The 52,699-nt window shown below is 69.1% G+C and carries 48 protein-coding genes and 6 pseudogenes; 32 read left to right on the forward strand and 22 right to left on the reverse strand.

The window, feature by feature from the left end:
- The 4 genes and pseudogenes from ACZ4V6_RS33995 to ACZ4V6_RS34010 form a co-directional block, all read left to right on the forward strand.
- Positions 1 to 1,425: helicase associated domain-containing protein (locus ACZ4V6_RS33995; protein ID WP_467834782.1), on the forward strand; the 1,425-nt coding region annotated here is incomplete at its 5' end.
- Positions 1,426 to 1,523: 98 nt separating this feature from the next.
- Positions 1,524 to 1,733: a hypothetical protein gene (locus tag ACZ4V6_RS34000; protein WP_467834784.1), complete on the forward strand. Its 210-nt coding sequence runs from the start codon at positions 1,524 to 1,526 to the stop codon at positions 1,731 to 1,733.
- A gap of 642 nt (positions 1,734 to 2,375) precedes the next feature.
- Positions 2,376 to 2,854, forward strand: a pseudogene (locus ACZ4V6_RS34005) (IS5 family transposase); the annotation flags it as partial.
- Positions 2,855 to 2,971: 117 nt separating this feature from the next.
- A complete protein-coding gene (locus tag ACZ4V6_RS34010) occupies positions 2,972 to 3,244 on the forward strand; it encodes a hypothetical protein (RefSeq protein WP_467834786.1) in 273 nt (90 codons plus the stop codon).
- A 42-nt stretch (positions 3,245 to 3,286) separates the two neighbouring features.
- Here ACZ4V6_RS34010 and ACZ4V6_RS34015 read toward each other — a convergent pair whose 3' ends face one another.
- The 3 genes and pseudogenes from ACZ4V6_RS34015 to ACZ4V6_RS34025 form a co-directional block, all read right to left on the reverse strand.
- Positions 3,287 to 3,700 (reverse strand): hypothetical protein, encoded by a 414-nt coding sequence (locus tag ACZ4V6_RS34015; RefSeq protein ID WP_467834788.1) that lies wholly within the window; start codon positions 3,698 to 3,700, stop codon positions 3,287 to 3,289.
- A gap of 18 nt (positions 3,701 to 3,718) precedes the next feature.
- On the reverse strand, positions 3,719 to 3,937 hold the full coding sequence (locus tag ACZ4V6_RS34020; protein WP_467834789.1) for a hypothetical protein: 219 nt from the start codon (positions 3,935 to 3,937) through the stop codon (positions 3,719 to 3,721).
- Between the two features lie 142 nt (positions 3,938 to 4,079).
- Positions 4,080 to 4,218: pseudogene (locus tag ACZ4V6_RS34025) on the reverse strand (IS1380 family transposase); the annotation flags it as partial.
- Positions 4,219 to 4,568: 350 nt separating this feature from the next.
- Between ACZ4V6_RS34025 and ACZ4V6_RS34030 the strand changes: the two are divergent.
- On the forward strand, positions 4,569 to 5,588 hold the full coding sequence (locus ACZ4V6_RS34030; protein ID WP_467834791.1) for a hypothetical protein: 1,020 nt from the start codon (positions 4,569 to 4,571) through the stop codon (positions 5,586 to 5,588).
- A 72-nt stretch (positions 5,589 to 5,660) separates the two neighbouring features.
- On the opposite strand, the pseudogene ACZ4V6_RS34035 reads toward ACZ4V6_RS34030, so the two are convergent.
- A pseudogene (locus ACZ4V6_RS34035) lies at positions 5,661 to 6,517 on the reverse strand (IS5 family transposase).
- Positions 6,518 to 6,752: 235 nt separating this feature from the next.
- The gene (locus tag ACZ4V6_RS34040) at positions 6,753 to 7,613 is read right to left on the reverse strand and encodes an enoyl-CoA hydratase/isomerase family protein (protein WP_467834853.1); all 861 of its coding nucleotides are present in this window, start codon (positions 7,611 to 7,613) and stop codon (positions 6,753 to 6,755) included.
- A gap of 149 nt (positions 7,614 to 7,762) precedes the next feature.
- On the opposite strand from ACZ4V6_RS34040, the gene ACZ4V6_RS34045 reads away from it, so the two are divergent.
- The 6 genes from ACZ4V6_RS34045 (at position 7,763) to ACZ4V6_RS34070 (ending at position 14,995) form a co-directional block, all read left to right on the forward strand.
- On the forward strand, positions 7,763 to 8,380 hold the full coding sequence (locus ACZ4V6_RS34045; RefSeq protein WP_467834793.1) for a TetR/AcrR family transcriptional regulator: 618 nt from the start codon (positions 7,763 to 7,765) through the stop codon (positions 8,378 to 8,380).
- 430 nt (positions 8,381 to 8,810) lie between these two features.
- The gene (locus ACZ4V6_RS34050) at positions 8,811 to 10,028 is read left to right on the forward strand and encodes a sensor histidine kinase (protein ID WP_467834795.1); all 1,218 of its coding nucleotides are present in this window, start codon (positions 8,811 to 8,813) and stop codon (positions 10,026 to 10,028) included.
- On the forward strand, positions 10,025 to 10,702 hold the full coding sequence (locus tag ACZ4V6_RS34055; RefSeq protein ID WP_467834797.1) for a response regulator: 678 nt from the start codon (positions 10,025 to 10,027) through the stop codon (positions 10,700 to 10,702). Before ACZ4V6_RS34050 ends, ACZ4V6_RS34055 begins: the two co-directional genes overlap by 4 nt.
- Positions 10,703 to 10,834: 132 nt before the next feature.
- A complete protein-coding gene (locus ACZ4V6_RS34060) occupies positions 10,835 to 11,656 on the forward strand; it encodes an ABC transporter ATP-binding protein (protein ID WP_467834798.1) in 822 nt (273 codons plus the stop codon).
- The gene (locus ACZ4V6_RS34065) at positions 11,653 to 14,169 is read left to right on the forward strand and encodes an FtsX-like permease family protein (protein ID WP_467834800.1); all 2,517 of its coding nucleotides are present in this window, start codon (positions 11,653 to 11,655) and stop codon (positions 14,167 to 14,169) included. Before ACZ4V6_RS34060 ends, ACZ4V6_RS34065 begins: the two co-directional genes overlap by 4 nt.
- 31 nt (positions 14,170 to 14,200) lie before the next feature.
- Positions 14,201 to 14,995 carry an oxidoreductase gene (locus ACZ4V6_RS34070; protein WP_467834855.1) on the forward strand — a complete coding sequence of 265 codons (795 nt, stop codon included), beginning with the start codon at positions 14,201 to 14,203 and terminating at the stop codon, positions 14,993 to 14,995.
- A 12-nt stretch (positions 14,996 to 15,007) separates the two neighbouring features.
- Here the strand turns inward: ACZ4V6_RS34070 and ACZ4V6_RS34075 are convergent.
- Positions 15,008 to 15,247, reverse strand: a pseudogene (locus ACZ4V6_RS34075) (hypothetical protein); the annotation flags it as partial.
- Positions 15,248 to 15,875: 628 nt separating this feature from the next.
- On the opposite strand from ACZ4V6_RS34075, the gene ACZ4V6_RS34080 reads away from it, so the two are divergent.
- The 5 genes from ACZ4V6_RS34080 (at position 15,876) to ACZ4V6_RS34100 (ending at position 24,295) form a co-directional block, all read left to right on the forward strand.
- Positions 15,876 to 17,273 carry an MFS transporter gene (locus ACZ4V6_RS34080; RefSeq protein ID WP_467834802.1) on the forward strand — a complete coding sequence of 466 codons (1,398 nt, stop codon included), beginning with the start codon at positions 15,876 to 15,878 and terminating at the stop codon, positions 17,271 to 17,273.
- On the forward strand, positions 17,270 to 18,484 hold the full coding sequence (locus tag ACZ4V6_RS34085) for an FAD-dependent monooxygenase (RefSeq protein ID WP_467834803.1): 1,215 nt from the start codon (positions 17,270 to 17,272) through the stop codon (positions 18,482 to 18,484). The genes ACZ4V6_RS34080 and ACZ4V6_RS34085 overlap by 4 nt, the downstream gene beginning before the upstream one ends.
- 75 nt (positions 18,485 to 18,559) lie before the next feature.
- Positions 18,560 to 21,340, forward strand: a complete 2,781-nt coding sequence (locus tag ACZ4V6_RS34090) for a helix-turn-helix transcriptional regulator (protein ID WP_467834805.1) — start codon at positions 18,560 to 18,562, stop codon at positions 21,338 to 21,340.
- A gap of 514 nt (positions 21,341 to 21,854) precedes the next feature.
- Complete coding sequence (locus ACZ4V6_RS34095; protein WP_467834807.1) at positions 21,855 to 22,769, forward strand: MBL fold metallo-hydrolase; 915 nt, start codon at positions 21,855 to 21,857, stop codon at positions 22,767 to 22,769.
- A 35-nt stretch (positions 22,770 to 22,804) separates the two neighbouring features.
- A complete protein-coding gene (locus ACZ4V6_RS34100) occupies positions 22,805 to 24,295 on the forward strand; it encodes a carboxylesterase/lipase family protein (RefSeq protein ID WP_467834808.1) in 1,491 nt (496 codons plus the stop codon).
- 182 nt (positions 24,296 to 24,477) lie between these two features.
- On the opposite strand, the gene ACZ4V6_RS34105 is transcribed toward ACZ4V6_RS34100, so the two are convergent.
- Both ACZ4V6_RS34105 and uppS read right to left on the reverse strand, forming a co-directional pair.
- Positions 24,478 to 25,944: an oxygenase MpaB family protein gene (locus ACZ4V6_RS34105; RefSeq protein ID WP_467834810.1), complete on the reverse strand. Its 1,467-nt coding sequence runs from the start codon at positions 25,942 to 25,944 to the stop codon at positions 24,478 to 24,480.
- Complete coding sequence (uppS, locus tag ACZ4V6_RS34110; protein ID WP_467834812.1) at positions 25,941 to 26,615, reverse strand: polyprenyl diphosphate synthase; 675 nt, start codon at positions 26,613 to 26,615, stop codon at positions 25,941 to 25,943. The genes ACZ4V6_RS34105 and uppS overlap by 4 nt, the downstream gene beginning before the upstream one ends.
- On the opposite strand from uppS, the pseudogene ACZ4V6_RS34115 reads away from it, so the two are divergent.
- The 3 genes and pseudogenes from ACZ4V6_RS34115 to ACZ4V6_RS34125 all read left to right on the forward strand — a co-directional run bounded on the left by ACZ4V6_RS34115 (position 26,571) and on the right by ACZ4V6_RS34125 (position 30,087).
- Positions 26,571 to 27,373, forward strand: a pseudogene (locus tag ACZ4V6_RS34115) (IS5 family transposase). The gene uppS and the pseudogene ACZ4V6_RS34115 sit on opposite strands and share 45 nt — an antisense overlap.
- Before the next feature lie 71 nt (positions 27,374 to 27,444).
- Positions 27,445 to 28,680 (forward strand): IS701 family transposase, encoded by a 1,236-nt coding sequence (locus ACZ4V6_RS34120; RefSeq protein ID WP_467834813.1) that lies wholly within the window; start codon positions 27,445 to 27,447, stop codon positions 28,678 to 28,680.
- A 186-nt stretch (positions 28,681 to 28,866) separates the two neighbouring features.
- Positions 28,867 to 30,087 carry an IS701 family transposase gene (locus tag ACZ4V6_RS34125; RefSeq protein ID WP_467834815.1) on the forward strand — a complete coding sequence of 407 codons (1,221 nt, stop codon included), beginning with the start codon at positions 28,867 to 28,869 and terminating at the stop codon, positions 30,085 to 30,087.
- Positions 30,088 to 30,235: 148 nt separating this feature from the next.
- Here the strand turns inward: ACZ4V6_RS34125 and ACZ4V6_RS34130 are convergent, their stop codons facing one another.
- The 3 genes from ACZ4V6_RS34130 to ACZ4V6_RS34140 all read right to left on the reverse strand — a co-directional run bounded on the left by ACZ4V6_RS34130 (position 30,236) and on the right by ACZ4V6_RS34140 (position 32,818).
- The gene (locus tag ACZ4V6_RS34130; RefSeq protein WP_467834817.1) at positions 30,236 to 30,529 is read right to left on the reverse strand and encodes a hypothetical protein; all 294 of its coding nucleotides are present in this window, start codon (positions 30,527 to 30,529) and stop codon (positions 30,236 to 30,238) included.
- 209 nt (positions 30,530 to 30,738) lie between these two features.
- A complete protein-coding gene (locus tag ACZ4V6_RS34135) occupies positions 30,739 to 32,178 on the reverse strand; it encodes an MFS transporter (protein WP_467834818.1) in 1,440 nt (479 codons plus the stop codon).
- A gap of 208 nt (positions 32,179 to 32,386) precedes the next feature.
- The gene (locus ACZ4V6_RS34140) at positions 32,387 to 32,818 is read right to left on the reverse strand and encodes a transposase (protein WP_467834820.1); all 432 of its coding nucleotides are present in this window, start codon (positions 32,816 to 32,818) and stop codon (positions 32,387 to 32,389) included.
- Between the two features lie 145 nt (positions 32,819 to 32,963).
- Here ACZ4V6_RS34140 and ACZ4V6_RS34145 point away from each other — a divergent pair, with 145 nt between their 5' ends.
- A complete protein-coding gene (locus ACZ4V6_RS34145) occupies positions 32,964 to 33,227 on the forward strand; it encodes a hypothetical protein (RefSeq protein WP_467834821.1) in 264 nt (87 codons plus the stop codon).
- Positions 33,224 to 33,589: a hypothetical protein gene (locus ACZ4V6_RS34150; RefSeq protein ID WP_467834822.1), complete on the forward strand. Its 366-nt coding sequence runs from the start codon at positions 33,224 to 33,226 to the stop codon at positions 33,587 to 33,589. The genes ACZ4V6_RS34145 and ACZ4V6_RS34150 overlap by 4 nt, the downstream gene beginning before the upstream one ends.
- Positions 33,590 to 34,223: 634 nt before the next feature.
- Here ACZ4V6_RS34150 and ACZ4V6_RS34155 read toward each other — a convergent pair.
- Positions 34,224 to 34,793 carry a hypothetical protein gene (locus ACZ4V6_RS34155; RefSeq protein WP_467834823.1) on the reverse strand — a complete coding sequence of 190 codons (570 nt, stop codon included), beginning with the start codon at positions 34,791 to 34,793 and terminating at the stop codon, positions 34,224 to 34,226.
- Between the two features lie 510 nt (positions 34,794 to 35,303).
- On the opposite strand from ACZ4V6_RS34155, the gene ACZ4V6_RS34160 reads away from it, so the two are divergent.
- Positions 35,304 to 36,038 (forward strand): SCO4225 family membrane protein, encoded by a 735-nt coding sequence (locus tag ACZ4V6_RS34160; RefSeq protein WP_467834825.1) that lies wholly within the window; start codon positions 35,304 to 35,306, stop codon positions 36,036 to 36,038.
- 253 nt (positions 36,039 to 36,291) lie between these two features.
- Here ACZ4V6_RS34160 and ACZ4V6_RS34165 read toward each other — a convergent pair whose 3' ends face one another.
- The 4 genes from ACZ4V6_RS34165 to ACZ4V6_RS34180 all read right to left on the reverse strand — a co-directional run bounded on the left by ACZ4V6_RS34165 (position 36,292) and on the right by ACZ4V6_RS34180 (position 40,154).
- Complete coding sequence (locus tag ACZ4V6_RS34165; RefSeq protein WP_467834827.1) at positions 36,292 to 37,128, reverse strand: threonine ammonia-lyase; 837 nt, start codon at positions 37,126 to 37,128, stop codon at positions 36,292 to 36,294.
- Positions 37,125 to 37,895: a transposase gene (locus ACZ4V6_RS34170; RefSeq protein WP_467834828.1), complete on the reverse strand. Its 771-nt coding sequence runs from the start codon at positions 37,893 to 37,895 to the stop codon at positions 37,125 to 37,127. Before ACZ4V6_RS34170 ends, ACZ4V6_RS34165 begins: the two co-directional genes overlap by 4 nt.
- Before the next feature lie 39 nt (positions 37,896 to 37,934).
- Positions 37,935 to 38,726 carry a hypothetical protein gene (locus ACZ4V6_RS34175; RefSeq protein ID WP_467834829.1) on the reverse strand — a complete coding sequence of 264 codons (792 nt, stop codon included), beginning with the start codon at positions 38,724 to 38,726 and terminating at the stop codon, positions 37,935 to 37,937.
- Between the two features lie 408 nt (positions 38,727 to 39,134).
- Positions 39,135 to 40,154 (reverse strand): RHS repeat-associated core domain-containing protein, encoded by a 1,020-nt coding sequence (locus ACZ4V6_RS34180; protein WP_467834831.1) that lies wholly within the window; start codon positions 40,152 to 40,154, stop codon positions 39,135 to 39,137.
- A gap of 235 nt (positions 40,155 to 40,389) precedes the next feature.
- Here ACZ4V6_RS34180 and ACZ4V6_RS34185 point away from each other — a divergent pair, with 235 nt between their 5' ends.
- The 4 genes from ACZ4V6_RS34185 to ACZ4V6_RS34200 all read left to right on the forward strand — a co-directional run bounded on the left by ACZ4V6_RS34185 (position 40,390) and on the right by ACZ4V6_RS34200 (position 42,734).
- On the forward strand, positions 40,390 to 40,800 hold the full coding sequence (locus ACZ4V6_RS34185) for a VOC family protein (protein ID WP_467834832.1): 411 nt from the start codon (positions 40,390 to 40,392) through the stop codon (positions 40,798 to 40,800).
- A 192-nt stretch (positions 40,801 to 40,992) separates the two neighbouring features.
- The gene (locus ACZ4V6_RS34190; RefSeq protein ID WP_467834834.1) at positions 40,993 to 41,514 is read left to right on the forward strand and encodes a helix-turn-helix transcriptional regulator; all 522 of its coding nucleotides are present in this window, start codon (positions 40,993 to 40,995) and stop codon (positions 41,512 to 41,514) included.
- Positions 41,514 to 42,188: a glyoxalase gene (locus ACZ4V6_RS34195; RefSeq protein WP_467834835.1), complete on the forward strand. Its 675-nt coding sequence runs from the start codon at positions 41,514 to 41,516 to the stop codon at positions 42,186 to 42,188. Before ACZ4V6_RS34190 ends, ACZ4V6_RS34195 begins: the two co-directional genes overlap by 1 nt.
- A gap of 180 nt (positions 42,189 to 42,368) precedes the next feature.
- The gene (locus tag ACZ4V6_RS34200) at positions 42,369 to 42,734 is read left to right on the forward strand and encodes an integrase core domain-containing protein (protein WP_467834836.1); all 366 of its coding nucleotides are present in this window, start codon (positions 42,369 to 42,371) and stop codon (positions 42,732 to 42,734) included.
- Positions 42,735 to 42,936: 202 nt separating this feature from the next.
- Here ACZ4V6_RS34200 and ACZ4V6_RS34205 read toward each other — a convergent pair whose 3' ends face one another.
- Positions 42,937 to 43,710 (reverse strand): hypothetical protein, encoded by a 774-nt coding sequence (locus ACZ4V6_RS34205; RefSeq protein WP_467834838.1) that lies wholly within the window; start codon positions 43,708 to 43,710, stop codon positions 42,937 to 42,939.
- Positions 43,710 to 45,137, reverse strand: coding sequence for an SGNH/GDSL hydrolase family protein (locus tag ACZ4V6_RS34210; protein WP_467834840.1), 1,428 nt, complete (start codon positions 45,135 to 45,137; stop codon positions 43,710 to 43,712). Before ACZ4V6_RS34210 ends, ACZ4V6_RS34205 begins: the two co-directional genes overlap by 1 nt.
- Before the next feature lie 119 nt (positions 45,138 to 45,256).
- Between ACZ4V6_RS34210 and ACZ4V6_RS34215 the strand changes: the two genes are divergently transcribed.
- The 3 genes from ACZ4V6_RS34215 to ACZ4V6_RS34225 all read left to right on the forward strand — a co-directional run bounded on the left by ACZ4V6_RS34215 (position 45,257) and on the right by ACZ4V6_RS34225 (position 47,763).
- Positions 45,257 to 45,679, forward strand: coding sequence for a hypothetical protein (locus ACZ4V6_RS34215; protein ID WP_467834841.1), 423 nt, complete (start codon positions 45,257 to 45,259; stop codon positions 45,677 to 45,679).
- A gap of 296 nt (positions 45,680 to 45,975) precedes the next feature.
- Positions 45,976 to 47,226 (forward strand): IS701 family transposase, encoded by a 1,251-nt coding sequence (locus ACZ4V6_RS34220; RefSeq protein ID WP_467834842.1) that lies wholly within the window; start codon positions 45,976 to 45,978, stop codon positions 47,224 to 47,226.
- 156 nt (positions 47,227 to 47,382) lie between these two features.
- Positions 47,383 to 47,763, forward strand: coding sequence for a hypothetical protein (locus ACZ4V6_RS34225; protein WP_467834843.1), 381 nt, complete (start codon positions 47,383 to 47,385; stop codon positions 47,761 to 47,763).
- Between the two features lie 67 nt (positions 47,764 to 47,830).
- Here ACZ4V6_RS34225 and ACZ4V6_RS34230 read toward each other — a convergent pair whose 3' ends face one another.
- Complete coding sequence (locus ACZ4V6_RS34230; protein ID WP_467834844.1) at positions 47,831 to 48,286, reverse strand: helicase associated domain-containing protein; 456 nt, start codon at positions 48,284 to 48,286, stop codon at positions 47,831 to 47,833.
- 320 nt (positions 48,287 to 48,606) lie between these two features.
- Positions 48,607 to 49,610, reverse strand: a pseudogene (locus tag ACZ4V6_RS34235) (IS5 family transposase).
- A 174-nt stretch (positions 49,611 to 49,784) separates the two neighbouring features.
- Here ACZ4V6_RS34235 and ACZ4V6_RS34240 point away from each other — a divergent pair.
- Positions 49,785 to 50,120, forward strand: a complete 336-nt coding sequence (locus ACZ4V6_RS34240) for a hypothetical protein (protein ID WP_467834845.1) — start codon at positions 49,785 to 49,787, stop codon at positions 50,118 to 50,120.
- Here ACZ4V6_RS34240 and ACZ4V6_RS34245 read toward each other — a convergent pair.
- A protein-coding gene (locus ACZ4V6_RS34245; RefSeq protein ID WP_467834847.1) for an IS5 family transposase occupies positions 50,096 to 51,009 on the reverse strand; the annotation gives its coding sequence in 2 pieces (ribosomal slippage) (positions 50,096 to 50,661 and positions 50,661 to 51,009; 915 coding nt in all). The genes ACZ4V6_RS34240 and ACZ4V6_RS34245 overlap by 25 nt on opposite strands.
- Here ACZ4V6_RS34245 and ACZ4V6_RS34250 point away from each other — a divergent pair.
- Both ACZ4V6_RS34250 and ACZ4V6_RS34255 read left to right on the forward strand, forming a co-directional pair.
- A complete protein-coding gene (locus tag ACZ4V6_RS34250) occupies positions 50,914 to 51,315 on the forward strand; it encodes a helicase associated domain-containing protein (protein WP_467834848.1) in 402 nt (133 codons plus the stop codon). The genes ACZ4V6_RS34245 and ACZ4V6_RS34250 overlap by 96 nt on opposite strands.
- Before the next feature lie 121 nt (positions 51,316 to 51,436).
- Positions 51,437 to 51,655: a hypothetical protein gene (locus ACZ4V6_RS34255; RefSeq protein WP_467834850.1), complete on the forward strand. Its 219-nt coding sequence runs from the start codon at positions 51,437 to 51,439 to the stop codon at positions 51,653 to 51,655.
- 7 nt (positions 51,656 to 51,662) lie between these two features.
- On the opposite strand, the gene ACZ4V6_RS34260 is transcribed toward ACZ4V6_RS34255, so the two are convergent.
- On the reverse strand, positions 51,663 to 52,424 hold the full coding sequence (locus tag ACZ4V6_RS34260; RefSeq protein ID WP_467834852.1) for a transposase family protein: 762 nt from the start codon (positions 52,422 to 52,424) through the stop codon (positions 51,663 to 51,665).
- Positions 52,425 to 52,699: the final 275 nt, after the last annotated feature.

A 52,699-nucleotide genomic window follows, 5' to 3' on the forward strand; every position in this document is an offset into this window, starting at 1 on the left:
GGGGAAGGCGTGGACATCACCGGCGAACGGGGAGTCGACTCGATCTGCTTCGCCGACACCCGCGGCTCCCAGGTCGAGATCGTCCAGAACATCGGCCGGGCCCTCCGGCTCAACAAGGACGGGTCCACCAAGGTCGCCAGGATCATCGTGCCGGTGTTCCTGGAGCCCGGCGAGGACCCGCAGGACATGGTCGCCAGCGCCTCGTTCCGTCCCCTGGTAGCGGTCCTCCAGGGCCTGCGCTCGCATGACGAACGTCTGGTCGAACAGCTGGCCTCCCGCGCCCTCACGAGCGGCAAGCGCAAGGTCCACGTCCGGCGTGACGAAGAGGGGCGGATCGTCGGGGCCGGCGGCGAGGGCCAGGAGGACGACGACGCGCAGTCCGCCGCCGAAGCGGCCCTGTTGCACTTCTCAAGCCCGCGCGACGCCGCGACCATCGCGGCGTTCCTGCGCACACGGGTGTACCGGCCGGAGTCCCTGGTCTGGCTAGAGGGCTACCAGGCCCTGCTCCGGTGGCGAGCCGAGAACGAGATCACCGGCCTGCACGCCGTCCCCTACGACACGGAGACCGAGGTCGGCGTCACGAAGGCCTTTCCGCTAGGGCGATGGGTCCACCAGCAGCGCAAGGCGCTGCGGGCCGAGGAGCTGGAGGACCGGCGCAAAACCCTGCTCGACGCCCCGGAGACCGGGATGGTGTGGGAGCCGGGCGAAGAAGCGTGGGAGAACAAGCTCGCCGCGCTGCGGTCCTACCGGCGGGCCACCGGGCACCTCGCCCCGCGGCAGGATGCGGTGTGGGACGCCCCCGCCGGCGGCGGTCCCGTACCCATCGGGCAGCACCTGGCCAACCTCCGCAGGAAGGGCGGCCTCGGCAAGAACCCCGAACGCGCAGCGCGGCGGGCGCAGCAGCTGACCGCGATCGACCCCGACTGGAACTGCCCCTGGCCATTGGACTGGCAACGCCACTACCGCCACCTCGCCCACCTCGCCGCCGACGAACCCGGCGAGCTCCTGCCCGACATCGCACCCGGCGTGACGTTCGACGGCGACGACCTCGGACGCTGGCTGAAACGACAACGCCGCGACTGGAGACTCCTGTCCACCGAGCAGCAGGAACGGCTAGCCGCGCTGGGCGTACAGCCCGCTCGGACGCTGACTCCTGCCCCGACGACCAGGGGCGCGGCGAAAGGTCCGCCCAAGGCGCAGCGGGCGTTCCAGCATGGCTTGGCCGCCCTGGCGCAGTGGGTGGAGCGGGAGGGCGCCCAGCGGCCCGTCCCGCGCGGCGCGGTCGTGGAGCTCGTGGTCGATGGCGAGGCCGAGCCGGTACCAGTGCGCCTGGGCGTATGGGTATCGAACACCCGCGCCAGACGCGACAAGCTCACCGCCGAGCAACTCGCCGTGCTGCGGGAGCTGGGAGTGGAGTGGGCGTAACGGTTCGAAGAGACCTGCTTGGACCGCCCTGCCGACGGCCTGGCGGCACTCGTTGTGCTGTGCAGTTGCCTGCTCTTGAGAAGATCGTTAGGCAGTGCATGAACACCACAAAGCGCGTAGCTGCCACTGTCTCTGTCGGGGCCTTCGCTCTCCTCGGAGCCCTCGCCACCCCCGCCAGCGCCGTCCCCGACCCGGTTGCGGCCATCACCTGCCTGACCCAGGCGGCCGGTGACGTCACGGCCCTCGTCGATCCCACTGCCCCCGGCCTGCCCGCCGAGGTGCCCGCTACGAGCTGTCTCGACCTCTGACACTACTGCCGACAACCGTCCGAACTCCGTGCTGGTCCTGCGCCGGCCCCGAATAGGCAGTGCCGTTCCAGCGCGGGGGTCGGAGCTGTGGGCGAGGCCGTCAACGGACGGCACACCTCCTGAGAGCAGACCTGCCGGGGCGGCTCGGTCAAGCACCTGCCGTCCTGCCAGCGGCAGGGCCTGGGTGAAGCGCCGCAGTGGTGGCCTGTGTGGAGGGGGTGGTGCGGCGGGAGGGGCGTGTTGCAGGGTCGGCGGAGTGCTGGGGGCGGTTGCGTGTGGGGGCGGGGGGTGCGGACCTGGTCGAAGGTGCGGCCGAGGGTGACGGGCAGGGCGCATTCGGTCTGGGTGTCGGCGTAGCGCCGCTTGAGGCCTTCCAGGTCGTGGGCGGTGGCGGGGTCCTGACCGAATGGGAGGCCGGTGTTCAGGCGGGTGCGTAGTTCGGTGCAGGTGCGGCGTCGCGTGTCGATGGTCGAGGCCAGTGTGGTGAGGTCCTGGCGCAGCAGGTCCAGGGGTCAGGTGATTGCGCATCGCGTGGCGCCGGTGGCCGTCTCGCGAGAGGTCGGTGAGCTGCCGGATCAGGTCGGTCAGGGCTTGGTGGGTGGCGTCGAGGTGGCGCCGGTGCAGGTGGGCGATGTGGGCTTCGTCGGCTGCGGGCGGCCCAAAACCGGGCCGAGTCCGGTCGACCGCGCCCGGCCGGGCTCGAAGCACCACCTGATCGCCGACGCGCGCGGCCTCCCTTTGGCTGTCTCGCTCACTGGCGGCAACCGCAACGACGTCACCCAGCTCATGCCGCTGCTCAAGGCGGTCCCCGCGGTCCGCGGCCTCTGCGGGCGCCCCCGGTTTTGGCCGTGGCGGCTGTATGCGGATCGCGGCTACGACCACGACCGCTAACCGCCGTAAGGTCCGCACCCTGGGTATCACCCCGCTCAATCGCCCGCCGCGGGCAGATGCACGGCTCGGGCCTGGGCATCCACCGATGGGTGGTCGAGCGCGGACTGTCGTGGCTGCACGGTTTCCGGCATCTGAAGATGCGTTGGGAGCGCCGGGACGACATCCACGACGCTTTCCTGCAGTTGGCGGTCTGCCTCATCCTGCACCGGCGCGTCCAAGCACTCTGTTAGGACCTCTAAAGGGCTGAGGGCAGATCAGTCGAGCTATGGAATGCTTGAAAACGGGCAAACCTACTCTCATCGATCGTCCAGCAAGATCGTCGTCCGCCTTTCGGAAGGTGGTCATCGATGACCCTGGCTCTCATCGTCGTCCTGGCTCTCGGTGGCCTGGGCGTCTACGTCGCCTACCAGAACCCCAAGCTGGGCACGGCGCTTCTCGTCGGCTTGGGAGTTGTCACCACGCTCTACCTGGTCTTGGAGAAGGATCCTTCCGTCTTCGAGACGGACAGACCCGTCCCTTCGGCGCCGGCGAGTACAGACTCCTTCGGACAGACGCCGTCGGTTCCGGCAACATCCCCGCCTTCCGCGACGCCTGACTCCTCGGGGCCGCCAGCTGTCTGACGGTGGCTTAGCCGGACGGCGAGAGCCGCGCGGAAGATCTGCTCACTGGCCCCCCTCCTGGCTGAGGCGAATTCCAGGGGGCCTTTTCACACTCCGGAACTCTGGTTTGACCGTGGAGGGGCGTCCCCATCCGGCGGCCCGCTCGATCGCGTCGAGCAGGGCGGGCTCCCACCCGGCGGCCGTCAGGTCGGCGGTGTCGGCCAGGCCCGCCTCGACGAGCGCGGACAGCTGCATGGCGTGCTCGATCCCCTCGGCCCACGCCGCCCGCAGGGCCTTGCGACAGGACAGCCGCGCTTCGAGTTCCTCGGTGGTGTCCGGCTCGCCGGAACGGCGCGCCGCGGCGAGGGCCCGGCCGCACGCGGCGACGTCGTCCAGGAGCACGACCGCCTGTTCGGCATCGGGCTGCCGGGGCGCCGGGGAGGCTTTCGGGCTGACGCCGCGGCGGAGTTGTTCCATGCGGGTGGGCAGGGGAACTCACGAGGGTTCGCCGGCCATCTGGGCGTTGGTCTGCTCGACGGCCCGGGTCCAGGCACGGTAGAGACCGCGCGACTCCAGGGGAGTCCCGGGCGGGACGAGGTGCTCGCCGCGGTGGTTGGGGTGCAGGGAGACCCCCAGTGCCGTGGTGGAGTCCTGCACACGCTCCATGAGCGCGTGCCGCTCGGTGAGCCAGCGGCGCAGGGTGGTCCGGGACAACCCGGACAGGCTGGCCAGCTCGACGTAGGCCTCCGCCTTGCTCTAGCCCTGGGGCCTGCGTACGGTCCGGACCTCTTCGAGCGAGGGCGCCAGGTCGTCGAGCCGCCATGCCCATGCCTCGCCGGAGCGGGCCCCGCTGATGGCGGGCTTCGGCCCGCGCGGCACGGATGGCCTGACAGGGCCTTCTCCCCGTAGCCGGCGAGGGTGTCGATGAGGCGGGAGACCGTTGGGTCGGAGGCGAGCGGCCCGAATACGGCCGGCTCGGCCCGCAGCATGCCGACGACGCCGTCTGACGCCGCAACTGCACCTCATGCCGGACCACACGCACCCCCCCGGCGGTCGCAAAGAGCGCCGGCGGTGTCTCATCCACGTGCCGAGCAAGAGACGACCAGTCCCTGCTCCGGCTGACATCACGATGAGAAGCCTCGCGTGCAGTGCAGTGAGAGTCAGCAGGAGCGGCCCCAGTGGCTGCCCAGGCGAACAGGTCGTATCGGTTGGGGTGATAGATCCTCGTGGTCAGGGGACTACGTGACCAGGCCGTTTCCGGGCTCACACATGATCGTTGAGCAAGCGGAAAGCGGACGGCCGGACCGTCACATCTGCCCTGACCTTGAACGGAAGAGTTGTTCCCTTGAGCCTCTCAAAACTGCCCTGCGCTACTCCCGCCTCGGCCGACACTCAACCAGACTCGAACCCGAAATCGCATCGGCTGGCCCGGGCCGCAGCAACCTTGACCGTACTGGCCGCAAGCGCCATCGGCACGGCCACGCTTGCTCCCGCCGCCCACGCCGATGACAACGTGTTCACCGCCACCCAGCCCGGAAAGCACACGATCACGGTGCCCAAGGGTGTCACCGAGGCAACCGTCAAGGTGTGGGGCGCCGGAGGCCACGGCGGTAACGGCGGTTACGGCGGAGCCGGTGGTGACGGCACCACGAACGGCGGCGGGGGCGGCGGAGCCGGGGGCGGTGGCGGAGCTGCCGGAACCGCCGGGACCTTCGTCGAATGCCGATTGACCGGCCTGCAGGAGGGACAGACGTACGAGGTGGTGGTCGGGTCGGCCGAAGCGTCGACGTTGGAGGGCCGGACCAGCCTGCTGCGTCCTGCGAACATGGACACCCAGCCGCAGTACATGAGCCTGGCCGTTGCTTCCGGTGGCGCCGACGGGGGCAACGGCGGCAACGGCGGCAACGGCGGCCCCGGCGGCAACGCCCCCAACTTCTATGCAGGCGGCGGCGATGGCGGCAGGGCCGGGGCCGGCGGCCAGACCGGTACCGAGACGGGCCCTGCGGGCTGCGGTTACGCCGGCAGCAAGGTCGCATCCGTACAACGGAATCTGAACCGGAGTGAGCCCGGCCAGCCCGGAGCCGCCGGGGCTCCCGGGCAGCCGGGAACGTACACGTATGCCGGCGCCGCGGGCACCGGTGGCAACGGCGGTGCGGGGCGGGCCACGAAGGAGGGCCCCGGCAAGGGCGGTGACGGCGGCAAGGGCGCCACCGGGGGCGACGGAGGCAGGAAGGCCGTGACGGAGACAGATGGCCACAGCCCCAAGCCCAATGCACAGACCGGCACGGCAGGCGGCAACGGCCAGGTCACCATCACCTGGCACGCCAACCCCGACCCCGAGCCCGAGCCCGCGCCCGAGGACTAGGAATCCTGAGAAGCCATCGTCCGCATTCCGGCTAAGAGGTCGTTTTCGCCCGATGTTTCATCCCGGAATCGGCTATTTGGTCTGTGCTGTCGGGTCGCGCCAGGAGATGGTGTTTTCGCCGGTGAGGCGGCGGGCCATGAGGTCGGTCATGGCAATGTGGATCACGGCTTCGGAGCGGGTGGGCAGGGTTTCGTAGTCGCGGGCCAGGCGGCGGTGCAGCATGAGCCAGCCGTAGGCGCGCTCGACCGCCCACCGCTTCGGGACCGGAGTGAAACCCCTGGTCCCAGACTTTTTCGAGCGGTGATCTCCATGTCGATGCCGAGGGTGGCGGCATGTTCGACGAGGTGCTGGCGGTAGCCGCCGTCGACCCAGACCTTGCGGATGCCGGGATGGTCGGCGGCGACCTGGTCCAGGAGCCGGGCGCCGGCGGCGGAGTCCTGCACGCTTGCCGCGGTGACCAGCACGGCAAGTAAAAGTCCGAGGGTGTCGGTGACGATGTTCCGCTTCCTGCCCACGATCTTCTTCCCGGCGTCGATGCCCTGGCCGGCGGCGGGCACGCTGGTGGAGGTCTTGACGCTCTGGGCGTCGATCACGCAGGCCGACGGCTCGGCGTCCCGTCCTTCCTTCTCCCGTAGGAGCTGCCGGAGCAGGCCGTTGAGCTGGGCGAACACACCCTCGTCCGCCCACTTGGCGAAGTAGCCGTAGACGGTGTTCCAGTGCGGGAAGTCGTGCGGGAGGTAGCGCCACTGAACCCCGGTGCGGTCCACGTACAAGATCGCGTCCATGATGTCGCGCAGGTCGTGTTCCGGCGGCCGGCCGAAGTCCAGGGCCCTGCCGCGGCGCTCGAAGCGCCAGGCCGAGAGCACTGGCTCGATCAACTCCCAGCGGGCATCAGACAGATCACTCGGATACGGGCGTCGCGTCGGCATGCTTCCGGCGTACTGCCGCGGACCGAGTGCGCCCAGGCGCACAGCGACACCAACGGAAGCACGCGTCCGCGAAGGCCGGGCGTCCTGGGATGAGACAGGCACAAGTCACTTCCCGCCTCACCTGTCACCCCACCTGACCAGCAAGACTCACTCCGCATCTCCAGCAGCACGAGCACCACAACCCGAGGGCCTGAAAACCGCTGGATACATGGGTAATCCAGGTTAAAACGACCTCTCAGATGCTGTTGGCGATGCGCTCGTGGTCCCGTTCACCCTGACGGGTCTGGATACCGGCGGCGACGAGCTTGTGGGCAAGTTCGGTGACGTCGTCGCCGAACGCCGCGTACAGCCCCTCGTTCTCCACGGCATACGCCCTGTGAGGAATCGGAGGAGCGATCGCGTCGACCGCGGCCTTGGTGATGGAGACGACCTCCGGTAGCAAGCCGGCGATGCGTCGGGCCAGGGTGCCGACGAAAGCATCTAGTTCCCCGGCGGGCAGCGCACGGTTGATCAGGCCGTAGCGTTCCGCGAGTTCCGCGTCCACGAGTTCGGCGCCGAGGATCAGCTCCAGCGCGCGGGCCCGGCCCGCCAGGCGCGTCATGTTCACCGTGCCGCCGCCCCCGGGGAGGATCCCCATCAAGGACTCCGGCTGCCCCTGTCCTGACTTGCCGATCGCCGCAAAGCGCATGTCCAGGTACATGAAGAACTCGTTGCCCGCGCCACGCGCGAAACCCGCGAGCTTGCCGATGGTGACCTGCGGCAGCGAGCGGACCTCCTCGCTCAGCGCCTGGAGGATGTTCAGCCCCTCGGGAATGGTCGCCTCCGGTGCGGCCGCGATCGCGGCGCGGGTGGCTGCGGGCAGTGCGTCCGGATCGGTGAGGTACGCCATGTCACCGTGCGCGATGAAGAACTCCGGGTCGGCGCTCTCGAAGACGATGACGCGGACGTCGGCGTCGTCGCGCGCCCGCGCGACGAACGCCCGCAGGGACGGCAGTAGGACCGCGTCCATCAGATTGAGCGGCGGGTGGTCGATTCTCACCGTCGCGACCCCGTCCGAGACATCGATCGTCAGGGCGGAGAGGTCGTCGTAGCTCATGGGGTGGCTCCACTTCGCATGAAGACCGGCGCGTGACCGGCGCCGACTGGAAAGCATCGCGAATCTCAGCATCGCGACTGACACTGAGTATCAGGTTAGATATCGAGGCGCATAAAGGCAAACGTGTATGGCGAAGTACACTTGGCTCCATGAGTGCAACACCCGTCGGTACCCGTGAGATCGGCCGCCACGCGGTACGGGCAGAGCTGGCCCGCGTGGCGTTCAACCGGTTCTGCCTTACTGGCTTCAACCAGGTCACCTTCGCCGACCTGGCCGAGGCTGCCGGAGTGTCGCGGAGCACCTTCCTGCGCTACTTCGGAACAAAGGAGGACGTGGTCCTGTTCGTCTTCGACCCCGTCGGTGACGTCATCACGGACGCGCTCGACGCCGACCGAGCCAACGAGGACGACTGGAGCAGGCTGCGCAACGCCCTGGAATCAGCCGTTACCTTCCTCGTACGCGATGTCCAGCACCTCGTGACGATTCTCGGTCTCGTCGACCAGACCCCGGCCCTGTGCGCACGGCTCCGCGAAAAGCAGACCGCATGGCGACCCGAGATCGTCGCCCGGCTGCGGGAGACGGCCTCCCCGGCCGACGGATCACCGGTCATCGCCAACGTGCGCGCCGCAGCAGCGCTCGAATGCCTGTGGATCGTCCTCGGGCAGTGGAGCGCGAACGGCGGCCAGGAAGACCTCGGCGACCTGCTGGACGCCGCGTTCGCCGCCTTCTCCGCCCCGGCACCCGCGCAGACGGACGCTCCGCTGTAAGGGGTCGAGGCGGCGGCTTCTCGCGGTGCCGAGGCGAACCGGGGCACAAAAAGGACGGGTTCACGTCGACCAGATGTGCATGTGTCTCCGTGAGAATCAACGCCATGAGATGGCGGCACACACCGTGCCGTTGTCACCCGCCCCCTACCGGGGTAGCACCGCCGGCTTGGCTCCTGGGTGTGATGCCCCGCCTGTCGCCGCCCTTCTACCTTCCCCTCGTCATCACGGACGGACGACCCGCTCGGCAAGGAGTTGCCGGATCCTGCCACGTCTGTGCGTCCGACGTGGCGGCCTTCTTCGCCGCCTGACCGCCGCCCAGCGGCAGCGACGCGGCCACGCGACTGGTGACAGTTGACTACGGTTGCGTGGGATCCGCCTGATGGCTACGCGTCCTCCGAATCCCTCTCGTCGCATGTAGGAAGGTGGTCCCTTGACTTCAGTGAAGGAACGTCCCCGTGCGCTGCTCGCGGGAGCGTCGCGTCGGTGGGTGCGGCTGTTGCCGGGGGGTGTGGCGTTCGTGCTGTGTGTCGCCCTGCTGCCCACGACCATCGTGGTCCTCACCGCTGATTACGGCCTGAACGGTGCCGTAGCGAGTGCACTGGCTGTTGCGCAGGCGGCGCCGCTGTTACTGGCCGTCGTACGACCGTTGCGTGCCTGGTTTATGATCTTCGCGGCGGATGTGGCGGGGGCGGTGGTTCTGCTCGGTGTGGACTTCGAGGAGCGGCTCCTGTGGCCGTTCCCGCCCATGGAGATCGTGGGGTACGTCGGTCTGTGCCTGGCTCTGGGCCTGCGTGAGTCGCGCCGGACGCTGCTGCTGGTGTGGCTGGCGACGGCGGGCGCGAACGTCGGGCTGGGGTTCGCGGCGCCGCACGGCATGGACGCGAAGAGTCTTCTGCTCACTATTCTTGGTGGCGTCACTCTTCTGCTGGGCGGTGTGCTCCGTGAGCGTCACGAGGTGCAGCGCAGGCTAGCCGAGCAGGAGACGATCAGTGAGGCGGAGCGTGAGCGTCGGACGCTGCTGGAGGAACGCGCTCGCATCGCCCGTGAGCTGCATGATGTGGTGGCGCACCACATGTCCGTGATCACGGTGCAGGCGGACACTGCGGCGTATCGTCTGGAGCGGCTGCCGCCGGATGCGCAGGAGGAGCTTACGTCGATCGCGGCTACCGCGCGTGAGTCGTTGAGTGAGATGCGACGGCTTCTCGGTGTGCTGCGGAATGAGGAAGCACACGGCGAGCTCGCACCCCAGCCGGACCTGACTCGGATCGGACAGCTGGTGGAGGCGACGGCAAGATCGGGCACGCCGGTGACGTTCACCGACTGCGACGCCGAGGTGCCCGAGGCGGTGGGGTTGTCCGCATACCGCATCGTCCAGGAGGCACTGGCGAACGTCGTACGGCACGCACCTGGTGCCCCTACCCGGGTATCGGTGTCGCAGGCCGGGGACCAGCTCACCGTGCTCGTCGTCAACGGTCCGCCGCCCGAAGCGCCTGCCGGACCGCTGGAGGAGGGCGGGACCGGGCATGGTCTGGTCGGGATGCGTGAGCGGGTTCGCATCATCGGCGGCACCCTCGACGTGGGGCCGCTGCCGGACGGCGGTTTCCGGGTCGCCGCACAACTGCCTGCTAGGAGAGGAAACTTCACGTGAGGACACGCGTCATCATCGTCGATGACCAGGCCATGGTGCGGGCTGGTTTCGCCGCGCTGCTGGCCGCGCAGAGCGACATCGACGTGGTGGGCGAAGCCCCCGACGGCGTGCAAGGTGTCGAGCTGAGCCGCCGCACCCGTCCGGACGTCGTGCTGATGGACGTCCGCATGCCCGAGATGGACGGCCTCGAAGCCGCCCGTCGCCTCCTCGCGTCCTCGCCGGGCATGACCACCCACCGGCCACGCGTGCTGATGCTCACCACCTTCGACGTCGACGACTACGTCTACGAGGCGTTGCGGGCGGGCGCGAGTGGCTTCCTGCTGAAGGACGCCCCGCCGGCCGACCTGATCGCCGCGGTCCGTGTCGTAGCCTCGGGCGACGCGCTGCTCGCCCCGTCCGTCACACGCCGGCTCATCGCCGACTTCGCCCGCCAGCGCCCTACCGCCCGGGGCAAGCCGGCGCTGCGGCTGAAGGCGCTGACGGATCGCGAGACCGAGGTCCTCACTCTCGTCGCCCGCGGCCAGTCCAACACCGAGATCGCGCAGACACTGGTCCTGGCGGAACAGACGGTGAAGACGCACGTCAGCCGTGTCCTCACCAAACTCGACCTGCGCGACCGCGCCCAGGCGGTCGTCTTCGCCTACGAATCCGGCCTGGTCACCCCGGGTGAGTAGGCCGGTGCCCCCGCCCTTCCACCCCCTACCGGGGTAGCACCTCCACGTTGGCTCCCGGGTATGACGCCCGACGCGCAGCCGTCCCCGCACTCTCTGTTCCATCGGAACGAGAAGACCGCGAAAGGGCGGAACATGAGGCTACGCAGTGCCAAGCGGCAGAAGGCGGACGACCGACCGGAGACGCCGGCCACCACCACACCCGGTCTCGCCGTAGAACTGCGCGGTGTCCAGCGGCAGTACGGCCGTGGCGCGGGGGCAGTGCAAGCCCTCGCGGGTGTCGACCTGGCGCTCGCCCGGCGGACGTTCACTGCGGTCATGGGCCCGTCCGGGTCCGGCAAATCCACTTTCCTGCAGTGCGCCGCCGGACTCGACAGGCCCACGTCGGGGTCGGTGGCCCTGGGCGGTACGGAAATCACCGGCATGAGCGAGGACGAGCTCACCGAGCTGCGCCGCAGCCGCCTCGGCTTCGTCTTCCAGGCGTTCAACCTGCTGCCCTCGCTGACCGTGGAACAGAACGTCCTACTGCCCGTGCGACTGGCCGGACAGCGCCAGGACCGCCGCCGGGCGGCTGAGGTCCTTGCGCAGGTCGGGCTTGCCGACAAGGCCCGGCGCCGGCCCGGGGAGCTGTCCGGCGGCCAGCAGCAGCGCGTGGCCGTCGCCCGCGCCCTGGTCACCAGCCCGGACGTGATCTTCGCGGACGAGCCGACCGGCGCCCTCGACACCGGTACCGCCGCCGAGGTCCTCGGCCTGCTGCGGAACGCGGTGGATACCCTCGGCGCCACCGTCGTCATGGTCACCCACGATCCGGTCGCGGCAGCCTGGGCGGACCGTGTGCTGTTCCTCGCCGACGGCGCCTTCGCCGACCACCTCGACGGGAGTTCGGCGGAACAGATCGCGCTACGCATGGCCGTGCTCACCTCCCGCACGGGCACGATGGCAGGTGCCGCGGCATGAGGCGCCCCAACGGACTCGCCCGTGAGGCCGTCCGCTTCAAGCCCGCGTCCTTCGCGGGGACCTTCCTCGCACTCTTGATGTCCGCACTGATCGTCGCGGCCTGCGGAATTCTGTTGGAGACCAGCCTGCGCGCGTCAGTGCCGGCGGAGCGGTATGTGAAGGCGCCGGTCGTCGCGGCGGCAGACCAGTACGAGTATGTCGTCACCGGCAGCGGCGAGGACCGGGAGCGGGAGGCCGTCCCGCTGCCTGACGTCGCCCGGCTCGACGCGGGGCTGGCGGCCAAGGCGGCGAAGGCACCGGGTGCGGCCACCGCGGTTCCGGACTTCACCTTCCCGGTGCGCGTGGCGCGCGAAGGCGAACCGCCCCTCCCCAGTGGTCTGCTCACCGCGCACGGATGGGGGTCCCACATCTTCACCGGTACCGCGCTGACCGCGGGTGCCGCGCCCCGCGGAGGGGAGGTTGTGCTCGACGCCAGTACGGCCCGCGCCGCGAAGGTCGCGGTCGGCGGCACCGTCGTACTGCAGACCGCCGCAGGTGAGCAGGCCTTTCGTGTCGCCGGCGTCGCCCAGGCCGGAACCGCGGACACCGCCCGCGGCGCCGGTCCCCTGGCCTGGTTCGCCGACTCCCAGGCGCCCGTGCTGGCCGGGCACCCTGGCAAGGCCGACGCCATCGCCGTGCTGGCGCAGGAGGGCGCCGACACCGAAGCGCTCGCCGACTCGGTGAAGAAGGCACTCGCCGGTTCCGGCGCCCAGGTGCACGTCGGCGACGACCGTGGCGCCGTCGAGGGCCCCGGCCTGGGATACGCCAAGGACACACTCTTCGCAATCGGCGGTTCCTTCGGCGGCATCGCCACCATCGTCGCGGTCTTCACCGCGGCCGGGACCGTGGCCCTGTCCGTGTCCCAGAGAGCCCGCGAGTTCGCGCTGCTGCGTGCCGTCGGCGCGACCCCGCGGCAGGTTCGACGGGCGGTCGCCTCCGAGGCGCTGCTCATCGCGCCGCTCGCCGGACTGCTCGGCTGCCTGCCCGGTATCGGGCTCGCGCACTGGTGGTTCGGGCAGCTGCAGGACCACGGTGCCATCCCGCGGGCCATGGACCTGCGCGTATCCGCGCTGCCCCTCCTCGCCGCCGTCGGCATCGGACTGCTCACCGCGCTCGGCGCCGGATGGGTGGCCGGTCGCCGGCCCGCCAGGATCAAGCCGCGACAGGCTCTCGCCGAGGCTTCGGTGGAGCGGCTGCGGCCCGGCCCGATCCGTACGGCTCTGGGTGTCGGCGCCCTCGTCGGTGGTGGGGTCCTCACCGGCGTCTCCGCCAGCTCTTCGGGGGACGACGCGGCCGGGGCCGCGCTCGGCGTCGTCATGCTCTTCATGCTCGCCGTCGCGCTGCTCGGCCCGCTGGTGGCGCGGCTGTGCGCGGGGATCTTCGGCCTCCCGCTTCGCGGCGCGGGCCCGGCCGCCCAGCTCGCGGCCGCCAACTCCCGTACCAACGCCCGCCGTCTCGCTTCCGCGATCACCCCGATCGTGCTCGCCATGGCCTTCGCCTCGACCCTCGTCTTCATGCACACGAGCGAAAACCGGGCCGCCGACAAGCAGTTGCGTGCGGGTATCACCGCGGACCACGTGGTCACGGACCCGGCCGGGCTCCCCGTGGACGCGGTGGCGCGTGCCGCCCGAACACCGGGCGTCGAGGCGGCCGTCGGCCTGCTGAACACCCAGGTGCTGGTGCCGATCGGTTCCGGCGAGTTCAAGTCGCTCCAGGGCGCGGTGACCCAGGGCGTCAGCGGCTCGAGTGCCGAACTTGAAGCGGTCCAGGACCTGGACGTACGCGAAGGCAGCCTCAGCGGGCTCGGCGAGGACCGCATCGCCATCGACAAGACCCTGGCGAACTCGGCGGACATCGGCGTCGGCGACCGGCTGCCGCTCTACCTCCCGGACGGCACCGAGGCCCGCCCCGAGGTCGTCGCGGTCTACGGCCGCGGCCTCGGCCTCGGCACGGTCACCATGGACCGGGCGTCCCTCGCCGGCCACGTCACCTCGGGCCTCGACAGCACGCTGCTGATACGCGGCGGATCGGAGAGGTCGCTCAGCGCCCTGGGCAAGGTGACCGATGCCTCCAGCTACGCGACCGAGAAGAACCTGGACGCGCAGCTGGGCGCCTGGATGAACAACACCATGGCCGCGATCCTCGGCGGCTTCGCCGCCATCGCCGCCGCCAACACCCTGGTGATGACGGTCCTGGACCGCCGCCGCGAACTGGGCGCCCTGCGCCTGGTCGGCTCCACCCGGCGCCAGGTCCTGATGATGCTCGGCTGGGAGAGCCTGCTGGTCTCCGTGGCGGGCCTGGTCATCGGGTCCGCGATCGCCGCGGCCACACTGATCCCCATGATGCGCGGCATGACCGGCGAGGCCCCCTATGCGCCCCCGCTGCTGTACGGCTCCTTCGCGGCCGCCGGCATGGGTCTGGCCCTGCTCGCGGTGACCCTGCCGGCGTGGGCGGCGCTGCGGCGCAGGTGGTAGCGCCCGCAGAGCGGCGGAAGCCGCCGCCCTCATCCGCCGCCCGTGGGGCCGACCGCCCATATCGGTGACGCGCTGCACCAACGGTGCTGTGGCCGTGCTGCGCGAGGCGGACAGCCTCGGGATCACCCACATCGACACCAGCGACGCCTACGGACCACGCTTCACGAACGAGCTGATCGGTGAAGCGCTGCATCCTTACCCGGAGCCGCTGTTCATCGCCACCAAGGTGGGTGCGACCCGCGACGCGCAGGGCGGCTGGCCCACGGCCCGGCGCCCCGAAGACCTGCGCAAGCAGGTCCACGAGAACCTCGGTTCCCTGGGCGTCGATACCCTCGACCTGGTCAACCTGCGCATGGGCGACACTCAGGGCCCTCAGCCCGGCTCGATGGCCGAAGCATTCGAGACGCTCGCGGACCTCCAGCAAGAGGGACTGATCCGTCACCTCGGCGTCAGCAACGTCACCGGGAAGCAGGTCGCTGAGGCGCGCAGCATCGCCCCGATCGTGTGCGTGCAGAACATGTACAACCTCGCCCACCGCCACGACGACGACCTCGTAGATCACCTCACCGCCGATGGCATCGCCTACGTGCCGTTCTTTCCCTTGGGAGGCTTCACACCGCTACAGTCCGAGGCCCTCTCGCAAGTCGCGAACCGGATGGAGGCCTCGCCTGTGTCGGTCGCGCTGGCATGGCTGATGCAGCGCTCGTCGAACATCCTGCTCATCCCCGGCACTTCCTCCACCGCTCACCTACGCGAGAACATCGCAGGCGCCGGCCTCTCCCTCTCAGCCGAGGATGTGGCCGAACTGGACGGCATAGGCCACTGAACGACACGCAGGTCACCGGCCCGGACCGGACTGTCGGGCGGGCCGGAGGAAGATGCCCGCGATGTGAAGTCCGGCCGCGAAGTAGACGGTGGCGGTCTTCTCGCAGGGGGTGGCAATGCCGCGCCACTGCTTCCAGCGATTGATGCACCGCTCGACAGTGTTGCGTTGCTCGTAGGCCTCGCGGTCGAAGGCGGGCGGTGTGCCACCGGCCGGTCCGCGCCGCCGCCTGTTCACCCCCGGCTGGCGCGTGGGATGCCTGCCCGGGCCGCGCGAGGTGGTGGACGCCTCGGCTCACGTGCGGTGGACCGTCAGTGGCTTGAACAACACCGTGGCCCCGCCCCGCCGGACCCGGGTACGCGTCGCCGACTGGAACCACCACAACACGCGGACCCGTACCCCGTCGTGGCCGTCGACCACGAGAGCAGATCCCGCCTCTCCTCCACCCCCTACCGCAGTAGCACATCCCGGTCGGCTCCTGGGTATGACGCCTGGCCCCCAGCCGTCCCCGCACTCTGTACCTCGTCGCCCCGGACCACCGGTGACACCTCCAACCCGTACCCCCGTTCAACCGATCAAGTAAGTCGAGAATCCAGACTTGGCACCGCCGAGGTTGCCCGCGACGGCGCCGCCCCAGGAAGAACGCGGACCCGCCGAATCAGCCGACTCGACCGTACGAGCGGGTGATCTCAGCGCCGGGGACATCGCCGGCGGTGACCGCATGACCCTCGTGCTCGTGCACGGCGACGGGAGCGACGGGTGTGCGGGGGCGACGGCCCGCCACCTGGTTTCCCCGACGGAGCCGACGACGGCCAGGCCGGGCGGAAGCGCCACGCATGCGGCCGGCCCCCTTGCTCGCTCGGTCCCAAGAGAAAGGACGCGCATGATCACAACCCTCGCCCCTCCGGTCCGTATGGGGAAGGCCGCTGTCGTAGCCCTCGGCATGCTGGCGGTCTCCACCGGCGCCCTGGAATCGGTCGTGGCGCCGACACTCCCGCTCCTGCAACGCGAGCTGGACATGAGTCCGTCCGAAGGGGCGCTCCTCAACATCGTGCTCGCCATCACCGGCACGCTCATCACACCGCTCGCGGGCAAGCTCGGCGACCGCTACGGCGGGAAGCGGGTCCTGATCCGGCTGATGGCGGTGGTGTCGGTCGGCGGCCTGGTGTCCGCCCTGGCGCCCAACCTGCCCGTGCTCGTCGCCGGCCAGATTCTTCAGGGGGCGATGGTGGGCGCGCTGCCCCTGTCGTTCATCGTGGTGCGCAAACACCTCCCCTCAGGAGCGTCGAAGGCCGCCATCGGGCTGGTCAGCGGAATGTTCGTAGGCGGCTCCATGGTGGGCCTGCTGTCGGCCGGGCCAGTGGCCGAAGCGTTCTCCCGGCACTGGATGTTCGCGGTGCCGACCTTCGCGGTCATCGGGTTCACCGTGCTGGTGAACAGGCTGATGCCCTCCGATCCGCCGGGCCGGCAGGACGACGCCGGGATCGACTGGTCCGGCCTGCTTCTCCTGAGCGGGATCCTGGTCACCCTCCTGTTCGTGTTCGCGCTGGCGCCGGAGGCAGGCTCGCAGCCACTCGTGTTCGTCGCCCTCATCGCGGTGCTGGCCGCTCTCGTGGCCGGATGGACGGCCGTTGAACGTCGCTCGGCCGCGCCGATGGTCGATCTGCGCATGCTGGCAAGGCCAGTGATCTGGAAGTCAGGTGTGGTGACGTTCGTGATATGCCTCGGCACCGCCATGGGGGTGTATCTCGTTCCGCAGCTGCTCGCCGTGTCCGGCGACGGATACGGTTTCGAACTCGGCGCCACCGAGATCGGTTTCGTCCTCCTGCCCGGCGCCGTCGCGGCGACGCTGGCCGGACCGCTCGGCGGAATCGGGGAACGGCGCTTCGGCTCGCGTGCCGTGGTCGCCACCGCGGCCGTCCTGATGGCCACCGCCCTGCTTGCGCTGTCGGCCGCGCACTCCGAGGTCTGGCACATCGCCGCCGGCAAGGCACTGATCGCGCTCGCCAGCGGCCTGTGCGTCACAGCCATGGTGACGAGCATCGCCTCTTCCGCCGATGAAGGCGACACCGGCATCGCCACCAGTCTGGTCCTGGTGACGCGCGTGCTGGGCTCCGCCGTGGGCGGGATGCTCGGCGGCGCGCTCCTCACCGCAGGCACCCCCTCGGAGTCCGAGGTCCCGGCCGAATCGGCCTTCACCACCGGCTTCCTCGTCGCCGGCGTCGTCGCGCTGCTGTCCCTACTTGTCGTCCGAACCATGAGCAAAGGAGTCAAGGAATGACGTTCACCGGCCACCTGACGGGTACTCGTACTACCACCCTCAGGCCCACGGTCCTCATATCCGGGGCCAGTATCGCCGGCCCAGTCCTCGCGTTCTGGCTGAACCGCTACGGATACGCGGTCACGGTGGTGGAGAAGGCAAGCGCGCCGCGCCGCGGTGGCTACCCCATCGATGTGCGCGGCACCGCGCTGGAAGTCGTCCGGAGAATGGGGATCCTGCCCCAGCTGCGTGAGGCGCACATCGACCTGCGTCGACTCACCTTCTTCGAAGGGGACGGCAGCGAGGTCGCATCGCTCCACCCGCACAGCGTCACCGGCGGTGTAACCGGACGGGATCTGGAAGTGCGGCGCGGGGACCTCACCGACGCTCTGTACACCGCGGTCCGTGACGACGTGGAGTTCGTCTTCGACGATTCCATCGACACCCTGAGCCAGTCCGGCCACGGAGTGGACGTCACCTTCCGCGGGGGCGGCAGGCGTACCTTCGACCTGGTCTTCGGCGCGGACGGCATGCACTCGCGTACCCGGGAGATGCTGTTCGGCCCCGAAGACCGGTTCCATCACTACCTCGGCTACTGCTTCGCCGTGTTCACCATGCGCAACACCCTCGGACTCTCGCACGAGGCCGTGATGTGGAACTCTCCGGGCAGGGCCGCAGCCCTCTACGCCGTGGACGACGACGAAGTGCATGCCTTCCTCAACTTCGCCCAGCCTCACCCGCCGTTCGAGGCGTTCCCGGATCTGCGAGCCCAGCGTGACCTGATCACCGCGGTCTTCGCCGACGCCGGATGGGAGGTCCCGGGCATGCTGGCCGCCCTGCATCACGCGGACGACGTGTTCTTCGACGCGGTCAGCCAGATCCGCATGCCCCGGTGGTCCAACGGCAGGGTCGCGCTGGTGGGCGACGCCGCGTGGGCGCCGTCCTTTCTCACCGGACAGGGGACCAGCCTCGCCCTCGTCGGCGCGTACATGCTCGCCGGTTCCCTGGCCAACTGGGGCAACGCCGCGAGCTTCGCCGCCTACGAGGACTCCACCCGTGACTTCGTGACCATGAATCAGGCCCTTGTCGGCAACGGTGGCGCCACCCTCTTTCCGACCACGCCGCAAGCCTTGGCCGAACGCAACGACAGGCTGCGCACACTCCGTGCCATCCCTTCCGGGGAGGGACGACCGGCCCATTCGGCCCTCGTCCTGCCCAGTTTCACACCATGACGTGACCATGAGTACCGCTCGGTACACAGGGGACACGGCCTCGGTGTCGGAGCGATCTTCAATCCTGGCGCATCCATGGAAAATGGTGGAATGCCTCAAGGGAACCACGGCTCGGCACGCGATCTCGACCTGACGATGGTGGGCCGAGAATCCGAGACCGCAGAAATCGTGCGGCGCGTCGCCGCTGACCGGTGTCACAGCGAGGTGTTGATCCTCACGGGCGAACCCGGGGCCGGCAAGAGCGTGCTGCTCGACTTCGCGGCCGACCGCGCGCAGCGCGAGGGCAGCCGGGTACTGCGAGCGGTCGGCAGCGAGTCCGAGGCACACCTTGGGTTCGCAGGCCTTCATCAGATGCTCCGCTCGGTACTCGGCGAACTGGACAGCCTGCCACCGCGGCAACACTCCGCGCTCCGGGCGGCCCTGGGTCTGGGCGAATGCGCCGAGGCCCCTGACGGCATGCTCGTCGGTCTCGCGGTTCTCACCTTGCTGTCGGAGCTGGCGGAACCGGCGCCGCTGCTCGTGGTGGTCGATGATGCCCAGTGGATCGACCGCGCGTCGTTGGACGTCCTCTCCTTCGTGGCCCGGCGCATGGACAGCGAACCCGTCACGCTGCTGGTGGGTGTGCGCGCCGCGGCCGCGCTGCCCGGGCTCGACAAGGGATTCGAGCGTCTCGACATCGGTCCTCTGAGCGGTGAGGCAGCCAACCGGTTGCTCGACCGACAGCCGACGCCACCGGTTGGTCGGACCCGAGTGCGAATTCTGCAGGAGGCGGCCGGAAATCCGCTGGCCCTGGTGGAACTCGCCCGTGCCACCGCGTCCCGGCGGCCCGAGGGCGGCAGCGTGGAGGGCCCGCTGCCCGTCACCGACCGGTTGGAGCGGATCTTCGCGCAGCACGCACAGTGCCTGCCGGAAGCAACTCGCCGCCCCCTCCTGCTGCTCGCAGCCGGTGATGCGGCGGACACGCCCGCTGCCCATCGGGGGCTCCCCCAGGCCGACGACAAGACGTGGGCGCCCGCGGAGCAGGCCGGCCTCGTACGCCAAGACGGCTCCCGGATCTCCTTTCGTCACCCGCTCATCCGCTCGGCCGTCTACCATGCGGCGTCCTTCGAGGAACGCAGGCAAGCGCATCTGGCTCTCGCCGAGCTGCTGAGCGGGGAGCCCGACCGCCGTGCCTGGCACCTCGCCGCCGCGACCACACGTCCCGACGCAGACGTGTCGGCCGCCCTGCGGCAGACGGCCGACCGGGCCCGGCGCCGGGGCGGCTACGCGGCCGCTGCCGCCGCTTTGGAGCGCGCCGCGGAGCTGAGCCCGAGCCCCGCGGGCCAGGCTCGGCTGCTGACCGAGGCCGCCGTCACGGCCGTCTTCACCGGTCAGCTCGGCTGGGTGGAACGCCTCGCCGCCGAGGTCCGGGGGCGCAGTGACGATCCGGCGTTGATCAGCAGGGCGTCGTTGGCCACCGGGTCACTCATGACCCTGCGTCGGCACCATGCGGCGGCCTTCGCCCTGCTGTCGCGCATCGCCGAGGAGGCCGCGGCCACCCGGTCGCCCCGCCTGCTGGAGGCGCTCGCCGCGGCGGCGGTGGTCCGCTACTACTCGGGCGAGGAGTCCCAGCGACAACAGATCGAAAGCCTGTTCACCACTGTGCCGGACTCCACCGCCAGGGGTGTCCTGCGCGCCTGGGTGCCGGCCGTCTCCGACCCTCACGGTGCGGGAGCCGCCCTCGTCCCGGCGCTGCCGGGACTGATTGCTGAGACCAAGGACGACGCCGACAGTCTCACCGCGCTCGCCATCGTGGCGTGGATCTTGGACCAGACCGCCCTGGCTGCCAAGACCTTCGACGAGGCGTTCGACCGGTGGCAGGCCCGCGGCTCGCTGCCGGACGGTCTGGGATGTGCCGTCGGCTGGGCCTATCTGGAGCAGGGGCGGTGGGCTGAGGCCCGTTCGGTGGCCGCCGAGATCTTGGCGGTGGCGTCAGTGGGAGGGCTGGACCATGCCGAGGCGTGTGCGCATGTGCTCGACGCCACGGTGCTCGCGCTGCTCGGTGAGCCGGCCGAAGCGCGACGGGTTGCCGAGCGGGCGCTGGTCCTCGTCGACCCGCTGGAGAGCCGCTCCGTCGCGGTCTTCGCACGCCGGGCCCTGGGCCTGGCGGCAGTGGCCGAGGGCGACTACGACACCGCGTACGCGCAGTTCCGCTCCGCCTTCACCGACGACGGCGGCCCGGTTCACTACCACGTCTCCTACACGGTCCTGGCCGATCTCGCCTCGGCGGCCGTCCGCCGAGGCCGACGGGAGGACGCCGCCGAACTGCTGGAGCGATCGGCGCGGCGCCTGGGCACAGGCATGTCTGCACGGATCGCCGCACTACTCGACCGGGGCCGCGCTCTGCTCGCCGAGCCGGAGCACGCAGAACGGTGCTTCCAGGCCGCACTGGCGGACGACACGGGCGAGCAATGGCCGTTCGAACGGGCGCAGACTCGGCTGGAGTACGGCGAATGGCTCAGGAGACAGCGGCGCGTCGCCGACGCCCGCCCGCTGCTGATCACGGCACTCGACACCTTCCAACGACTCGGCGCGCGGCCCTGGATCGAGCGGGCGAAGGCGGAACTCCGAGCCGCCGGCATCGAAGCCGTTGGCAGCGTGGTGCCCAGTGCCTTCACCGAACTGAGCCCTCAGCAGCAGCAGATCGTCCGACTCGCCGCCCGCGGCCTGACGAACCGCGAGATCGGAGAGAACCTCTTCCTCTCGCCCCGCACGGTCGGCTCCCACCTCTACCGGGTCTTCCCCAAACTGGGCATCACCGCCCGGTCACAGCTCCGCGATCTGATCGAGGTCTCCCTGTCGGGCACCCGCACCTGAGACGGCTGCGTCCGCCGCCGCAACAGTTCCGGCCCGCAGGCCGAGAACTGCCCCAAGGCGGGCGCAGTCGCACCCGGGAGCAGTGCTCATGACTGCTCGATCCCCTTCGGGAGGGCATGCGAGGGGGACCGCCTCGACCGCCACCTGATCGCGCGTGCGGGGACCGCGCTGTCCAGGTGCAGTCACGTGACGCATACCGCGCCGCGCCCGGCAAGACGCACCATGGCTGAGCAGGGTCGTCCACGAACGGACGCGTACCGTACGGCCCGTTTCCACCGGCGAGGCCTCCAGGGGCCGCTGTCCGCTGTCCGCTGTCCGCTGTCCGCTGTCCGCAACCAGCCTCGGCGGTGGGATCGACCCGAGCAGAAGACGCCGCGACCGCGGTCACGGCGCCACCGGTGCACGGCCCCGGCAGGGGCGCAGCACCCCGTATCCGTCATGAGCAGATGCTCATCCGCGTCCAGCCCGCGCCTGCGGCCCGAGCACGCGGAATCGATCGAACTGGAGAGAACGCGTGGACACCATCACCCTGGGCGACGTCACCGTGACCCGAGTCCGGGAGTACTACGGCCCCGTCGGCATGACGCCCGAGGCGTTCGTCCCGGAGAGCCCGGCCCGGGCGTGGGACACGCACCGCTCCTGGCTGGTGCCGGACTTCCTGGACGCCGAGACCCGCATCGTCAACACCGCCATCCAGACCTGGGTCCTGCGCAGCGAGGGCAGGACCATCCTGGTCGACACCGGCGTCGGCAATCACAAGGACAGGCCGTACGCGCCGGTGTGGAGCCGCCTGGACACCGACTTCCTGGGCAATCTCGCTCGCGCCGGGGTGCGCCCCGAGGACGTCGACATCGTGATCAACACCCACCTGCACGTCGACCACGTCGGCTGGAACACCTACCTCGACGGCCGGACATGGGTACCGACGTTCCCCAACGCCACCTACCTCATGGCGAAGGCGGACTTCGATTACTGGAACCCCGACAACGAGATCAAGACACTACTCGGCCGCGGCAACCAGAACGTCTTCGAGGACAGCGTCGCCCCCGTGCACGCGGCCGGCCTCACCCTGCTGTGGGAGGGCAGCCACCGCATCGACGCCAACCTGCGTCTCGACCTCGCCCCCGGCCACACCCCCGGCTCATCGGTGCTGCGGTTGGAGTCCGGCTCCGACCGCGCCCTCTTCGTCGGCGACCTGATGCACAGCCCGATCCAGATCCACGAGCCCGACGCCAACAGTTGCTTCTGCGAGGACCCCGCCGAAGCCCGCGCCACCCGTCACAAGCTCCTGGGCTCGGCGGCCGACAGCAACGCCCTCGTCTTCCCCGCGCACCTCGGCGGTCACGGCGCCGCCGAAGTCGTCCGTGCAGGCGGCAAGTTCGCCGTCAAGGGCTGGGCGCCCTTCTCCACGTACACCGAGCAGGTCTGAGGCCCGCGGAAGGAAAGACGAGAAGGACACACGAGATGAACCAGCACGCCGCCCCCGTCGTGACCACCACGCAGGGCACCGTTCGCGGCCTGCGCCGGGGCCGCACCCTCACCTTCCAGAACATCCCGTACGCCGCCCCGCCCCGCGGCGCCGCCCGGTTCGCCCCGCCGCGCCCGCACGCACCGTGGCAGGGCGTACGGGACGCCACCGCGCCGGGACCCACCGCCCCGCAGGCCGAACGCAGGCTCGGCGACATCGACATGACCCCCTACTTCGGCACCGGCTGGAGCCGCGGCGAGGACTACCTCACCGTCAACGTCTTCACGCCCGCTACCGGGGCCGCCGACCTGCCGGTCATGGTCTTCGTCCACGGCGGCGGCTTCGTCGCCGGATCGACGCGGGCCACCCTGTACGACGGCTACGCCTTCGCCCGCGACGGCGTCGTCCTCGTCACCCTCAACTACCGGCTCGGCATCACCGGGTTCCTCGACCTCCCCGGGGCGCCCGCCAACCGCGGCCTGCTCGACGTCGTCGCCGCGCTGCGCTGGGTGCGGGAGAACGTCGCAGCCTTCGGCGGCGACCCGCACAACGTCACCCTCTTCGGCCAGTCGGCCGGGGCGACCGTCGTCGGCGGTGTCCTCGCCACCCCCGAGGCCGCCGGGCTGTTCCACCGCGCGATCGTGCAGAGCGGCAGCGGCCTGGGCGCGTTCACGCCCGAGCAGGCCGCCCGCGTCACCAGGGCCGCGGGCGAGGCCCTGGGCATCGAGCCCTCGGCCGGTGCCTTCGCCGGCATCCCCGACCAGCGGCTCGTCGAGGCGGCCGGCAAGCTCACGAGCATCGATCTGCGGACCGGGACCCACGGCGACCCGCTGATCGGCCTCAGCCCCTTCAGTCTGGTCCTGGACACCCAGCCCGCCGTGTCCGTCGCCGCCGGCGGCGCCGCCGGTGTCGACCTGCTCGTCGGCACCAACACCGAAGAGGGGAACCTCTACCTGGTCCCGGTGGGCAAGTACGCCACCTCGACCGCCACCGACGTCGACGAGGCCGCCGCACGCTCGCACCCCGACCCGGCGCGGCTCGTCGAGACCTACCGCGCCTCACGCCCCGGGGCGCCCTTCGCTGAACTGCGCTCCGCCATCATGGCCGACGCCCTGTTCGGCGTGGGCAGCCGTGCTCTGGCCGACGCCCATGCCACCCACTCGCGGTCGGCCACCTACGCCTACGAGTTCGCTTGGCGCTCGCACGCCCTGGGCGGAGAACTCGGCGCCACCCACGGGGTCGAACTGCCCTTCGTCTTCGACCTCGTCGACCGGGCCGAACTCCGCGGCCCCGACGCACTGCTCGGCCCCGACCAGGCCCCCGCGGATCTCGCCACCCGCGTCCACGAGACCTGGATCCGGTTCGCCCGGACCGGCGACCCCGGCTGGGATCGGTACGACACCGGCCGCCGGGCCACCATGCGCATCGACACCGAGTGGACCCAGGTCGACGACCCCCGCGGCCAGGAAAGACAGGCCTGGACCTGATCCCCCGACCAGCTGACCGCACCGTGCAGTTGATCCCAGACGCCGGCCTCGTTCCAGGCCGCCAGGCGCCGCCGGCAGGTCATGCCCGAGCCGAAGCCGAGCTCCTTTCGCCACGACCTGAGCCACAAATCCGGACGTGGGTACGGAGCGTGCAGCCGCGGCCGCCGACATGCGCGATTTCGTCAGGCGTCGGCGAGGAGGGGGTCGTACGCGGTGTTCTGGCGGCGGCCGGACATGAAGGAAAGGAAGTCGCCCACGAAGGCGCTGCGGTCGTAGGTGCCGTCGGTGGTGGTGAGGTCGCGGTGGAAGGCGGTGCGGAAGAGCGCCCGGTGTTCGTCCGCGTTGATGGTCCCGCTGCCGTCCTTGTCGGTGGCGTCGAAGAGCACCTCTGCGACGCGGATGAGCGCGGGACCGGCGAGGGAGGGTACGGCAGCGGCGTACTCGTCGGCGCTGACACGGCCGTCACCGTCCGTGTCGAGGGCGGCCTGGAGCTCGCGCCACCAGGCGGAGAAGGCGTCATAGAGCCGGGTCTCCTCGGGTTCGTCCAGGTCAAGGCGGGTGGCCAGTTCGCGTGCCATCGCGGCGAGGTCAGGCCAGTCGAGGTGGCCGTTACCGGTCTGGTCCAGCACCTGACGGAAGAACTCCTCCGCCGAGCGCCGGCCTTCTGCCGCCGTCGAGGTGGCCGGGGCCGGGCCGGGGTCCGTGTCACCGCTCAGTGGCGTGAGGAGGCGGAGCAGGGCCGATGCCCGCTTCATGCGGGCGCGCAGCGCGGTCACGGTCCGGGCGCGGGGGTCGTCGCTGTCGGGCGAGAGGGAGAGGGCCTCGATGATGGTTTCGGCGTTGATCCAGCCCTCGGGCAGGAAACGGGTGAGCCCGGCGGCGAGGTAGGCGCCCTGCATGAGGGTCGGGGCGCCGGGCATCTCGGGCAGGCCGGCCCTGCGCCGATAGGCCTCGGGAAGGGAGGCGACGGTGATCGCGCCGAGGAGCGGACCGACGACGGCCCGGCCGGCCGCCCACAGTGTCGGCGCGCCGTCGAGCAGTGCCGGGGCGGGCAGGTGGTCGAAGAGCCGGTAGAGGATGATGCGGGCTGCCTCGGTGTTCTCCAGCTCCTCCTCGACGACCCTGTCGAAGTACCGCCAGAAGTCGTGCAGGTCCTCGGGGAGTTCCCCGGCGTCACCGTCGAGCGCGGCGAGGAAGTCGCGGTACTCGGCGTACATGCGCTCCATGGTGTCCTGGTCGAGCGGCTGACCGCTCAGTCGGCACATGGTGACGGCGCTCTCGAAGAGGGTGGCGACCACCCAGGCACGGGTCGCACGGTCCATGGCGTCGTAGGCACGGCCGCGGGTGTCGGAGCCGCTCATGCGGGCGTGCAGCCTGTTGAGCCGGGCGGCCTCCCGTTCACGTACCGCTGGATCGGCAGCGAACATGCGCCGCATGCTGAGGAAGGTGTTGCGCAGTCGGCGCCAGGGGTGGGCGACGAAGGTGGAGTTGTCGGCGAGGGCGGCGCCGATCTGCGGGTGGGCGGCCTCCAGCACGGTGGCGCGGATCATGGCCAGCGCCCAGCGCGGGTCGTCGAAGAAGGCGCTGAACTGCGATTCCGGGGCGAACAGGGGAGTCTCGTCGGCTGTTCCCGTGGTTCCAGTCGTCATGACGGGTCTCCGTTCGTCTGGGGCGGGACGCCGCCGAAGCGGCGGTCACGGCGCCGGTAGGTGTGCAGGCAGGTGAGGAAGTCAGGGGCCCGGAAGTCCGGCCACAGCACGTCGGGGAAGACCCACTCGGCGTAGGCGACCTGCCAGAGCATGAAGTTGGAGATGCGCTGCTCGCCGGAAGTGCGGATGACGAGGTCGACGTCAGGGGCGTCGGGAAACGGCAGGTGGTCCGCGAAGAGCCGCTCGGTCACATCGTCGGCGGGTGTCCCGTTGCGAATCAGCGACTTGGCGGCCTCGACGATGTCTCGGCGTCCCCCGTGGTCGAAGGCGACGGTGAGCGTCATCCTCTGGTTGTCGGCGGTCAGCCTCGCCAGATCGTCGAAGTCCCGGGTCAGCTCCAGGGGGATGCGCGGGTCGACGGCCCCGAGGAAGCGGCAGCGAATGCCGCGGGCGAGGAGCAACGGTGCGTGCTTGCGCACCACCCGGCGCACCAGACGCATCAGGTAGTCGACCTCGGCGCCGGGGCGGTTCCAGTTCTCGGTGGAAAAGGCGTACAGGCTGAGCCACTCGACCCCGGCCGATCGCGCCGCCTCGATGATGTCGATGACGGTGGTTTCGGCTGCCCGATGGCCCGCCGTTCGGGGAAGCGAACGCCGCTGAGCCCAGCCCATCGTGAGGTGATCGACGCGATCGCTTTCAAGTTCCAGACCGGTACCCAGTGGGTGCACCTGCCGGAGAAGTACGGCAACTGGCGGGGCGTCTACAACCGGCTGCGGATGTGGGCCGTCGACGGCACGTGGGAGCGGGTGTTCACCGCCCTGGTGGCCCAAGCCGACGCGGACGAAGACGTCAGCTGGGCCGTCTCGGTGGACTCCACAATCGTGCGGGCCCACCAGCATGCGGCCGGGGCCCGTAAAAGGGGGCCCCGGCCGGCGAGCCGGACGATCACGCCATCGGCCGGTCCCGCGGCGGACTGACCACGAAGATCCACCTCGCGGCCGACGGCCGGTGCCGGCCGCTGGTATTCGTCCTCACCGCCGGACAGGCCGGAGGTGCACCCGCCTTCACGGACGTCATGGCACGCCTGCGTGTTCCCCGCCCTCTTGGACGGCCCCGCACCAGGCCGGACCTGGTCCTGGCCGACAAGGCGTACTCCTCCCGCGCGATCCGCGGCCACCTGCGCAGACGCGGCATCCGCGCGGTGATCCCGGAACGGGCCGACCAGCAGGCCAACCGGCGGCAGCGCGGACAGGCAGGCGGCAGGCCGCCGGCCTTCGACCGCGAGGCGTACAGGCAGCGCAACACCGTCGAACGGTGCATCAACCGCCTGAAGCAGTGGCGCGGCATCGCCACCCGCTACGAGAAGACCGCGACCATCTACCTCGCCGGACTCCACATCGCAGGCATCTTCCTCTGGTCCGCCCGCTGATCCAAACGAAACGGCCTAGTAGTGCTTCGTTACGTGGGGTGATCTCGCCTGGTGGTGGGCATCTCTCCGGTATGAGGCTGGGGGAGGTGGAACGGCTCCGGGGTGAGTTATCGGAGTTCGTTGCCGATGTGTTCGCCTCGTTGCCGCGGCGGGATCAGCGGCGGTGGGGCGCGTGTTGTCTGCGGGGTCTGATGCTGGACGGCCGGCGCAAATCGATCCAGCCGATGGCCGAGCGGCTGCCGGACGGGAACATGCAGGCCCTGCAGCAGTTCGTGAACCAGTCGCCGTGGGATCCGCTGCCGGTGCGGCGGCGGATCGCCGAGCGGCTGTCCGAGGCGATCACGCCTGAGGTGTGGGTGATCGACGATGTGTCGTTTCCCAAGTGCGGCACCGCGTCGGTGGGGGTGGCCCGGCAGTACTGCGGGGCGGTCGGCAAACGGGCGAACTGCCAGGTCGCGGTCAGCGTCCATGCCGCCACCGACACCGCGTCCTGCCCGCTGGACTGGGAGTTGTATCTGCCGCGTGAGTGGACGGATGAGCCAGACCGCTGCCGCAGGGCCGGAGTCCCCGACGACGTCGTCCACCAGGAGAAGTGGCGTCTGGCGCTCGGCCTGCTCGACACGCTCGGCGAGTGGCAGCTGAAGGCGCCGGTCGTGGTCGCCGATGCCGGCTACGGCGTCAGCACGCCCTTCCGGCTCGGTCTCCAGGAGCGAGGGCTGTCCTATGTCCTGGCGTTGACCGGGAAGGAAGTCGCTCACCCGGAGAATGCCGAGCCGCACCAGCCCGCTTATGGCGGGCTCGGTCCGCCGACGCTGCCCCGCTATCGCACTCCACCGCGGGCCGTCTCGGTCCTCGCAGCCGAGGCCGGTGCCGGCCGGTTCACCGAGGTGACCTGGCGCCAGGGCAGCAAGGGCGCGATGACCTCACGGTTCGCGGTACTGACGGTCCGGCCTGCGGGCAAGCAGTCCCTGGCCGCAGCCCAGAAGGCGGGCGGCGGCCGCAACCGGTGGGACGGCGTCCTGCCCACCCGGACACTCCTGGTCGAATGGCCGGACGGCCAGGACACTCCGACCGGCTACTGGATCTCGAACCTGTCCGCCACCACACCGGTCACCGACCTGGTGCGGTGGGCAAAGATGCGCTGGCGGATCGAGCACGACTACCGCGAACTCAAGCACGGCCTGGGTCTGGACCACTTCGAGGGTCGCACCTGGCGCGGCTGGCACCACCACGTCACCCTCGTCACCGCCGCCCAGGCATTCCTCACCCTCCGGCGGCTCGACCCAAAAGTCCGCACACCGGCCTGACCCTCTACCAGGTCCTCGATCTCCTCCAGGACCTGTTGAGGTGCTGGACCGGTGCATGCACCACCTGCGGACAACCTCTACCCAACCCGCGAAGCCGCCGCAGACAAGGCAGAACCTAACGAAGCACTACTAGTAGTGCTTCGTTACGTTGGGTGATCTCGCCTGGTGGTGGGCAGTCTCTCCGGTATGAGGTTGGGGGAGGTGGAACGGCTCCGGGGTGAGTTGGCGGGGTTCGTTGCCGATGTGTTCGCCTCGGTGCCGCGGCGGGATCAGCGGCGGTGGGGTGCGTGTTATCTGCGGGGTCTGATGCTCGATGGCCGGCGGAAGTCGGTCCAGCCCATGGCCGAGCGGCTGCCGGACGGGAACATGCAGGCTCTGCAGCAGTTCGTGAACCAGTCGCCGTGGGATCCGCTGCCGGTCAGGCAGCGGATCGCCGAGCGGCTGTCCGAGGTGTGGGTGGTCGACGACGTGTCGTTCCCCAAGTGCGGCAAGGCGTCGGTGGGTGTGGCCCGTCAGTACTGCGGGACGTTGGGCAAGCGGGCGAACTGCCAGGTCGCGGTCAGCGTCCATGCCGCCACCGATACCGCGTCGTGTCCGCTGAACTGGGAGTTGTATCTGCCGCGTGAGTGGACGGACGCACCGGACCGCTGCCGCCGGGCAGGGGTCTCCGACGGCGTCGTCCACCAGGAGAAGTGGCGTCTGGCGCTCGGCCTGCTCGATAGCCTGACCGACTGGCGGTTGAAGGCGCCGGTGGTGGTTGCCGATGCCGGCTACGGCGTCAGCACCCCCTTCCGGCTCGGCCTCGAGAAGCGAGGACTGTCCTACGTGCTGGCGCTGACCGGCAAGGAAGTCGCCCACCCGGAGGATGCCGAGCCGCACCAGCCCGTCTACGGCGGGCTCGGGCCGCCGACCCTGCCCCGCTACCGCACCCCACCACGAGCCGTTTCCGCCCTTGCGGCGCAGGCCAGTGCCAGCCGGTTCACCGAGGTGCCCTGGAGGCAGGGCAGCAAAGGCATGATGACCTCACGGTTCGCGGTACTGACAGTGCGGCCCGCGGGCAAGCAGTGCCTGACCGCAGTCCAGGAGGCGGGCGGCGGCCGCAACCGGTGGGACGGCGTCCTGCCCGCCCAGACCCTGCTGGTCGAATGGCCGGACGGGCAGGATGCTCCGACGGGCTACTGGATATCGAACCTGCCCGTCACCACACCGGTCACCGACCTGGTGCGATGGGCGAAGATGCGCTGGCGGATCGAGCACGACTACCGCGAGCTCAAGCACGGCCTGGGCCTGGACCATTTCGAGGGCCGGACCTGGCGCGGCTGGCACCACCACGTCACCCTCGTCACCGCCGCCCAGGCTTTCCTCACCCTCCGGCGGCTCGACCCAAAAGTCCGCACACCGGCCTGACCCTCTACCAGGTCCTCGACGTTCTTCAGGACCTGCTGAGGTGCTGGACCGGTGCCTGCACCACCTGCGGACGCCCCCTGCCCGACCCTCGAAACCGCCGCAGACAGCACAGAACCTAACGAAGCACTATTAGGCACTGTCCGGCGGATCATGCTTCGGGGGCGAGGGTCCGGAGGTCGTAGAGGTAGGAGCGGTCGTCCTTGAAGCTGCGCCAGACTGTGGCCGGGGGTTCGGGGTGGTCATCGTGGCTGTTGAGAGGATGGGCGGTGACGAGGCCATCAGCGGTCTTGCAGTGCCAGCCCTCGGTCGGCGACCAGACGCACCACACGTTCCCGTCCGTTCGACGGTAGGCAGGACGGCCGTTGTGCTCGCCGTTCCGTTCGAAGTGGTAGCGGAGCCCGTCTGTGTGGCGCACGAAGGTGAAGGATGCGAGTGCCGTCATGCCTTCGGCAGTGTATGGGACGACGCTGGTGGCGGCTGAGCCGTTTGGGATGCAACCAGATGTAGGACACATCTCACGGGCGGAGCCAGAGCCGGATCGCGACGGTGACGGTGCCGCGGAAGGCACCGACGGCCCGCCAGACCCGGGGACGGGGATCTGGCGGACCGCCGGCCGCGACATCGCTCCTCGGCGGCTTCACAGCCCACGGCTCACACCGTCGCCTTTTCGCCCGGCGCGCTGGGCTGCTCCGCGCCGCCGGCGGCCACGTCCTTCTCGGTGCGCATCACCAGGAGCGTGACGAGCCCGCCGACGGCGGCGATGGCGGCGGCCGCGGTGAACGCCGCGCTGAAGCCGTCGGTCAGGGCGGGCAGGTCACCGAGTCGGCCGGCGCCCTGGGAGGTGGCCAGGGCGGTGAGGGCGGCCAGGCCGAGTGCCGAGCCGATCTGGTAGGTGGTGTTGACGATGCCGGAGGCCAGGCCCGCCTGCTCGGCCGGGGCGCCGGACATGGCCGCCATCATCGCCGGGATGTACGCCAGCGACATGCCGAGCGCGGCGACCAGTGAGGCGGGCAGCACGTCGACGAGGAAGGAGCCGCTGGGCTCGACGGCCGACAGCCACAGCAGGCCGACCGCGAGGACGAGCAGTCCGGCGCCGATCAGCGGCTTGGCGCCCAGGCGGGCGAGCAGCCGCGCGGTGATGGCGGTCATGAAGACCATGAGGAGCAGGGTCATCGGCAGCAGCGCCGCGCCGGAGGCGAATGCGCCGTAGCCGAGGACCTGCTGCAGGTAGAGGTTGAGGAAGTACCACATGGGGATCCACGCGGCGCCCAGCAGTGCCATGGCGAGGTTGGCCGAGCCGAGCCTCGGCACGCGCCAGATGCCCAGGGGCATCAGGGGCTGTCGGACGGTCTTTTGCAGGACGAAGAAGAGCGCCAGCAGAGTGGCAGCGCCGACGAGTTCGAGCACGGTCTGGGCGGCCCCCCAGCCGACCTCGGGAGCGCGGACCACCGCGAAGACGGCGAGGGCGAGGCCGGCGGTGACGGCGGCGGCGCCGAGCACGTCGATCGCTCCGCGGCGCGGGGCCACGGCAGGGAGCAACTTGGTCGCGGCGAGTGTGGCGACACCGATCGGGATATAGATGATGAAGACCCAGGGCCAGCTGAGCCATTCGGTGAAGACACCGCCGAGGAAGACGCCTGCGGTGCCGCCGGCCGGTGCCGCGGCGCCGTAGAGGGCCATGGCCTTGCCGAGTTCCTTCGGGTCGTGGGCGAACAGCGTCATGAGCAGGGTCATCGCGGCGGGGGCGATCAGCGCGCCACCGACACCCTGGACGGCACGGCCGACGACTTCCACCCACGCCGTCTGCGCGGCTGCGGCGACGACCGATCCGCCGATGAGCACGGCCCAGCCGGCGGTGAACACCCGGCGCGCGCCAAGCAGGTCGGACAGGCGACCGCCGAGGAGCAGCAGACCGCCGAAGGCGATGACGTAGGCGTTGAACACCCATTGCAAGTCGCCCTGGGAGAACCCGAGGTCATTCTGCATCTCGGGGAGCGCGACCCCGATGATCGAGGTGTCCATGATCACCATGAACTGGGCGGTGGCGAGCACGGCGAGCGCCCACCAGCGCTTGGGACTGACAGTTGGCATTGCCTTCCCCTTTGCGGCATCAAGTACGGACCCCCTGGTACCCCCTGGGGGTATGAGCTCCGGGGAAACATAACATACCCCCGGGGGGTATGGAATCGCGTGAGTGCGATGGACGCGAAGACCGGCGCCACACGGCCCGTCCCCTGTTCCTCGAGCGGCAGCGGTCAGCCGCGCAGGCGCCTCCGGGGAGGCCGCCTGCCGTCGTCGATCAACGTGCGCGGACGACGTCTTGGGTGACGGGCTCCGTCGTGCGGCAGGCTTGTACCGGATGTGCTGGAAACCCTTCGCGGGGGGGTGTTGCCACCTCACGGCCCGCGCCAGTCGCCCTCCGCGCACAGAGGACCCGGGCGATCTCCCTGCGCCGCCAGTTCAGCTGGCCCCTCGGCCGCAGCTTCTCCAGCAGTGCGTGCAGCCGGTCCCGGACACCGGCCTCGTTCCAGGCCGACAGGCGCCGTCGGCAGGTCACGCCCGAGCCGAAGCCGAACTTTGGGGGCAGGCACTCCCCGTGGATGCCCGTGTGCGGTGCGAACAGGATGCCGCACAGGGCCTGCCGGTCCGACGCCCGCGGCCTTCCCCCGGCCAGTCTCGGACCTGGCTTCGGCAGCAGCAGCTCGACCAGCGACCACAGTCCGTCCGACATGGTCCACGGCCTCGACCGACGGTTTCCCACAAGCCAGACCCACGAGACAGCGGGCCGACCGTCTGGTGATCAGCAGCTTCTGTCGGAGCCAGTCGTACGGCCATTTGCTAGTCGTGGGTATCAGTTGCTAGCTATGGTGGTGGGTATGGCAAAGCAGACGAACATCCGGCTTGACGATGACGTGAGGGCGGCCGCCGAGGCCCGGGCCAAACGCCGCGGCCTGAGCCTCCAGGGGTACGTGGCCGACCTCATCCAGGCCGACGTGAACCAGGCTCGGGCCGCTTTCATGGCCGGTGCTGCCTCCTTCCTGGCCGCGTACACGGAGCAGTTCGAGGCGGAGGTCGGCGAGGACCGGTACCCCGGGCTCCCGGACAAGTCGGCGGAGACGGCACCGAGGGACGCCGCGTGAACCTCCGCATCGATCTCGCCTGGATTCTGGCAGTGGCGCAGCAGATTCCGGGAGATCCCCAGGTCGTCGACTACGGCGTTCCCGTAGCGGCGGAAGCACGTCACCGGGCGGAGATCCTTGACCACGAGGTCTACCCCGGACCCCATCACAAGGCCGCGGCGCTGCTGTGCGAACTGGCGAGAAACCCGAGTCTGGAGATGCGCAACCTCCTTTTCGCGGCAACCGTCACCGCGGCCTACCTGTCGGCGTGCGGCCTTCCGGTGAGCCCCGGTCTGGATACCGTGCTCCCGCTGGCCCGCGCCGCCCGGGAGGGGCTTCCGGTGCGCGAGGTCGCCGCTCAGATCAAGACCTGGACGAGCTGACCCAGCGGCCCCCACTCGTCGCGCGGCAGCGAGCGCCTCGCCGGCCTTCGAGCCCCCGACGAGATGGGTCACCACCGCGCGGGTCCGGGAGCGGAGCTCGGAACAGCCTTCGCTGGTGCAGTGCTCCGCCTCCATCTGCTCAAGCACCTTCTGGAAGGACAGCAACGCAGCGCGGCCGAGACGACGCCCCAGCGCGGTCCGGGCCTCCTGCAGAAGGAGCTCCCTGGCCCCCGCGCCCTCGGCACGGCGGTGCAGAGCGGTGATCCGAGGAAGGACGTTGAGGTCGCCCAGGGTTCGGACGAGCTGTCGATCCGCCCATCTGCCGAGCACGGCTCGTCCGCCCTCTCCGGACCGCGGACCCGACGCCGATGATCCGCGTCTGCAGCATCACGATGCGGACGGCCGCAGACCCGTCTGCGGGATCAGCGCGCCGACCAGGAGCATTCCGTACGGCGCCTGTGCCAACGCGACAACCATGAACCACTGCAGCAGGCCGGTCGGAGACCGACGTAGGCGTCCGCCGGCGAGCACCGGCACCACACCGACCACCGCCAGACCGACCAGGAGCAGCCAAGCGGCTTCTGCACTCGCAACTGTCGCGTCACACGGGGTTCTCGCGGCTGCTCCCGCGCGCTCAGTTCGGCCGCTCGTATTCGTCGATCGTCCCGTCTCCGTTGTCGTCGTACATGTAGTCGTATGCATCGCCGTAGTTGTACCGGTAGCGCATACACGCGCCCTCGGCGCGCAGTTCGGGCTCGCCGTCGTAGTAGTCGAGGTGGAGGGTGACCCGGATGCCGTCGTCGAGGGTGGCGGTGATGCCGTTGTCGACCTCTTCGACGGTACGGCCGTCCTCGCGCCAGGTGGTCCGGAGGGACGCCAGTGCCGCGCGGTAGTCGTCGTCGGCGGCGAAGTCCAGGTCCCAGGTGAAGATGGGCTCATCCCGGCTGACGCCGGTGTCGTCGAAGCCGAAGTCGTCCACGCACGAGGAGCTGTCCTGCTGGGAGGCGTACGGCTCCTTGGCCGGTGCCGGGGACAGCGCGCGGTAGGCACCCTCGCCGGCCCGGGTGGTGGCCCGGACATGGTCGCGGAACTCCTCGGTGCTGTGCACGGGCCCACCTTGTATCGTCTCGCACGCCTTGGCCGTCAGCCCGAGGAAAGCCACCAGGGCGACACCGAGCACGGGAACCACGATCTTCGACTTCATGCTGTCGATCAAAGCCGCCCGGGCGGGACGCGGGGCAGCGCTCCGCTACTCAGCCGGTCTGAGCAGTAGCACCCAGACCGGGTTGTCCGGCCACGGTGAGGGCTTGTCGTACGTGACGTCGAGGGCGGGCGCAGGAGACTCCGGTCGCGAGCCTGCGGCTTCTACCCGCCGAACGCCTCGAGCACGGGCGCTCTCCTCCGAGGAGTCGAGCGCCAAACAGCGGCGCGTGCAGTCACACGCGGCAGTTGTCGGTGGGGGTGATCTTGGCTTCGTGGCCGAGAGCGGGTTCTGGTCCGACTCATGTCGTGGGTGCCGGCTCGGCGTGGCTACAGACGGAACCCGGCGAACGGAATTCGCGGACCTGCTGAGAGCCGACCACCGCAGGGTGAGGGTCTTGCGCGGACGCATGAGGGTTCTGCGGCCCTGCCGGTGAGTACCCGTACTCATGTCCGGGCGCGCCCCGTGGTCCACCGTGGAGATCACCAACGGACCGACCCGAGGAAACAACCGATGCCGACTGCGTCCCGCCCCCGCCGCGTCCCGCGCCTGCGCCGACTCCTTGCGCTTGCTTCGGGTAACTGGCTCGCCCGGGGTTATCTGGCGGTATTCGCCGTCTCCTTCACGGTCATGTTCCTCTTCCCGGGGAGCGCCTTCGCCGGGAGCCCCCTGCTGCTGACGGCGCCCTTCTCCTTCCTGTGCGTGTTCCTCCCTCTCGATCCCGGCGCCGACGTCGATGGGGCGGCCGACGTGACGGCGGTCGTGGTCTTCGCCGTGTGGCTCCTCCTGTGTGCCCTCGTGAACGCTGCCGTGCTCGCCACTCTCGCCACGAGGGCGGCGACTGCCGCTCCGCACGTCGTGGACCCGGCTGAGCAGAAGAGAACAGACATGACAGACCCTGCGAGCATCCCTCCGAAGGGGGTACGGGCCTTGCTGGCGCCCGCGGTGGACAACTGGCTCGCGCGTGGATACCTCGCCGTGGTCGCGGTGGCACTGGGGTTCTTCCTGTGCGCCGTGTTCGTGCTGCCGGATCCCGGATTCGCCGGGATCTGGCCGCTCATGGCCACGGCGCCGTTCAGCATCCTCGCGGTGGCGGTGTCGTCGCCCGTTGAGTACTACTCCTCGATCGGCTGGTTGAGCCCGTTGGTCTTCTCCACCGGGGTGGCACTGTCCGGGCTGGTCAACGCCGTGCTGCTCGGCCTGCTCGCACGCAGGCTGCGGGCGCGGGAGCCGCGCCCGGCCGCCTGACTGATCATTTCAGAATGACTTTGGCTCATGGGCTTGGCAGTTGGGCTGGTGGGCGGCAGAGTTCTGCAGGTGTCGGATGATCTTGCGCCTGATGATCTGTGGGATCGTGTCGCTCCGCTGCTCCCTCCTCGCCCGCCGCGACCTCCACCTCGGACTACTCCAACTCGCCTGCAGCATCATCTGCTTGAGGCGGCTCCGAACCTCATTCTGAAATGATCGATAAGAAGGCCGTGCGTCCGGCGGGACTCGACGCCTATGCGGGGCTGATGAGCCGGGCGGCCAGCTCGCGGACCTCTTCGGGGCGCGGGTTGGCACCGGTCAGCACGGTCGCCAACCGGTCGCCGGCGATCGCGCCCTCGGCGATCGCCGCCAGGCCCGACGCCCCCGCCGGTTCCAAGACGATCCCCAGCGTGCGCGCCGCCAGCTCCATGGCGGCGATGGCGTGGTCGGATACCAGGACGATCTCGTCCACCAGTGCGCGGGCCCGCCGCACCGAGGTCTCCAGCAGGGTGCGCATCGCGATGCCGTCGGCGAAGGTGCGGACGTGTTCGAGGCGGACTGCGCGGCCGGCGCGCAGGCTTTCCCGCATCGTGGGGGCGCCTTCCGCGTTCACCCCCACGATGCGGGTGCCGGGTGCGTGCTCCTTCATCCAGCACGCCACACCGTTGATCAGTGCGCCGTCGCCGACCGGGAGCACGACGGCGTCGAAGCCAGGACCGCCCGGCGCTCCACGAGTCAGCTCGGCCCCGATCGTCCCGGCGCCCTCGGCGATCGCCGCCTGGAGGCCATCTTGCAAGTAGAGATGGTCAGGATGACGTTCGGCGTGGGCGGCCGCGGCCTTCCGCGCCGCCAGGCTGTCCGCCCCCGCCGCGATGACGCGGGCGCCGAAGGTCTCCATCCGCTCGCGCTTGGCGGGATTGACCGTCTCGGGCACGAACACCACGACCGGCACCCCGCGGGCGCGTCCCGCGTAGGCGACGGCCTGCCCGAAGTTGCCCGAACTCGCGCACACCACCGGCGTTCCGGGAACTAAGCGTTGTCCCGTAAATGATCTACGGCATGCTGGTTGACCAGCTCGTTCCCCGGTCACCCGGCAAGGGTGAGGTTGTGGAGGCGGGCGATGCCGAGCACGGCGTGGTGGACGCCGTCACCTTTGAGACGGCAGTCGCGGAGGATCTTCCAGGTCTTCATGCGGGCGAAGGCGTGCTCGATGCGGGCGCGGACCTTGCGGTGTGAGCGGTTGTGCTCCTCTTTCCAGGCCGGAAGGCCAGCCTGGCCGGGGGCGCGGCGGTGCGGGATGACCAGGCCGGTGCCCCGGTAGCCGCCGTCGGCGATCACCGTGGCGCGGCCGACGGCGTCTTTCGCGCCAGACAGCTCCCACGCCTTGCAGTCGTTGCGGTTGCCGGGCACCGGTCGGCCGACGGCGACGACGAGCCGGGTGTCGGCGTCGATGACGACCTGGTGGTTGGTGGAGTACCGGTAGTTCTTGGACTGCTCGGCGATGCTGTGGTCGCGGGTGGGGGCCAGGGTGCCGTCCACGATCAGGACGGTGTCCGTGCGGAACCGCTTGCGCTGCTGGGGTGCGAGCGCTGGTCCGAGGTGGTCGATGATGCGGTCGGTCGCAGACTTGGACACCCCGAACAGCGGTGCCAGTTGGCGCAGGGTGAGGTTGGTGCGCCAGTAGGCGGCGACCAGCAGCACCCGGTCCTCCAGCGGCAGGCTCCACGGCCGGCCTCTGCGGACGGGGTCGGCGCCCTCGCGCCGGAGGGCGGTGATCAGCTTGCTGAATTGCCTTGGGCTCAGCCCGCTGAACGGGGGTATCCACGCGGGATCCGAAGCCGTGATGACGCCAGCCATTTCAAGATCATCGCAAGTGGCCGAAGCGTCTCTCCCTGTTCAGGACGTTTCAAGGGCTGGAGGAAGGTTTGCGGTCGTGTGCGCTTCCGCAATGTTGAACACACTGGCGCAAGCCGGGCACTCTGCCCGGCCAAAGACGTATCTGATCCCCTCGGCGAGCCGCTGCTGCCCGTCCCGGACGGCTGTGGCGTGCATCCATCGGCCCGGGTCGCGAAGCTCCTCGGCCGGGGCGGGCCGCAGCGGCCGCCGCTCTGTGTCGCCCTGATCCCAGTCTCGGATGGCCGCGTAGCAGCCGTAGTCGCCGACGGCGATGGTCACCTCCGCTTCGCAGTCGGGGCAAGACACGGCATAGAAGTCGTCGGTGAAGTCCCCCATGGAGGCGCTCCAGTGGTACTGCCCTGCAAGGGCGAGCAGATCACCGAAGAGCCGGTTGTAGTCGGCCGGACGCGTCCGAAGCCGCTGGTCCACGAGTTCCCGCAACCGGCCGACCTCGTTCGGAAAGCCCGCGAGCAGAGCTTCACCGTCGGGGTGCCGCAACGTGCCACGCGCGATGGCACTGGCCAATTCGAGTGCCTGGGCACACGCGGGAGCTAGAGCTGCCAAGCGCGGGAGAGCTGCGAAGCTCGCCGCGGAGACCGTCTCACCGTGGAGGCAGAGACGGTCCCACAGCTCGTCCCACGCCTCCGGAACTTCCTCTCGCTCCACCTGATCCAGGAGCAGTGGCACGCGCCCAACCGCCCCGTGAGCATCGACCACCTGCGTCCAGTCCGTCACGAGGGCATTCAACTGTTCCCACAGCCCCGCTGCCAACCTGCAGGATGACAGGGTCACGGGCTCCCGAACCATTGCGGGACAACCCTTAGGGGCTGCCGGGAATTAACCTGTGGGTTTTGCAATCTGGGTTCGCAGGTCAGCATGCTGTCCACCCACATGTTGTTCTCCGGCAGGCTCTTAGGAGCGGGTCTTTCGGTGAGCCAGTACGGAAAGGATCGCCAAAATCACTCCACCTGCTACAGCAACCACGCCGAACACGATCGATGGTGTTTCATCCGAGGAGAATCCGGCAAAACATCCTCCCAGCCCCACTACGATCGCAATCGCAGAAAATATTAACGTTTTCCTTACTGCCTCGCCCATCTATTCGCCTTTCGATTACACCTGACTGTAGTGCCGTCTCAGTTGATCCGAGCAGAACTGTCGGGCCGGGGCCTGTTCCCCGGCCCGACATATTCCTTCTACTCAGCTAGCGTGCCACCCGTATCCAATGATTTCCGTGTTGTTGTAGCCCGCGACTGCTCCGACCGCACAGCTGGTTACAACTGCGACACCAGCACCTATAGCGGCCCCGGGTGCGGCTCCGACCGTACCGCCGACGGCAGCGGCATACGTGATAGTGCCGGTTTCCGCTGCAAGTCCGACGGCGCCGATGCACCCTGTGGCTGCCCCCACCCAGTCATTGGCCGCATCCAGAGCACCGGCCACGGTGTCCAGACCGTCCTCTACGCTATCCAGGAATCCAAGACCCGTGGGATCGCTGTTGTTGACCGGGTCACCACCTGCATACAGGTAGGTGTTCTTCTCCTGGCCGGAGGGGTCGGGCTGGGTGAAGCGGCCGAGGGTGGGGTCGTAGTAGCGGTGGCCCATCTTGTACAGGCCGGTCGGGTCGGCGTAGGCACCCGCGTACCGGTACGGCTGGGGGACGGTCTCGGTCGGCGTGGTCCGCGGCGCGCCGGTGGGTCCGTAGGCGTAGGTGTGGGTGCGCTTGCCGGTGTCGTCGGCGAGGCCGAGGACGTTGCCGGTGGCGTCGGTGAGGTAGTAGTAGGACTTCCCCCCAGTCGTCATGGAGTTCAGGGTGCCCGCCGGTTCGCGGATGAATCCGGTGTCGACGCCGTTGGTGGTGGTGGAGGCGAGGCCGAGGGCGGTGTGGTGGAACCAGGTCGAACCGAGCTTGGTTCGTTCGGCGTTGCTGGTGCCGGCGTGGACCAGGTCGTAGGTCTTGCCGCTCGCGGTGATGCCGGCGAGTTGGCTGTAGTCGGTCCAGGCTTCGTTCGTGCGGGCGGTGCCGCTCGCACCAGCGGTTTCGTTGCCGAGCTTGTCGTAGGACCAGCCGGTGGTGGAGCCGTTCTTTCCGGTCAGCTCGCTGGCGTCGTCGTACGTGTAGGTCTTGGCGCCGGGGCAGGTGTTCTTGGTGCTGTCTTGGCTGGTGAGGTTGCCGGCCTTGTCGAAGCAGTACAGCCACGACGCCTTCCGCGTGCCCACGGCGTCGGCTTCCAGGGCGTAGGTGAGGCGGTCCTGGGAGTCGTAGGTGTAGCTGGTCTTGAGTTTGGTGAGGTTGTCGGTGCGGGCGCGGATCTTGGTGGTGTCCTTGCCCGCGCCGGGCCTGGAGCGTCATGCGGAACGTTTCCCGCGACAGTGGCGGTGAACGTCGGAGCGTGTCCGGATCGATCAGGAATCGAGAAGCGCGAGTCACGGAGGCGCGCCTAGCCTGCGCGTCATGGATATCACCATTCACGCGAGCTTCCTGCCGCACGACGATCCGGACGCGTCGCTCGTCTTCTACCGCGACGTCCTCGGCTTCGAGGTCCGCAGCGACGTCGGACAGGGCAGGATGCGGTGGATCACGGTCGGCCCGGCCGGGCAGCCTGACACGTCCCTCCTTCTGGCGCCGCCGGCTGCCGACCCTGGGGTCACCGAGGACGAGCGCCGCACCATCGCCGAGATGATGGCCAAGGGCACCTACGGCTGGATCCTGCTGGCCACCCCGGACCTCGATGCCACGTTCGAGAAGGTGCAGGCCGGTGACACCGAGGTCGTCCAGGAGCCGACCGAGCAGCCGTACGGCATCCGTGACTGTGCCTTCCGCGACCCCGCAGGCAACCTGGTCCGCATCCAGGAGCTTCGCTGAGGGCCGCGTCCGCATCCTCGTTGAACCGGACCGGGGCTCAGAGTGTGTCCCGCTGTTGTCCGGTAGTTGCTCGACCGGCTGGGCGGCTCCGGCGGGCCGGTCCTCATCACCGAGCGCTTGGGGCGCCTGCAAAGACAGGCGCCCCAAGCGCTCGCAGGTGTCGATGGAAGAGGAAGAAAGGGGAGTTTTCCCATGTGTCAGCCCGAGTGGCGGCGTGCACGCGTTGAGGCGCAGCGCCTGACCGATCTGGCGCGGCTGCGCCGCGTCCGCGACCGGATCGATAGGGAGTACGCGCAGCCGCTGAATGTGGAGGTGCTCGCCCGCGGTGTGAACATGTCTGCCGGGCACCTCAGTCGGCAGTTCCGGGCGGCCTACGGCGAGTCGCCGTACTCGTACCTGATGACGCGTCGCATCGAGCGCGCGACGGCGCTGCTGCGACGTGGCGATCTCAGCGTCACCGAGGTCTGCTTCGTGGTCGGCTGCGCGTCGCTGGGCACGTTCACCACCCGCTTCACCGAGCTGGTCGGCATGCCGCCCGGAGTCTTCCGGCGCCTCGCTGCGGATGCGGCGACCGACCGTGCCTATGCCGCAGGTACGGCCGGTGATGCGGGGCCTGCGGTCACGGTGGAAGGTATGCCGGCGTGTGTGGCGAAGCAGGTGACGAGACCGGTCAGGAATCGAGAAGTCCCGGCCGCCGAGCAGCCCCTGGCGTGATGGTCATGGCAACCACCGCATCCACCACGTCCATCGCATCCGTCACCCTCGAGGTGGCCGACCCCGAGACCGCCCGCCGCTTCTACACCGCCTTCGGAGTGGACACGCACATACACCTGCGGGCGTCCGAGGCACACTCCACCGGATTCCGTGGCTTCACCCTGGCGCTCACGGTGTCCCAGCCGGCCACCGTCGACAGCTTCCTCGCCGCCGCCGTGGACGCCGGCGCCACGGTGCTCAAGCCCGCGGCGAAGTCGCTGTGGGGCTACGGCGGCGTCATCCAGACCCCGGACGGGACGATCTGGAAGGTCGCGACCCCGGCGAAGAGGGACACCGGCCCGGCCACCCGCGAGATCGACGAGATCGTCCTCCTGCTCGGCGTCGAGGACGTGAAGGCCAGCAAGCAGTTCTACGTCGGCCGGGGCCTGACCGTGGCCAGGAGCTTCGGCGGCAAGTACGCCGAGTTCGCCTCCGACGCCTCCAGTCCCGTCAAGCTGGCGCTGTACAAGCGCCGCGGCCTGGCCAAAGACCTTGGCGTCCCCGCCGACGGCACCGGCTCGCACCGCATCGTCCTCGGCAGCATCGCCGGCCCCTTCACCGACCCGGACCAATTCGCCTGGGAGGCCGCCACGTCGCTCACCCCCGCGCCGTCCACGACGCCTGCACTGTCCTAACTCCCGGCCCTGAACTCCCACCCCGGCCTGCCTCATCCCTGTACGAGAGGAAATCTGCCATGCAGCACACGACGCCTGCACCCGACCGGCGTTACCACCCACCCGACCAGCCAGTGGTCGGTGCAGCAGGCGCGCAACCTCGCCGCTGACGTCGGCACACGGATGGAGCCTCTGCGTTTCATGCTGCGCGACCGCGACACCAAGTACACCGAGGCCTTCGACGCCGTCTTCCAGTCGGAGGACGTGGACGTGCTGCTCAGCGCGCCCCGGGCGCCGCGAATGAACGCCCACTGCGAGCGCGTGATCGGCACGATCCGCCGGGAAGCCCTGGACCACGTGCTGATCGTGAACGAGGCCCATGCGCGTCGCGTCCTCGGCCGGTACCAAGATCACTACAACGGGCACCGGCCTCACCAGGCCCGGGACCAACTCCCGCCCGACGTGAGCGAGGAACCCGCCGCCGAACGCCAGCACGGCCATCCCGGCAAACTCCTACGCACCCGCATCCTCGGCGGAGCGATCAACGAGTACCGATATGCGGCTTGACCAGCAGCGATGACTTTCCAAGCGGCACACCCTCCTTCCGCCCAGAGCCCGGGAGTCATCGTGTCAATTGCCGAGCTGTCGAAGCCGGAGCCCATACTGGAGGGTGACCGAAACACGCGGCTCCGCCGAAGTCCGATTCACGATGCATGTCGCAGCACGCTGAACGAGTCCGTGCTCGGGCTCTCGGTGGCTGACAGGCGCGTCAGCAGGAAGATGTTGGAACCGCTGCGGCGGAACTTCGGACGCCGTCACCGGGGACAGGTCGGGTGAAGCGATAGCACTGGTCGACTGTTGCCTCCGAGCTTGAGATAATGATGGAAACCGTTATCGTATCCCCTTCACGCACCACCTTCTTCACGTTGAAGGAACGTCGTCTGGTGGGGTTGAGGGAACTCTGTACTTCCGTGCGCGTCAAGTCCTCGGCATACATGCTTGAGATACGCGTCAGCGCCAGACGGACTCGGCTGCCGATCTGGGTGCCCGGACGGCATACACCGTCGTCTCGCTCGGAAACCTTCGACTTCCACGCACGGCCGGGACCATGGGTGTAGGTGAAGACAAAACACCGGGTCACCTTGACGGGACCGCCACCGGGGAGAAGGACCTTCTCGTCGTACACGACGGATTTCGCGGCTATGGCGGTGAACTCACGGCGGGACGCGTCGTAGGTAATTACGGGGGCTTCGGTGCGCCGCCATATCACCTCGGTGAGTATGTCGACGTCGGTAGTGTCGGTCGTGTCGAGCGCGCGGGCCGTGTCGTCCGCCGTGTCGCGGGCCTCTTCCAGGATGGATGCGAACGCCTTGTCCCTGCGCTCGCTGTTGACGTTTTCGTCGTGCCAGTGCCGGTACCACAACCAGGAGGCAATGGTACCGAAGAGGATGATCAGTGCGACCAATGCGGTCAGGCAGCCGGTGGTCACGAGGCTGTTCGCCCGCCTCGTGACCACCGTGCCGCCGGTTGTGTCAGATCCCACTAGCTGCCTTTGTATCCGATATCGGCCAACTTCTGGTTCATGACCCCGGCGCAGCCCGTAGTGCCGGCGTTCTTCGGGTGGAACGATTCGAGGCTGGCACAGATGTTCTCCCCGGGCCAGGGCAAGCAGGGAGCCTGGTTGGCCGGGTCGCCGTCGTGGAAGTCGCCGTCGCCGTTCGGGCCGGCGACGACACCGTTGATCCACTCGTCGTCATCACAGAGCCCGTGGCCCTGGAACGCGGGGATCGCATCGGCGAACTCCACCTTGATCCCGGCCTTCTTCAGCTCCTCGACCTTGGCCTTCTGCTTGTCCCGCACGTAGTCGGCCAGCTCGTTCAGAGCGGAGTTGACTGCGGTGCACCGCTCGTCGCTGACCAGATGGGGGTAGCCCATGAGCACGATTTGCGCCTTCTGGGCGGCAGTCGCAATCTCGCCGATGACTGCCCCGGTGGCCGTGACCGCCGTGTCGACCTTGCCCTTGTAGTCGTCTGGGTCGCACACTCCGATGATGTAGCAGTTGGTGACGGCATTGGTGAAGTTGTCGCCGTCGTTTCCGCCGATGGTCAGCATGACCAGTGTGGTGTCGTCGCTGAGGACGCCGGAGTCGATTTGGCTCTTCTCCCGGTAGTTGCCGATCCTTCCCCAAGATGTGGGGTCTCCCGAGGTCACCTGCCAGGTGTGCGCGCCTGAGCAACTGACGTCCTGGAAGTCGACGGTGGCGCTGCTGTTGTCCGAGAGTGCGCCGATGCTGCTGCTCTGACCAGGCAGTTTCACCTTGCGGGGCCAGGAGTTAACGCCACGCCGGCACGCATTCCAGCTGCTCTTCCCGTGACCCCGGTCAGACTCGGGAGAGTAGTTCCCCGATCCCTCACCGGAGGTGTAGGAGTCACCCATGGCGACGACCATGTGCTTCGGCTTGGCCGACAATGGCTGGAAGGCCACGGCGTCCCAGGCGACGTCTTCGTCCGCGGTGCCGTCGGCGGTGGTGTTCGTCAGATGCACCCGCGGGGTGCCGGTGAAGCGGTACACGCCCAGTTCCACCCAGGTGTTCTCACCGAAGCGGGTGTTGATGTACCGGCTTCGGTCGCCGCCCTCGACTCCTTCGATCACGTAGTGGGCCTGCTGGGTGTGGGTCCCAGTGTCCGGCATGTGTGCGTAGACGCGGGTCCACTCGACATTGCGGTCGAGGGTCCAGGTGCCGTCAATGGTCATCCGCCCGCCGGGACCGCCGAGATGAGCGGTGTCGCGGGTGTGTGTGTACCAGAAATGGCCGCCCTGTCCACCGCCGATCTGGTGCAGGTCTCCCTTAGCCTCGAACGGGCCCAGACCGGGACCTGTCGCAGCTGGGTTGGGGTAGAACGCGAAGTCGAAGTGCCCGGCGTCGGTACCAGATGATCCGCAGTCGCTGTAGGTGTCGATGTTGTCCACGAAGTAACAGCCAGTCATGAACTCCGGGGCGCCCTATGCTGTGGCGCCCCGGAGCGCGTGAGCGAGTTGAGTAGAAGTATGGATAGCAGCAATCAGCCAGCAGGAAGAGGCTCGTACTCATGACGTACCTGGTGCGGGCCGCAAAAACGGTGCCCGTGACTACCGCAGCGACGCTCGTGACGTGGTGGCTGCTACGTGGCATGTACTCGCTTATCGACAGCGCCACCGAAACCGACAGCGCACGCAACCCTCTCGCGGGAGTGCCCTACTACCTGGTCGCCAACGCGGTAGCCATCGTCCTCCAGCCCCTTTCCCTGTGGGTCGGCATGAGACTGGTCGGCATCCGAGGCAACCATTTGGCGATCACCATCGGTACCTGTGTGTGGGCCACGATGACTGTCGGACGCCTCGTCGACTCCCCCGCTGGCCCATGGGAGGCCACCCTGTGGCTGGCCATCCAGTCCGCCGCCACAACTGCAGCCTCGCTGTTCCAAGCCAGGCTCATGCCAGCCAGTACACGACCCAAGGAGCGATCCTCCTGAGCCGCCACTCGGTAAAGAGCCGCGCGCTACGCGCTGTGACGTGGCCCTTCCTCGCCGCGTGCAAGGCCGTGGCCCCTGCGTGGACGCTCCTTGGGTCGACCAGCCGCCGAAAAGCCCGGCGACTCGCAACCAGTGAGACGGCCATGCAGGCCCGACAGGATGCCGAGGACCGGCTGCGGACCATCGCCCAAGCCTACGCACAGAGCACACCCCTAGTAGGGCTTGGTCAGGTTCACTCATGAGTGGCGTGTCTGCTTGTTGGTCGGTGCCGTTGTCTTGGTGTGACACCTGAGGAGATGGCCGGGGTCCGGGAGGATCTGGAGGCGTTCGCGGCGGAGTTGTTCGACGGGTTCTTCCGTGCGGATCAGCGGCGGTGGGGGCAGGCGTATGTGCGCGGGCTGCTGTTGGACGGCAGACGTAAGTCGGTGGAGCCGATGGCGGCCCGCCTCGGCGAGGACGGCAACCGGCAGGCACTGGCCCACTTCATCACCTCCAGCCCATGGGATGCGGCGCATGTGCGGGCCCGGCTGGCCTGGAGGATGCACGAGGCGATCGGCCCGGAAGCGTTGATCGTGGACGACACCGGTTTCCTCAAGGACGGGGACGCCTCGGCGTGTGTGTCGCGGCAGTACACCGGCACCGCGGGCAAGGTCACCAACTGCCAGGTGGGGGTCTCGCTTCACCTGGCCACCGACCGTGCCTCGGCCGCGATCGACTGGCGGCTGTTCGTGCCGGCCTCCTGGGACCCGGCCTCCCCGGAGGCCGATCCGGCCAAGGTCGCCCGCCGCACCCGCTGCGGCATCCCCGAACAGGTGGGACATGTGGAGAAGTGGCAGCTGGCCCTGGACATGATCGACGAGACCCTCTCGTGGGGCGTCGATGTCCCGCTGGTCGTCGCGGACGCCGGATACGGTGATGCCGCCGCCTTCCGCCACGGGCTGGAGGAACGCGGCCTGCCCTACGCGGTGGGCATCTCCTCCCGTCACACCGCCCATCCGGCCGACGCCCGGCCCGTCCAGCCCGCCTACACGGGCACCGGGCGGCCGCCGAAAATGCAGTATCCCGATGCACCGCAGACCGTGAAAGACCTGGTCATCACAGCCGGCCGGACGGCGGCCAGGCCGGTTTCCTGGCGGGAGGGCTCCCGGCCGGGCAAAGGGATCAGCGGCTTGAAACGTATGTACTCCCGGTTCGTCGCCCTCAGAGTCCGCCCCGCCGGACGCGGCGTCCGCGCGACCAGCGACGGGCCCGAGCTGCCCGAACGCTGGCTGCTGGTCGAGTGGCCGGCCGACGAGAGCGAGCCGGTGCAGTTCTGGCTGTCCAGCCTGCCCTCCGGGATGCCGCTGGCCACGCTCGTGCGGCTGGCCAAGCTCCGCTGGCGCATCGAGCACGACTACCGGGAGATGAAACAGGCCCTGGGCCTGGCCCACTTCGAAGGACGCACCTGGGGTGGCTGGCACCATCACGTCACCCTCGTCTCCGCCGCCCACGCCTTCTGCACCCTGCAACGACTGGCCCGAGACCCAAAAGACGCGGCGCAGGCCTGAGTCTCTACCAGGCCGTCCGGGAACTGCAGACACTCCTCGCCACCTGGACCGGCGCCTGCCCCACCTGCCACCACGACATACCCAAACGGATACGAACCTGACCAAGCCCTACTAGTGCTGCGTCTACTAGTTCTAGAAGACCACTATGACCGCGGAATGGCTGGCTGGGACCTCTTCAATCCGGTGAAGCCTACCTACCGGGTTTCCTGCCGAATGCGTCTGACGGCCTACTACAGTTCCCCGCTGCCACCAGCCGAGACCATCACAAGGGTCTTCGCTGCCGGGGAGCGGCCCTTGTCCAGTATTCCGTTCACCCGCGCCAACGTCCGCGAGGACGGTGGCGGACTGAGCCATGCTGGGCACACTCTCACCTGGGATCGACCAGACTTGCCGATCACCGCGCCCGAACAGCCAGCTGCCGTCTACCGACTCATGAACGAGCCCCCAACGGCGAGCGTGAGCGATATCCGCCACCGATACAACACGGTGTTCGCGCTGTCCCTGGGCCCGGACCACTACTACCAGGTCCCACGATGAACAGCTCGGCTACGGCGCACCCGCTTGCAACCGGCCGTGAGGGCAGCGGCCGCGGTGACGATGGCCATCACGTCCAGCGCATGCCGATGGCGGACAGCTGCTCCATCCGCTCCGGGGACAGCGTCGCGGCGCGGCTGCGCTGGTTGCCGATCCACGCCCCGAGCCGGAGCTCCCGCTCCTCCTGGTCCTCGCCGACGACGATCCGTTCGACGTGCTTCCGAGGCACCCGCAGGTGCCCCTCACGCTCGAAGAACTGCCGGGCGGCCTCATAGTTCATTGCCCACTTGTCGGCCTGTGTACGGCGCGGGGGCGGCTTTTCGTCCTCGCTGGCGGGCACGATTCCGAGGACCTGCTCGCACATCCACTGCTGCACGGTCGTGAGCTGGTCCCACCCCAGCCGGACCGACTGCACCCACCGGCCGAGATCCTCGCCCTGGCGCAGGACCTCGCCCGCCCCGGTGGGCAGCGCCTCACCGGCGTCCACGTGCATCCGCACCAGGTGGAAGCACCGCTGCCACGTCACCGGCCAGCTCGGGCACCAGGACGCGTCGATCTCCTCCAGCTGCTCGCGCCGTTCGTCCGACAGGGCCCCGGCCGACGACTGAACCGGCAGGCCCTCGGCACGCCGCTGTGACGGAGCAGTGATCTTCAGGTGGTTGGGCTGCTCTGTTCTGGTGTCCCTTCCTTTTACTGGGAGTCGGGGCAGGAGGAGTGGTCGCGTCCGAGCGTGTTTGGCGTGGCGTGGTGGCGTGTTCGGTTTGATCGTTCGGGTGGTTGGCCTGGGGCCTTGTGATTACTTGAGAATGATCTTGGTTCGCCTCTAGGGCCTGTGTGATGTCGTGATCAATCGGCTGCTCGCAGGAGGTCCTCGAGCCAGATCATCGAGGCGCGGAGTTCGAGGCCGGCGAGGTAGCTCTCGGGTGTCTTGTCGTATCGGGTGGCGATGCCGCGCCAGTCCTTCAGCCGGTTGATCAGACACTCGACGGTGTTGCGTTCCTTGTAGAGACCGGTGTCGTGGCTGACCGGCCGCCCGCCTCGGCTGCCTCTCCTCTTGCGGTTGGCGGCCTGGTCCTTCTTCTCCGGGATGACCGCCTTGATATGGCGTTTTTGCAGGTAGGCGCGGTTGGCGCGGGACGAGTAGGCCTTGTCCGCGGCGACCGCCCCCGGCCGGGTCTGGGGCTGGCCGACCGGCAGGCGCACGCGGACCTTGTTCAGCACGGGGACGAACTGCGGGCTGTCCGCGGCCTGCCCGGCGGTCAGGACGAACGCCAGCGGTCGGCGCCTGCGGTCGGCGGCGAGGTGGATCTTGCTGGTCGGCCCGCCACGGGACCGGCCGAGCAGGGCCTCCTTCAGGCGGAACCGGTGCCGCCGACGGACGCGCCGGCGTTCTTCCCGCTCCGTCCCGTTTCCGCCACGCTGCCCGTTGTGTTCCGCCTTGCCACCCCCTTGTGCCGGGCCTGCTCCTGCTCGGCGGCGGCCTCCTCGAGAGCCTCCAGGACGTCCTGGCCGACGAGCATCCCGGCGGCATCGTGATGGGCGCGGACGGTGGTGGAGTCCACGCTGACCAGGGACAAGTCCGTCCTGCCCCGGCGAGCGGCCTCAGCAATCAGGCCCTCCAGCAGGGCGGTGAAGACACCGGCATTCCGCCAGACCCGAAAACGCCCGTAGACGGTCGGCCACGGCCCGAACTCGCCCGGCCTCTCACGCCACTGCGCGCTGGTCCTGAACCGCCAGATCACCCCCTCGAACTGATCCCGCAGCCGCTCGGGGTACGGGCCGTACTCGCCTATCGGCAGGAACGGCTCGATCAACCTCCACTGCTCGTCGGCGAGTTGCCTGCGCGTCACGATCGTCATTCCTACCGGATCCGCCCTCCAGACGGACCCGGATCGGCAAGATGATCACGACATCACACAGGCCTAGGAACTGTCTGACAAATGATCCACGGTCGCTGGCTGCCTCTGCTTCACTGACCACCAGCAATTTGGCTGCTCGGTGCAGCCACTCGAAGGGAATTCACCGTGGGTGTCGAGATAGAACTGCATGCCGACCGGCCTGTGCTGGACTGGGATCGGTCCAGGGGGACTTTGATCCGTGGGTCGTACGCGCATGGCGACGAGCTGACCGACGTCCTGCTCGGCATGGACGAGACCCATCAAGGCAACCTTGCGCGTGTGGATCCTTATGGGGACACGTTGTTCAACGAGCAACAGGCACAAGCTGCGCTGCGGGAGGTGCCAGCCTTGTTGAAGCAGTGTTCGGGACCGTCTCAGACGGCGGCCGTCCTTGACCTTGAAAGGCTGCTGCAATCCTGTTCGAAGACGTCAGGCAGCTACCTATGGTTTATCGGCGACTGATCATCCCGTGTTTCGCGGAGCCAGAGGATGAGTGCTGCGAGGTGGAGTCCGGCCCGGTAGCGGGTGGCGAGTTTGTCGAAGCGGGTGGCGATGGCGCGGAACTGCTTGAGTCGGTTGAAGCAGCGTTCGACGACGTTGCGGGCCTTGTAGAGGTCGCGGTCGAAGGCCGGCGGTCTGCCTCCGGCCTGTCCGCGCCGCACGCGGTTGGCCTTCTGGTCGTCCCTCTCCGGGATCACTGCCCGGATGCCCCGGCTTCGCAGCATCCGGCGGATCGCCCGTGACGAATACGCTTTGTCGGCGATGACTGCGTCGGGCCTGCGGCGCGGCCGGCCGACGCCTGCCCGGGGCACCCGCACGGCGTTCAGGACCTCGTCGAAGACGGTGGAGTCGTTGACGTTGCCCGGGGTGACGACGACGGCCAGGGGCAGGCCCCGGCCGTCGCAGGCCAGGTGGACCTTGGTGGTCAGCCCGCCGCGGGACCGGCCGAGCGCCTGGCCAGCCTGCGTGCGTGCCGGATCTTCCAGTTCGTCCCCCGCCGCCGCCCCTTTTTGCGGGCGCTAGCGGCGTGCTGGTGGGCGCGGTTGATCGTGGAGTCGACCGACACGGTCCACTCCACCGCCCCGACCGAGTCGTCGCGGACCTGGGCCTGCTCGAGCAGGCGGGCCCAGGTCCCGTCCGCCTCCCAGCGGGCGAACCGCTCGTAGACCGTCTGCCACGGCCCGTACCGTTCGGGCAGGTCACGCCACGGAGCGCCGGTCCGCAACCGCCACAACACCCCGTTGATCAACTGCCGGTGATCCCGCCACGGACGGCCCCGCCCGTCAACACCCGGCAGCAGGGGCGCTATCCGCTCCCACGCCGCATCTGTCAGCTCTCCACGACCCACCACAAGATCAATTATCAGACACGTCCTAGGCGCCTCGGCCTCGCCGCCGCCCAGGCCTACCGCGACGAACACGGCCACCTCGACGTCCCCGCCGACCACACCGGCTACCGGCTCGGCACCTTCATCACCACCATGCGCGACGCCCGCACCGCTGGCCGCCTCGAAGCCGACTGGACCGCCGAACTCGACGCCCTCGGCATGATCTGGGACAAACACGAAGCCGCCTGGCGCGCCCGCCTCACCGCCAATGCCGGTCCGGCTCAAGGTCTGGTCAGGCCACGCCCCGCGGTGTCCTGCCCTGCATACTGAGGTGGTTCTCGCTGCGGCAGGACATCAACCGTCAGGGGAGGGAGTGCAGATGGATGTGGGCTCGGTGTTCGGCAGCATAGGTCGAGCGGCGGCTGGGGTGGGCCGGCTGGTGTGGGCAGTGGTGACCGCACCGACCACGGGTACCGAGTATGACGCCCACTCCAAGATCGACAGTCTCGCGGAGAAGATCGAGAGCGAGGTGCCGGAAGAGCTGCGGGGCCGGGCGTGGGGTCTGGTTCTGGACGCGCTGTACGGGGTTCCCCAGGAGATCGAGCAGTTGGTGGAGGAACACCAGGGGGCCGATGACGAGGAGACCGAGGACCCGTCGGCCAAGTACTGAGCCGTTTTCAACCTCGTACTGAGGCATGGTGAAGGACGAGGATGGCCTTCACGATGTCGGTGATCCGGTTGGTGCTGCAGCGGAGTTTCCGCAGCAGGCGCCAGTCTTTCAAGGCGGCCATGGCCTGCTCGCCGACGCAGCGGATCTTGGCATGGGTGGTGTTGTGCCGTTGCTGCCACCGCTTGAGTCGACGGCCCCGGAACGGGACACGGACGGAGCGGCCGGCGCCCTGGTATGCCTTGTCCGCCCAGCACTTGAGTCCCGCCTCTGTGAGGGCGTGGATGATCCCGTGTGCGCGGGCCGCAGTCAGGTCGTGCGCAGCGCTGGGCAGTGCGGGTGAGGCCCATAGCAGTCGCCCGAACGGGTCCGTAAGAACCTGGACGTTCATCCCGTGCCGCTTGTGCTTCCCGGAGTAGTACGGGGTGTCCGCGGCGATCCGGTCAATCGGCAGCAGAGTGCCGTCCAGGATCACGAAGGCCTTCGTCCGTGCCGTCTTCATCGCCTCGGCCAGGCTCGGTGCGAGGACGGCGAGCACTTCAACGGCCTCGCGCACGTAGCGATAGACGGTCGCGACGCCGATGCCGAACCCGGCGGCAAGCTGTACGTAGGTGTCGCCGCAACGCAGGTGGGCCAGGGCCAGCAGGGCCTGCCGCCCGGCCGTCAGCCGCCGCCACCGAGTGCCGACCTCCCGTCGCCGGACGACGAGTTGCCCGGCGAGGTACCGCAGGGTGCGGCCGGACAGATCTATGGACGACGGGTAGACAAGCACGGAAGCTCCTGATGAAACGGGTGATCTTGGTCGAGAACCCGTCTACCAGGAGCTTCGTCGTTCCGTACAGCTTCCCGCCGCCCATACCCGGGCGCCACCATCAGGTTGAAAACGGCTCACTGGCCTCGATCCACCGCGTAGCGGACGGGCTGTGGACGGAGAGAACAGAAGAGGTGCCCACTGGCCTGGGATGATGGGAGTTCCTACGCTTCCACCGGTCCCGACCTGCAAGGCACCTCTCAAGTGAAATCGTCCCACAGCCCGGCGCGGGTGTT

The organism is Streptomyces sp. NPDC029152 (assembly GCF_055564355.1).

Coding starts and splice junctions, on each gene's coding strand:
- ACZ4V6_RS34000 (WP_467834784.1), top strand. CDS start 1,524: ATGAACACCACAAAGCGCGTAGCTGCCACTGTCTCTGTCGGGGCCTTC.
- ACZ4V6_RS34010 (WP_467834786.1), top strand. CDS start 2,972: ATGACCCTGGCTCTCATCGTCGTCCTGGCTCTCGGTGGCCTGGGCGTC.
- ACZ4V6_RS34015 (WP_467834788.1), bottom strand. CDS start 3,700: ATGGAACAACTCCGCCGCGGCGTCAGCCCGAAAGCCTCCCCGGCGCCC.
- ACZ4V6_RS34040 (WP_467834853.1), bottom strand. CDS start 7,613: ATGAGCTACGACGACCTCTCCGCCCTGACGATCGATGTCTCGGACGGG.
- ACZ4V6_RS34045 (WP_467834793.1), top strand. CDS start 7,763: ATGAGTGCAACACCCGTCGGTACCCGTGAGATCGGCCGCCACGCGGTA.
- ACZ4V6_RS34060 (WP_467834798.1), top strand. CDS start 10,835: ATGAGGCTACGCAGTGCCAAGCGGCAGAAGGCGGACGACCGACCGGAG.
- ACZ4V6_RS34065 (WP_467834800.1), top strand. CDS start 11,653: ATGAGGCGCCCCAACGGACTCGCCCGTGAGGCCGTCCGCTTCAAGCCC.
- ACZ4V6_RS34080 (WP_467834802.1), top strand. CDS start 15,876: ATGATCACAACCCTCGCCCCTCCGGTCCGTATGGGGAAGGCCGCTGTC.
- ACZ4V6_RS34085 (WP_467834803.1), top strand. CDS start 17,270: ATGACGTTCACCGGCCACCTGACGGGTACTCGTACTACCACCCTCAGG.
- ACZ4V6_RS34090 (WP_467834805.1), top strand. CDS start 18,560: ATGGAAAATGGTGGAATGCCTCAAGGGAACCACGGCTCGGCACGCGAT.
- ACZ4V6_RS34100 (WP_467834808.1), top strand. CDS start 22,805: ATGAACCAGCACGCCGCCCCCGTCGTGACCACCACGCAGGGCACCGTT.
- ACZ4V6_RS34105 (WP_467834810.1), bottom strand. CDS start 25,944: ATGACGACTGGAACCACGGGAACAGCCGACGAGACTCCCCTGTTCGCC.
- uppS (WP_467834812.1), bottom strand. CDS start 26,615: ATGGGCTGGGCTCAGCGGCGTTCGCTTCCCCGAACGGCGGGCCATCGG.
- ACZ4V6_RS34120 (WP_467834813.1), top strand. CDS start 27,445: ATGAGGCTGGGGGAGGTGGAACGGCTCCGGGGTGAGTTATCGGAGTTC.
- ACZ4V6_RS34125 (WP_467834815.1), top strand. CDS start 28,867: ATGAGGTTGGGGGAGGTGGAACGGCTCCGGGGTGAGTTGGCGGGGTTC.
- ACZ4V6_RS34130 (WP_467834817.1), bottom strand. CDS start 30,529: ATGACGGCACTCGCATCCTTCACCTTCGTGCGCCACACAGACGGGCTC.
- ACZ4V6_RS34135 (WP_467834818.1), bottom strand. CDS start 32,178: ATGCCAACTGTCAGTCCCAAGCGCTGGTGGGCGCTCGCCGTGCTCGCC.
- ACZ4V6_RS34140 (WP_467834820.1), bottom strand. CDS start 32,818: ATGTCGGACGGACTGTGGTCGCTGGTCGAGCTGCTGCTGCCGAAGCCA.
- ACZ4V6_RS34145 (WP_467834821.1), top strand. CDS start 32,964: ATGGCAAAGCAGACGAACATCCGGCTTGACGATGACGTGAGGGCGGCC.
- ACZ4V6_RS34155 (WP_467834823.1), bottom strand. CDS start 34,793: ATGAAGTCGAAGATCGTGGTTCCCGTGCTCGGTGTCGCCCTGGTGGCT.
- ACZ4V6_RS34160 (WP_467834825.1), top strand. CDS start 35,304: ATGCCGACTGCGTCCCGCCCCCGCCGCGTCCCGCGCCTGCGCCGACTC.
- ACZ4V6_RS34170 (WP_467834828.1), bottom strand. CDS start 37,895: ATGGCTGGCGTCATCACGGCTTCGGATCCCGCGTGGATACCCCCGTTC.
- ACZ4V6_RS34185 (WP_467834832.1), top strand. CDS start 40,390: ATGGATATCACCATTCACGCGAGCTTCCTGCCGCACGACGATCCGGAC.
- ACZ4V6_RS34190 (WP_467834834.1), top strand. CDS start 40,993: ATGTGTCAGCCCGAGTGGCGGCGTGCACGCGTTGAGGCGCAGCGCCTG.
- ACZ4V6_RS34195 (WP_467834835.1), top strand. CDS start 41,514: ATGGTCATGGCAACCACCGCATCCACCACGTCCATCGCATCCGTCACC.
- ACZ4V6_RS34200 (WP_467834836.1), top strand. CDS start 42,369: ATGCTGCGCGACCGCGACACCAAGTACACCGAGGCCTTCGACGCCGTC.
- ACZ4V6_RS34215 (WP_467834841.1), top strand. CDS start 45,257: ATGACGTACCTGGTGCGGGCCGCAAAAACGGTGCCCGTGACTACCGCA.
- ACZ4V6_RS34220 (WP_467834842.1), top strand. CDS start 45,976: ATGGCCGGGGTCCGGGAGGATCTGGAGGCGTTCGCGGCGGAGTTGTTC.
- ACZ4V6_RS34225 (WP_467834843.1), top strand. CDS start 47,383: ATGGCTGGCTGGGACCTCTTCAATCCGGTGAAGCCTACCTACCGGGTT.